This is a genomic window from Acinetobacter sp. 1125_18A (assembly GCF_052824985.1).
Genome location: NZ_VTDG01000005.1, coordinates 114,194 through 171,864 on the forward strand (window position 1 = coordinate 114,194; position 57,671 = coordinate 171,864).

47 protein-coding genes (2 of these 47 running past the window's edge) are annotated in these 57,671 nt (G+C 38.4%); 13 read left to right on the forward strand and 34 right to left on the reverse strand.

The genetic code is table 11. The features are described from left to right. Positions 1-127, forward strand: partial view of a DNA gyrase inhibitor YacG gene (locus FY049_RS10885; RefSeq protein WP_004725583.1) — the 3' portion only. It extends 41 nt beyond the left edge of the window; 127 of the gene's 168 nt are visible here — the last part of the coding sequence; the start codon falls outside the window, past its left edge; the stop codon is at positions 125-127. 804 nt (positions 128-931) lie between these two features. Here the strand turns inward: FY049_RS10885 and FY049_RS10890 are convergent. The 5 genes from FY049_RS10890 to FY049_RS10910 all read right to left on the reverse strand — a co-directional run bounded on the left by FY049_RS10890 (position 932) and on the right by FY049_RS10910 (position 5,368). Beyond that, on the reverse strand, positions 932-1,576 hold the full coding sequence (locus FY049_RS10890) for an MBL fold metallo-hydrolase (protein WP_004725581.1): 645 nt from the start codon (positions 1,574-1,576) through the stop codon (positions 932-934). A 20-nt stretch (positions 1,577-1,596) separates the two neighbouring features. Then, entirely contained in the window at positions 1,597-2,607 is a 1,011-nt protein-coding gene (hemH, locus tag FY049_RS10895) for a ferrochelatase (protein ID WP_446083710.1), read from the reverse strand. Between the two features lie 99 nt (positions 2,608-2,706). Further along, complete coding sequence (locus FY049_RS10900; RefSeq protein ID WP_004725578.1) at positions 2,707-3,723, reverse strand: DUF4062 domain-containing protein; 1,017 nt, start codon at positions 3,721-3,723, stop codon at positions 2,707-2,709. Between the two features lie 107 nt (positions 3,724-3,830). Next, positions 3,831-4,709: a glutamate racemase gene (gene murI / locus FY049_RS10905; RefSeq protein WP_446083711.1), complete on the reverse strand. Its 879-nt coding sequence runs from the start codon at positions 4,707-4,709 to the stop codon at positions 3,831-3,833. A gap of 47 nt (positions 4,710-4,756) precedes the next feature. Next, positions 4,757-5,368 carry a DUF1285 domain-containing protein gene (locus FY049_RS10910; protein WP_004816777.1) on the reverse strand — a complete coding sequence of 204 codons (612 nt, stop codon included), beginning with the start codon at positions 5,366-5,368 and terminating at the stop codon, positions 4,757-4,759. Positions 5,369-5,571: 203 nt separating this feature from the next. On the opposite strand from FY049_RS10910, the gene FY049_RS10915 reads away from it, so the two are divergent. Further along, on the forward strand, positions 5,572-7,284 hold the full coding sequence (locus FY049_RS10915) for a 4Fe-4S dicluster domain-containing protein (protein ID WP_446083712.1): 1,713 nt from the start codon (positions 5,572-5,574) through the stop codon (positions 7,282-7,284). 126 nt (positions 7,285-7,410) lie between these two features. On the opposite strand, the gene FY049_RS10920 is transcribed toward FY049_RS10915, so the two are convergent. The 8 genes from FY049_RS10920 to tusA all read right to left on the reverse strand — a co-directional run bounded on the left by FY049_RS10920 (position 7,411) and on the right by tusA (position 14,890). Then, positions 7,411-7,809 (reverse strand): hypothetical protein, encoded by a 399-nt coding sequence (locus tag FY049_RS10920; protein WP_262781787.1) that lies wholly within the window; start codon positions 7,807-7,809, stop codon positions 7,411-7,413. Positions 7,810-7,966: 157 nt separating this feature from the next. Next, a complete protein-coding gene (locus FY049_RS10925) occupies positions 7,967-8,305 on the reverse strand; it encodes a hypothetical protein (RefSeq protein ID WP_446083713.1) in 339 nt (112 codons plus the stop codon). A 297-nt stretch (positions 8,306-8,602) separates the two neighbouring features. Further along, a complete protein-coding gene (locus FY049_RS10930) occupies positions 8,603-8,965 on the reverse strand; it encodes a hypothetical protein (protein WP_224964347.1) in 363 nt (120 codons plus the stop codon). A 7-nt stretch (positions 8,966-8,972) separates the two neighbouring features. Then, positions 8,973-10,271, reverse strand: coding sequence for a hypothetical protein (locus FY049_RS10935; protein ID WP_056512134.1), 1,299 nt, complete (start codon positions 10,269-10,271; stop codon positions 8,973-8,975). After that, positions 10,264-13,077: a type VI secretion system Vgr family protein gene (locus FY049_RS10940; protein WP_446083714.1), complete on the reverse strand. Its 2,814-nt coding sequence runs from the start codon at positions 13,075-13,077 to the stop codon at positions 10,264-10,266. The genes FY049_RS10935 and FY049_RS10940 overlap by 8 nt, the downstream gene beginning before the upstream one ends. A gap of 89 nt (positions 13,078-13,166) precedes the next feature. Continuing rightward, entirely contained in the window at positions 13,167-14,003 is an 837-nt protein-coding gene (locus tag FY049_RS10945; RefSeq protein WP_004816769.1) for a nucleotidyl transferase AbiEii/AbiGii toxin family protein, read from the reverse strand. A 26-nt stretch (positions 14,004-14,029) separates the two neighbouring features. Further along, positions 14,030-14,608 (reverse strand): hypothetical protein, encoded by a 579-nt coding sequence (locus tag FY049_RS10950; RefSeq protein WP_446083715.1) that lies wholly within the window; start codon positions 14,606-14,608, stop codon positions 14,030-14,032. A 24-nt stretch (positions 14,609-14,632) separates the two neighbouring features. Next, complete coding sequence (gene tusA, locus FY049_RS10955) at positions 14,633-14,890, reverse strand: sulfurtransferase TusA (RefSeq protein ID WP_004725563.1); 258 nt, start codon at positions 14,888-14,890, stop codon at positions 14,633-14,635. Between the two features lie 193 nt (positions 14,891-15,083). Between tusA and FY049_RS10960 the strand changes: the two genes are divergently transcribed. Both FY049_RS10960 and lnt read left to right on the forward strand, forming a co-directional pair. Next, complete coding sequence (locus FY049_RS10960; RefSeq protein ID WP_004816763.1) at positions 15,084-15,923, forward strand: HlyC/CorC family transporter; 840 nt, start codon at positions 15,084-15,086, stop codon at positions 15,921-15,923. Further along, the gene (gene lnt, locus FY049_RS10965) at positions 15,920-17,479 is read left to right on the forward strand and encodes an apolipoprotein N-acyltransferase (RefSeq protein WP_224964350.1); all 1,560 of its coding nucleotides are present in this window, start codon (positions 15,920-15,922) and stop codon (positions 17,477-17,479) included. Before FY049_RS10960 ends, lnt begins: the two co-directional genes overlap by 4 nt. Before the next feature lie 67 nt (positions 17,480-17,546). On the opposite strand, the gene FY049_RS10970 is transcribed toward lnt, so the two are convergent. Next, on the reverse strand, positions 17,547-17,885 hold the full coding sequence (locus tag FY049_RS10970; protein ID WP_423853231.1) for a tRNA-binding protein: 339 nt from the start codon (positions 17,883-17,885) through the stop codon (positions 17,547-17,549). 339 nt (positions 17,886-18,224) lie between these two features. Between FY049_RS10970 and FY049_RS10975 the strand changes: the two genes are divergently transcribed. After that, positions 18,225-18,488: a DUF2798 domain-containing protein gene (locus FY049_RS10975; protein ID WP_034617824.1), complete on the forward strand. Its 264-nt coding sequence runs from the start codon at positions 18,225-18,227 to the stop codon at positions 18,486-18,488. Positions 18,489-18,565: 77 nt separating this feature from the next. Here FY049_RS10975 and FY049_RS10980 read toward each other — a convergent pair whose 3' ends face one another. The 3 genes from FY049_RS10980 to gspF form a co-directional block, all read right to left on the reverse strand. Beyond that, positions 18,566-18,901: a hypothetical protein gene (locus FY049_RS10980; protein ID WP_004725552.1), complete on the reverse strand. Its 336-nt coding sequence runs from the start codon at positions 18,899-18,901 to the stop codon at positions 18,566-18,568. Positions 18,902-19,182: 281 nt separating this feature from the next. Continuing rightward, the gene (gene gspG / locus FY049_RS10985; protein ID WP_446083716.1) at positions 19,183-19,620 is read right to left on the reverse strand and encodes a type II secretion system major pseudopilin GspG; all 438 of its coding nucleotides are present in this window, start codon (positions 19,618-19,620) and stop codon (positions 19,183-19,185) included. A 39-nt stretch (positions 19,621-19,659) separates the two neighbouring features. Beyond that, positions 19,660-20,865, reverse strand: coding sequence for a type II secretion system inner membrane protein GspF (gspF, locus tag FY049_RS10990; RefSeq protein WP_004725548.1), 1,206 nt, complete (start codon positions 20,863-20,865; stop codon positions 19,660-19,662). Positions 20,866-21,033: 168 nt separating this feature from the next. Between gspF and FY049_RS10995 the strand changes: the two genes are divergently transcribed. After that, positions 21,034-23,259: a primosomal protein N' gene (locus FY049_RS10995; protein ID WP_034617817.1), complete on the forward strand. Its 2,226-nt coding sequence runs from the start codon at positions 21,034-21,036 to the stop codon at positions 23,257-23,259. Positions 23,260-23,385: 126 nt separating this feature from the next. Here the strand turns inward: FY049_RS10995 and FY049_RS11000 are convergent, their stop codons facing one another. From FY049_RS11000 to FY049_RS11015, 4 genes are all read right to left on the reverse strand, one after another. Beyond that, on the reverse strand, positions 23,386-23,886 hold the full coding sequence (locus FY049_RS11000; protein WP_224964351.1) for a hypothetical protein: 501 nt from the start codon (positions 23,884-23,886) through the stop codon (positions 23,386-23,388). Between the two features lie 306 nt (positions 23,887-24,192). Further along, positions 24,193-24,564 (reverse strand): hypothetical protein, encoded by a 372-nt coding sequence (locus FY049_RS11005; protein ID WP_446083717.1) that lies wholly within the window; start codon positions 24,562-24,564, stop codon positions 24,193-24,195. A gap of 19 nt (positions 24,565-24,583) precedes the next feature. Then, entirely contained in the window at positions 24,584-25,015 is a 432-nt protein-coding gene (locus FY049_RS11010) for a DUF4279 domain-containing protein (RefSeq protein ID WP_446083718.1), read from the reverse strand. Continuing rightward, the gene (locus tag FY049_RS11015) at positions 25,005-29,171 is read right to left on the reverse strand and encodes an RHS repeat-associated core domain-containing protein (RefSeq protein WP_446083719.1); all 4,167 of its coding nucleotides are present in this window, start codon (positions 29,169-29,171) and stop codon (positions 25,005-25,007) included. The genes FY049_RS11010 and FY049_RS11015 overlap by 11 nt, the downstream gene beginning before the upstream one ends. A 600-nt stretch (positions 29,172-29,771) precedes the next feature. On the opposite strand from FY049_RS11015, the gene FY049_RS11020 reads away from it, so the two are divergent. The 5 genes from FY049_RS11020 (at position 29,772) to FY049_RS11040 (ending at position 34,714) form a co-directional block, all read left to right on the forward strand. Further along, positions 29,772-31,667, forward strand: coding sequence for a monovalent cation:proton antiporter-2 (CPA2) family protein (locus FY049_RS11020; protein ID WP_004816746.1), 1,896 nt, complete (start codon positions 29,772-29,774; stop codon positions 31,665-31,667). A gap of 83 nt (positions 31,668-31,750) precedes the next feature. Then, the gene (gene hslO / locus FY049_RS11025) at positions 31,751-32,626 is read left to right on the forward strand and encodes an Hsp33 family molecular chaperone HslO (protein ID WP_004725526.1); all 876 of its coding nucleotides are present in this window, start codon (positions 31,751-31,753) and stop codon (positions 32,624-32,626) included. A 347-nt stretch (positions 32,627-32,973) separates the two neighbouring features. Further along, on the forward strand, positions 32,974-33,942 hold the full coding sequence (locus tag FY049_RS11030; protein ID WP_151801341.1) for a DnaJ C-terminal domain-containing protein: 969 nt from the start codon (positions 32,974-32,976) through the stop codon (positions 33,940-33,942). Between the two features lie 41 nt (positions 33,943-33,983). After that, positions 33,984-34,322 carry a chaperone modulator CbpM gene (locus FY049_RS11035; RefSeq protein WP_004725521.1) on the forward strand — a complete coding sequence of 113 codons (339 nt, stop codon included), beginning with the start codon at positions 33,984-33,986 and terminating at the stop codon, positions 34,320-34,322. A 122-nt stretch (positions 34,323-34,444) separates the two neighbouring features. Then, positions 34,445-34,714 (forward strand): YdcH family protein, encoded by a 270-nt coding sequence (locus FY049_RS11040; RefSeq protein WP_004725519.1) that lies wholly within the window; start codon positions 34,445-34,447, stop codon positions 34,712-34,714. A 7-nt stretch (positions 34,715-34,721) separates the two neighbouring features. On the opposite strand, the gene FY049_RS11045 is transcribed toward FY049_RS11040, so the two are convergent. The 3 genes from FY049_RS11045 to rpsO form a co-directional block, all read right to left on the reverse strand. Beyond that, positions 34,722-35,945 carry a magnesium transporter CorA family protein gene (locus FY049_RS11045; protein ID WP_303576669.1) on the reverse strand — a complete coding sequence of 408 codons (1,224 nt, stop codon included), beginning with the start codon at positions 35,943-35,945 and terminating at the stop codon, positions 34,722-34,724. A gap of 148 nt (positions 35,946-36,093) precedes the next feature. Continuing rightward, positions 36,094-38,181 (reverse strand): polyribonucleotide nucleotidyltransferase, encoded by a 2,088-nt coding sequence (pnp, locus tag FY049_RS11050; protein ID WP_171066865.1) that lies wholly within the window; start codon positions 38,179-38,181, stop codon positions 36,094-36,096. A 255-nt stretch (positions 38,182-38,436) separates the two neighbouring features. Then, positions 38,437-38,706, reverse strand: coding sequence for a 30S ribosomal protein S15 (rpsO, locus tag FY049_RS11055; protein WP_004725514.1), 270 nt, complete (start codon positions 38,704-38,706; stop codon positions 38,437-38,439). Positions 38,707-38,975: 269 nt separating this feature from the next. Between rpsO and FY049_RS11060 the strand changes: the two genes are divergently transcribed. Then, positions 38,976-40,274 (forward strand): serine hydrolase domain-containing protein, encoded by a 1,299-nt coding sequence (locus FY049_RS11060; RefSeq protein WP_446083720.1) that lies wholly within the window; start codon positions 38,976-38,978, stop codon positions 40,272-40,274. Positions 40,275-40,908: 634 nt separating this feature from the next. Here the strand turns inward: FY049_RS11060 and recD are convergent. The 3 genes from recD to FY049_RS11075 all read right to left on the reverse strand — a co-directional run bounded on the left by recD (position 40,909) and on the right by FY049_RS11075 (position 50,336). Continuing rightward, positions 40,909-42,669, reverse strand: coding sequence for an exodeoxyribonuclease V subunit alpha (gene recD / locus FY049_RS11065; protein ID WP_446083721.1), 1,761 nt, complete (start codon positions 42,667-42,669; stop codon positions 40,909-40,911). 96 nt (positions 42,670-42,765) lie between these two features. Continuing rightward, on the reverse strand, positions 42,766-46,554 hold the full coding sequence (locus FY049_RS11070; RefSeq protein WP_446083722.1) for a UvrD-helicase domain-containing protein: 3,789 nt from the start codon (positions 46,552-46,554) through the stop codon (positions 42,766-42,768). Positions 46,555-46,556: 2 nt separating this feature from the next. Beyond that, positions 46,557-50,336 carry an exodeoxyribonuclease V subunit gamma gene (locus FY049_RS11075; protein WP_446083723.1) on the reverse strand — a complete coding sequence of 1,260 codons (3,780 nt, stop codon included), beginning with the start codon at positions 50,334-50,336 and terminating at the stop codon, positions 46,557-46,559. Positions 50,337-50,520: 184 nt separating this feature from the next. Here FY049_RS11075 and FY049_RS11080 point away from each other — a divergent pair, with 184 nt between their 5' ends. Continuing rightward, positions 50,521-51,027: a hypothetical protein gene (locus tag FY049_RS11080; protein ID WP_004725502.1), complete on the forward strand. Its 507-nt coding sequence runs from the start codon at positions 50,521-50,523 to the stop codon at positions 51,025-51,027. A 70-nt stretch (positions 51,028-51,097) separates the two neighbouring features. Here FY049_RS11080 and FY049_RS11085 read toward each other — a convergent pair whose 3' ends face one another. The 7 genes from FY049_RS11085 to FY049_RS11115 all read right to left on the reverse strand — a co-directional run. Next, entirely contained in the window at positions 51,098-51,802 is a 705-nt protein-coding gene (locus FY049_RS11085) for a nitroreductase (protein WP_446083724.1), read from the reverse strand. 21 nt (positions 51,803-51,823) lie between these two features. Further along, complete coding sequence (locus tag FY049_RS11090; protein ID WP_446083725.1) at positions 51,824-53,014, reverse strand: hypothetical protein; 1,191 nt, start codon at positions 53,012-53,014, stop codon at positions 51,824-51,826. A 56-nt stretch (positions 53,015-53,070) separates the two neighbouring features. Beyond that, positions 53,071-54,387, reverse strand: coding sequence for an MFS transporter (locus FY049_RS11095; RefSeq protein ID WP_446083726.1), 1,317 nt, complete (start codon positions 54,385-54,387; stop codon positions 53,071-53,073). Positions 54,388-54,572: 185 nt separating this feature from the next. Then, entirely contained in the window at positions 54,573-55,211 is a 639-nt protein-coding gene (locus tag FY049_RS11100; RefSeq protein WP_105713846.1) for an isochorismatase family protein, read from the reverse strand. Between the two features lie 10 nt (positions 55,212-55,221). Next, positions 55,222-55,977, reverse strand: coding sequence for a maleate cis-trans isomerase family protein (locus FY049_RS11105; RefSeq protein WP_446083727.1), 756 nt, complete (start codon positions 55,975-55,977; stop codon positions 55,222-55,224). Positions 55,978-55,989: 12 nt separating this feature from the next. Beyond that, positions 55,990-56,796 carry an alpha/beta fold hydrolase gene (locus tag FY049_RS11110; protein WP_056517401.1) on the reverse strand — a complete coding sequence of 269 codons (807 nt, stop codon included), beginning with the start codon at positions 56,794-56,796 and terminating at the stop codon, positions 55,990-55,992. Next, positions 56,793-57,671, reverse strand: the 3' portion of a protein-coding gene (locus FY049_RS11115) for an FAD-dependent monooxygenase (RefSeq protein ID WP_446083728.1). 264 nt of this gene lie beyond the right edge of the window; 879 of the gene's 1,143 nt are visible here — the last part of the coding sequence; the start codon falls outside the window, past its right edge; the stop codon is at positions 56,793-56,795. Before FY049_RS11115 ends, FY049_RS11110 begins: the two co-directional genes overlap by 4 nt.

Below are 57,671 nucleotides of genomic sequence, written 5' to 3' on the forward strand. Positions count from 1 at the left end.
TACATGGGAAGGTAATGAATCTCGTCCATTTTGCTCTGAGCGTTGCAAACTGATTGATTTAGGCGCATGGGCCAATGATGAATATACGCTACCTACAGACGACGCACCTCAAGCAGAAGATTCTTAAGCTGCGTACCAAGTTTATATACACACTACACCGAGTCAGCACACATTTTATTAGAAATAATGAAATAAAAATATACTTAAACTTCACAATAACTATTTATTTTTGAATCTGTATAGCGATATGATACTGCATGTTTCACTTCACACTTTATATATAAAAATTTGATTAGTTTCAATTTATAATGAAACTTGGAGTATTAAGGTGCCTATAGGCTTAAATTTTTTTGTCACCATCCTTGCAATTTTATGCGCTTTTTTTACTTTTATTGGAATATATGCTCTCGATTTTTCGCTTATCGCAATTGGAATTCTATTTGCAATAGTCATCTTATTAATCAAATTAGAAATGGTAAAGTAAAATGATTTAAATCAATTTAACAATATTATTAAACTATTTAATAGATCTCTTTCATAAATCAAAAAACGATCATGTTGAGCGAATTATATGGGTATTGAAAGTTCCTTCTTCCTTTGAAAAAAGGCTAGGATGAGGGGGATTTTATATTGATTTATAGTTTTAAAAAGGACTTATGAAAGAAGCCTAATTTTAATTTTCTCATTCTCCACCAACATTATTTCAATGGTGAGATGAATGACTTTTGCAGGAGTTATTTAAAAATGAGAATAAACAACATCGTTCTATGATCTTTTTTCACTCAGATCATTCACGTTACTATTATAGATTCTTACTAAATGTTGGATCATCAATAAACTATACATTTAAAACAAAAATGGTGAGTAAAACACTCATTACTTCACCATTTTCTCATTTCTTATTTTTACTATAAAGCCAGACAGTGAATACTTAACCCGCTTTACTTGCCACAAAAGGATTGTGTTGCTTTTCAAAACCAATGGTACTCATTGGGCCATGCCCTGAAATAAATTGAGTTTCATCAGGCAGGGTAAAACATTCACGCTGAATTGAATCTAAGAGCTGTTGATGGTTGCCTTTTGGAAAGTCAGTACGACCGATTGAACCTTTAAACAGCACATCCCCTGTCCAAAGCACGCCATATTTGGCATTGTAAAAAATGACGTGGCCTGGTGTATGCCCTGGTGCAAAACGCACTTCAAACTCTTCATTCCCTAAGCTTAGCTTTTCGCCACCCTCTAACCATTGATTGACATGAACAGGCTCAGGAATTGGAAATCCATAACGGGCAGATACTTCTTGAATCATTTCTAACCAAAACAGGTCTTCTTTATGCGGACCAATCACGGGCACATTCCATTCTTTGACCAATGCACCTACCGCACCTGCATGATCTAAATGACCATGTGTTAACCACAATGCTTTGACTGTCAGTCCTAATGCTTCAACTTCTTGTTTTAATTTCTCAGGCTCACCACCAGCATCAATCAATACCGCTTCTTTGGTTTCCGAATCCCAAACAATAGAACAATTTTGGGCGAATGCAGTAACGGGTACAATCTTGACTTGTAACATGATAATTTTCCTAAAAAACCCTATACCTTTAAATGAAACTTGAGTGTATTCAATTGAGTCTGTAAAAGTTGCTCAAATAAGTCAATATGATCCGCACGGCTATTTAATGCCGGAATGTAAGCATAATGTTGACCACCTGCCTGTAAAAACAATTCAGCATTTTGAATCGCCAGCTCTTCCAAGGTTTCTAAACAATCTGCCGAAAATGCAGGACTCAGCACTTGAACAGATTCAACGCCTTGCACTGCCCACTCGTGCAATAGCTGGTCGGTATACGGTTTTACCCATTCTTGTTTGCCAAAACGGGATTGGAAACTGATCCCCCATTGGTCGTCTTTTAAATTCAACGCCTGAGCCACCTTAAGTGCAGTGATACGACAACGCTCTGCATAAGGATCACCTTTATCGGCATAAGGCTGCGGGATCCCGTGAAAAGACATCAATAGTTTAGCGGCTGGTCCATATTGCTGCTGATAATCACGCACACTGTTGGCTAGCGCCTGAATATAAAGTGGGTGTTGATAATAATCTCTAATAAAACTTAAACCCGGAATATTGCGTTGCTTTAACAACCATTGTGCAACAGCATCATATAAAGGGGCTGTTGATGTCGCCGAATACTGTGGAAAAAGCGGGAAAAGAATAATATGGTCATAATGCTTGGTTTTCGCATCATTCAATACAGCATCGATACCCGGTCGCCCATAGGTCATCGCTGGCACAATATCTAAATCTAAATCAACATTCGTACTTATTAATTTTTCTTGTAGAGATTTAACTTGTTCAAATAGAATTTCACGCATCGGTGAATCATTTGACCAGACTTGTGCATAAGCTTCGGCAACACGCTTTGGTCGAAAAGGCAGAACAAATGCATTTAAAATAATTGCCCATAAAATTTTGGGAATTTCGATGACACGCTGATCTGATAAAAACTGCTTTAAAAAAGCTCGAACAGCTGGAGCTGTAGGCGCATCTGGTGTCCCTAAATTAGCAATAATAATCAGGACTTTAGGTTTAGATAAAGACATTTTCACCCGATTTACAGAATAGTTTATCTCGAATGATCAGCTTAACAGAGTCTTTATCTAAACAAAATTTTTTATCTTAACTCACTCAATTTATTTAACTTAAAAAATTGAAGAGCGACTGCTAATACGTTGTGAACTTTCAAGTAGTTTCACGCATTTATCCGTCATCTGCCATAGCATACGCTGACGATCATCACGCCCCACAGGGATGATCCATTCATTTTGACGGACTTGCTGCTTAATCGTATGCAAGGAACGCACATTAATCTGCGCTCTAGACACAGCATGGGCACGTGGCATCACCACTTGTGCGTCGGTTAAACCCGTATTATTCAAATATTCGTTTAAGACTTTAGAGAAAAAATCCTCAGACGTCGGTTGTCTAAATTCAACCGATAAAATTTTTAACAGCTCTGCCCAAGTCATCTCACGCACTGGCGATAATTCTTTAAAATTACCATCTTGATAGGCATGCATTCGATAATCAAAATTAAACACTTCATGCAATGAAACTTTGGGTAAAGTTAAAAATGGATCTGCTTCTTTTTTCCCTTGCTCTACGGAAACATGCGCCAACTTTGCTTTTAAACGATCAATCTCATCTTGTAAGACTTGAATATTTTGAGGTCTTACCCATCCTACAACAGGATAGCGCTCTAGCATTTGTGGCATATATGAACGTACTGCAAGTTCTAAATCGCGTAGAGTTCGATAAGTAACGACTTGCTCAACTTCTTTTTGTAGTTGATGTCTAAATTCATTAAACTTTTCTTTTAGCAGCGTACTTTCTTCTTTTAAATGCGGTTCGCGAAATTCAGGACTCTCATGCATAAATACAATAATTGGTTTCTGTTTGGTCACCGCATAAATATATTCAAGATGTAGATAACTCACCCCTGAAACAGATTGCTCACCATATTGACTCCCCAACAACAATAAAACGTAATCACAGTCATCTATCTGACGACGTGCAAATGCGGTACTTAATGGTGTCCGTTGTTCTAATCCCCAAGAAAAAAACCCCATCCCTATAAGGGTTTGTGACACGACCATCCGTTCTGGCTGCATTTCTTTGCCAGATGTTGTAATAAAAACTTGATACCGTTTATCGAGCATAGGTTAACCCATTCTTGTCACACCCTACTTAAATCCATCCATGAGCTTTAAGTTTGATATGCCCTACACTTATGAAAATATATTAAATCTGTTCAATATTGAAAGAATTAGCCGAGTTTTTCAACAATATTTTCTACAGACCATGTAATTTTTGGTTGTATTAGATGTTTGATGACATTTTCTAATTCTTTTGCATTTCCCCCACTCACAAAACATTGTAAACGCACCCCTTTTTCTTGCAAGCTGCTTGATATTAACTCATTTTTTAACAATATACGCGCCGTTTGTCGTGCAACGGCCAATCCAGAATCAATTAAGTTAAGCTGAGGGCCGTATAATTCGTGAATACTCTGTTTTAAATAAGGGTAATGGGTACAGCCCAATACCAAATAATCTGAACCTTTTGCAATAACTGGATCTAAAACCTTTTGCAGGCTGTGTTTACATTCCAAACTGTTATAACGTCCAGATTCAATCAAGGGAACCAGTTCAAGATTGGTAATCGTCAGTACTTCAACATTGGCAGGTTCTGCAAAACGCTGCATCACATCTTTGATCAATTTTCCACGAAAAGTGGCAGGTGTAGCCAAAACTGAAACCACTTTAGACTGGGTTTGTAGCACTGCTGGTTTTAAAGCAGGCACCAGTCCAACAATAGGAAAGTTTTCACTATAATGATCACGTAAATAATCCAGACTAAATGCTGAAGCGGTATTACATGCTACAACTGCGATTTTACAACCTTGACGATATAACCATTCAATTGCTTGTGCAGTTAATTCACGAATATTTTGATCCGTACGGGGGCCATAAGGGACATGTGCAGTATCGGCATAATAAACAATACGTTCATTTGGCAAATAATTGGCAATTTCCTGTGCAATAGAAAGCCCACCGATACCTGAATCAAAAATACCAATCGGGGCATCTGCCAAGGCTTTTGGCATTGGATTTTCTAGAGGAGAGAGAGGAAGAATCGCGCTCATTTGATCCACTATTGGCATACGATAAAAATAATTAACAAGATTAAACCTCAAGTCCCTAATTGCAAGTGAAAATCACCACTTTCTAAAGATAAAATGGTATCTCCTTGTTCATTTTCAAGCAATTTCCCATATTCAATCAGATGGAAAAAAGCAGAACGTTGAATTAAGGCATTTATCCCAAAACGAATATGTACATAAGGTCTTAACTCACCTTGATATTCACGCATAAAAATAGGGTGTTCTGGATCAATCAGTGTAATGTCTTGATTGGTGGTGGTAACTTGTAGATAGACCTGCCCATCGAGATTCACCTGATCAACTTGATTAACCAATAAAGGTTCATCCTCAACTTGAATTTCAATCTGTTCAACTGGGGTTTTTAAATAGAACTTTCCGTCTTCTTTCCAAAGTACTTTTGTAAACAAGTCTAAAAGCGCTTGGCGTTTGATCAATTGACCTTCGTGCCACCATTCTCCATTGGCTTTTACCGTCAAATCCATTTTGCCACAATGCTTTGGCTGCCACTGCTCTAAAGGGGGTATTGACCTTTTGTGACCCGCCTGTACATCTTTTAAGTATTGTGCAATGCTCATTAAGTTTTTATTATCAGAATCTGGCTGATTTTGAGCCGCTGATGTTGAATTATTTTGATTTACCATGGTTTATGCCTTGCTGACTTAAAAATAATACGACTCAGCCAATTGGCTAGATTAGGGTTTCTAACTATACTAGCGCAAAATATATTATTGGTACGAGCGTTAATTCGTATCACGGAATTTTTAGAACACTCATGGCAGCACCGATTTATTAATTCCCAATAAATGCTCACGGTTGCCACCCTTAGAAATATGAGGAGTCCTACATGGAACACATCGAACGCGAATCGATGGAGTTTGACGTAGTGATCGTAGGCGCAGGCCCTGCGGGTCTTTCTGCTGCGATTAAAATTCGTCAATTAGCTCTTGAAAACAATCTTCCAGACCTTTCCGTCTGTGTGGTTGAAAAAGGCTCTGAAGTTGGTGCGCATATCCTTTCTGGTGCTGTACTTGAACCTCGTGCAATCAATGAACTTTTCCCTGACTGGAAAGAACAAGGTGCACCTTTAAATGTACCTGTGACAGAGGATAAAACTTATTTCCTCATGTCTGCTGAAAAGTCACAAGAAGCACCGCATTGGATGGTTCCTAAAACCATGCACAATGATGGTAACTATGTTATTTCATTGGGTAATGTAGTGCGTTGGTTAGGTCAAAAAGCGGAAGAGTTAGAAGTTTCTATCTTCCCTGGCTTTGCTGCCTCAGAAATCCTTTATCGTGAAGATGGTTCTGTAAAAGGTATCCAAACTGGTGATATGGGTATTGGTAAAGATGGTGAGCCAACGCATAACTTTACTCCTGGCTATGAACTTCATGCAAAATACACAATTTTTGCAGAAGGTTGCCGTGGACATCTCGGTAAACGTCTGATTGCAAAATACAACTTAGACCAAGATGCTGATCCGCAACATTACGGTATCGGAATCAAAGAACTTTGGGAAATCGACCCTGCAAAACATAAACCAGGTTTAGTGATGCATGGTTCAGGCTGGCCTTTGGCAGAAACAGGTTCTTCAGGCGGCTGGTGGTTATATCACGCTGAAAACAACCAAGTGACCTTGGGTATGATTGTCGATTTATCTTATGAAAATCCACACATGTATCCTTTTGCTGAAATGCAACGTTGGAAAACGCATCCACTGATCAAGCAATATCTTGAAGGCGGTAAGCGTATTTCTTATGGCGCACGTGCAGTTGTTAAAGGCGGTCTAAACTCTCTACCTAAACTGACCTTCCCTGGCGGTTGCTTAATTGGTGATGATGCTGGTTTCTTAAACTTTGCTAAAATCAAAGGCTCTCATACTGCGATGAAATCAGGTATGTTGTGCGGTGAAGCTGTATTTGAAGCAATCCAAGCCGGTCATGAGAAAGGTGGCGATTTAGCAGTGGCGCGTGTCGCTGAAGGCGAAGATTTCTTTGCTAAAGAATTGACTGCATATACGGACAAATTCAACAACAGCTGGTTAAAAGAAGAGTTACATCGTTCGCGTAACTTTGGTCCAGCGATGCATAAATTCGGTTTATGGATGGGTGGTGCATTTAACTTTATCGATCAAAATATCATTAAAGTACCATTTACTCTACATGACCTTGCGCCTGACTTTAGTGCATTAAAAACTGTAGATACTGCGACATTTAAACCTACCTATCCAAAGCCAGACGGTAAATTAACCTTTGACCGTTTATCTTCTGTATTTGTATCCAATACTGTACATGAAGAAAATCAGCCAGCTCACTTAAAGCTGACCGATGCTTCGATTCCAGTCAATGTCAACTTACCAAAATGGGATGAGCCTGCTCAACGCTACTGCCCTGCTGGTGTTTACGAGATTATGGAAAATGATGATGGTTCTAAGCGCTTCCAGATTAATGCTGCAAACTGTGTTCACTGTAAGACTTGTGACATCAAAGATCCATCTCAGAACATCACTTGGGTAACTCCTGAGGGTGGCGGTGGTCCAAACTACCCGAATATGTAAATCAATAAACCCGCTTCGGCGGGTTTATTGATTTAATCTCGTTAGAGCGATGTCAAAACTAATAGTTTTTTAAGTTTGCTTACATAGATGTAGATTATTAAAACGATGATTTATATCTATGTCTTTCTATTTTAAAAAATCCCAAACATTTGGGTTGTGATATTCTTTTTTAATATCATAACCTAGTTTTTCCATTTTAACTTCTGTCCTTTGTCTCTCACTTTCCCACTTATTTAAATCTTTACTCAATAACACTTTCCAATCTTTATCTCTAATTTTCACATCATATTGATAAAAATAGTGAGAAAAAAAAGTAATAAAATCCAAGTGAATTTTTACTTCATCAATAGATTCGCGAAAATTTATCGTTAATATGACATTATTTTTATAAAATCTAAGAGGCTGGCGTTTTAACGCACTCGAATATTTCTCCCATTTTTCCTCACTATCCAAATAAAACCCATCCAAACTCCCCTGATAGTTAGGTATTTTATTATTGGCTTCAAATGATTGTTTTCCAAACACTCTCGGTTCAGACTCGAAGTAAAAGACTTTCCAACCATTTTTATTTAATTGCTTTACAATTCCCTCATAAGCAAGATAGTTATTTTTTTCATTAAGTTTTTTAGATTTTATATTACTAATATCAAAACCTATATCTGTAACGCCTTGTTTTAGATAGTTAGCATCTGAGACAAAAAACCAAATTTTCTAAATTATTAAAAACTAAAACTGTGTGATCATATCTATCTTTTAAATTTAATCTCAGTTTACTTTCTTCATTTACATTTAAGTTTGGTCGTATAAATCCAACACTTGCACCTGAACTATATTGTGAAAAAAACTTAGCATTACTATTAATTAAATTTTCACTAGGGTCGCCAGCCACAACACTAATAATATAATCAGATTCATTCATTTCTTGTTCATGCTTACTCGTCATCTCAGATGACGAATTACAAGCGGCTAAACTCGATAACAATGTGATTACCAAAACTCGAATAATTTTCTTTAAAATCATCCTGTATCTCGACTTTAATTATTAGATTTTCAGTTATTTCAACCTTACTAATACAACTAAATTATTTTCAATACAACCATAGAATTTTCATATAGCATACTAAAAAATATTAATGAATACACATGACGGCTTTATCTTCACCAATTGAATAACTCGGCTTTAGAAAAACCATATAAACCAATCACATACTTAAACATGTTTCCCTTTATCCAATAATTGATAGTGACTTGATTTAAACAACCATATTAAGATTATTTAAACAAAAATACATTACTTAAAAAACCCACTTAATTTTATTTACTGCAAAACAATCAAAGCATATTTTTTTCTAAAATTAATATTACCACCATATGCATTTCTAGTCTGCCCCTCTAATATAATTTCATATTTTCCATTTTTAATGGGGGTCCCTTTAACTTCAATTGTATTATCACTATAAGGAGGCTCTCCAACACCAGTATTTAAAACCAAACCAGAATCATTAGTGATATTGCTATCAACAAATAAGTCATCAACCAATATAACTTTCTCAATTTCAATTTTAACGTTATAAGGTTTTCCTACTGAAGCTTTTGGCAAATTATCAGGTGTTATAGTCGGAGTATTACTACAGCCTAATATAAAAAAAGCTGACAATAAAAGTAAATATATATTTTTCATAAATTCCCTAATTCAATGTCTTTTCAACAACAATAAACCAATATAAATTACTAGAAAAAAAACTCAGTTCTTGATCTTTAATTTTTTGATTACTTCCCCAAGTTGCACAATAAGCTGATACTATTTCACTATGTTGAGTTGAGGAAGTAATCAATTGTCCTTTTTTTGTTTTAATATTATCTGTAAATACAATCCAATGTGAAGGACCTCTAACTTTAAGTTTGCTAAATCGAGGAATTTCTGGCTGCCCTTCTACAATAGCACCCATTGTTAATGCTATCAAATAATGATTTTGCATCGAAAATGCATTTGCTTTTATTAAGCTATCAACACGGCTACTGTAATTTCTTTCAGTATATACTATTTTATAACCAATATTCTTTAACCAACGCTCCATATCTGACGGTAGAGTAAATGCCGTAAAACCATTAAAACTATCACCTACAATATTCTGACTTTCTGCTGTATTATAATCAAAAACTGAATTCTCTGAATCTCTTAAACTCCCCATTGTTATCCAATCTACTGGTGAAATTCTTGGATTTAATGTTATTTTATTATTAACACCTTTATTCTCCTTATAGAAACCATTCACTTTTCTAGCACCATCTAAAGAAGGTTTTATATTAAGATTATTAACCTTTACCTCTCCCTTCTCCCATAACTCTTTTACTATTTTAGCATATATTTTCTTATTGCTATTTAAAACGCAATAAAAGAACGCAGCTGGCCCGCACAAATATGTACTACGTTGATTTGGGTATGGATCTTTAATTCTACTATATAAACTAGTCTCAACACGTTCTTTAGTAAAAGGATCATTTGAATTACCGGGAGGGTATTTTTCTTCAATAAAAACCCTATTCGATGGTAGATTCACTTCCACAATATTTGGATTATTAGGTTGTGTCTGTTTCGTAACATTGTTTGTTTCTTTATATTTAACAATATCTAATTTAACATTATATCTATTTTGAGAACTAAACTCTTCAATTCTGTTTGCACTCAAATATCTTTTAATAACATGAACTTCAGCACCACTCTTAGACATTCTAAATAAATCAAAAATTAAAATACATTCTTTTAGTTTAGCAGGATCATTGACAACTATTTTTAAAATGTGAGTTCTAAAATTCTTAGTTGACTTAATCAATAAATTTTTTGAATATGGTGATATTTTATTATTACTCTGGTCTAAATAATTAATATTTTTAACAGGATCATAAACTCGCAATGAATATCTCAAATCATTAATATCAACATTAGATTCCAAAGAAACATATGGATAAAAATCGTAATTAGCCATTATCTATCTCATCAATATTTATAAGCTCATCATTTATTAAATGTAAATCCACTTTTTCAGGTTGAATTGTTGTTATTGTTTTAGTATAGCCATTATCATCTGTTATACCTTCTACCTTACTTCCATTCGCTAAGAAAAAGTAATACTTCATATTTGTCTTAATATTTCCATCATTATCTTTCACCAGCATTTTCAAATCATATGCATTTTTTTCACCTATTTTAGGTAAGCTGATGCTAGAACTAATAACTTTCCCACCACCCAAAAACTTATGCTGCCCCGCCTTACTCTCAAACTTACCCGCAGTGGTCGGTAAAACACCTGCACTACTAATTTCAACTTGCGAACCATCTGCAATCAAAATAATTTTCTTATCCGCTTTAATCTCAATCTTATCTTCAGTTGAAATAATCTGAATACCTTTACGTGCAATCAAATCCGCACCATCGCCTTGTGCTTGGATCTCAACTTTACCTTTTCCAGCAAATAATCTTGCCCCTTCTTGTGCCGCAAAAAGACTGATCTTTGATTGTGCATGTGCAACTAAATTCTTTTGCGTACTCAATTGAATACTATCGCCCGCAGTTTCATAGATTTGTCGATCAGCAGAAAGATGTAGGTCTTCATTAGTAGCAAGCGCAACCGAATTGGGTGAAGCCAATAACATGAGGGCTTGCTTAAAGGTATCTGCTTGATTTTTTGCTTCACTGGATTCATCTTTTTCCAAAAATGAAATAAACGATTTCAAATGATCTAAATTTTCTAAAGGATCCGTTTGCTGATTCTTAGCAACTTCACTTAAGGCTTTGGAATTATTTAGGCTGCTTTCTAACTGACTTTTGGCGGCGGTTGCATCGAGATGGTTACCTGAAGCTGAATCTTGAGCATAGGTACTCAGCAATAGGCCTTGCCCAGCTCGTAACGCTCCCCATTGGTCTGTTCTTAATTCAAAGCCTTGGCCTCGTCCTTCACTGGTCTCGGTTTCTTTAGGATGACTCAGATTACCTAGGTTAAGTTGACTCGCGCCGTGACTACTTTGTAGCTGGCTGCTGATTTGGTCTGTGGTATCGTCAAATCTCAGTTGGCCATAGCCACTGCCTTTAACTTCTCGACTTTTGATCCCTGCCAGTTTTTTAGTATCAGGCAATTGGCCTTTGTCATCAAATTTAGTTGGACTCCGTTGCGCTTCATGGATACGCCCCACCACAAATGGTCGGTCAATATTACCATCAAAGAAATCTATCACCACAATCTCACCAATCCTCGGTAAGAACCGCGCACCATAGCCTTCACCTGCCCACGGGGTCAGTACATCCACCCAAGCGGAATCAGTGTCGTTGTCATTGCTCCCTGCACCACCATCATGACTATGATCTTCATTGCGGGTAAATAGGAAACGAACTTTAATACGTCCCCATTCATCGACATGGATTTCTTCTCCACTTGGCCCAACCACTTTGGCACGTTGTGGATGGGTACTCGGGCGGTGTTGTAGTGGGTGGTATTCAGGAACAGTGGTGATATTACGGCGTTGTAGCACCAATTGATTGGCTTGGCGCTCTGGGTTGTTTGAGTCTACATTTGAATTGACCCAATTGCTCTGTTGGAGCAAGCGATTGATTTGTTCGCTCAGGTCTTTGGGTAAGTTGTTCTGGTTATAGAATGTCTTTGACGTGATCAGAAATTCTTTGTCTGAGCCACTGTGTTGGTCTATTTCTGGGTGTTCGTTTAGCTCAAACCAATACCCCACTTGAGCATCGCGTACAGTGGAATTGGCTATAAATTGTTTGGATTGAGCATCGTAATAATGGCTGAGGTTTTGGTTGATCTTTTCAATCTGATTGTTATTTGACGCGGTTGCTTGATCTTCACCATTTAGGTCTTGAATCCATGCTGGGCTAATATGCCAAGCTTGTTCTAAACCGAGACTGGCATTGTTCTGATTTTGACTGTGTTGGTGTTTGCTTTGAACACTGCCTGCACCCTCTTCTTGCTCTAACGCATCTGCTTGCCAGCGTTGTACATGGACAGCGGTGGGTTGTAAGCTACGTTGTCCGATAAAGCTGGTGATGCTGTCTTGTTGTTCTGTGGCACTGCTACGATGGAAGCGGATCTTTCTTCGTTCTAGCGCTTTGTATTCGCTATTGTCATCCACCAAGCGCAGTTTTTGTGGCTGAATTTGAGTCGCAGAACTAGGCACAATCAATTGTGCTTCATCAATCAACCAGTTGATCCCTTCACTGCGCATCAAGCGGGTTAAAAATGCATAGTCACTTTCGTTGCTCTGCATGATAAATGGTCGGATATCGTAGTCTTTTTTCAGTCCACTTTTATCGAGGCTTAGACTGGAGGCAAACAGTGGGCTTTTGTCTTGCCATTCTTTAAAGAGGGTTTCTATGACTTGCACAACCGACTTATTCATAAACACTCGGCTGTTACGGCGTTTATGCCACAATGAAGTGGCATCTTCGAGTTTGAGTTTATATAACGTTAGTGCGCCATCACTCTGCCCTTGTGCGGCCTCAGTAATCACCCCTGTGCTACGAAACAGTTGTCCATGATCTGTGACTTGATCAATGGCCACTTGGCTACCGATAAATTGTTTAAGTGGAATCACAGCCGAAGTGGCAAGGCAAATCAGTTCAACAGACACACCTTGGTTTAAACCATGTTGTCCATCGATACGTTGTAAGAAGACTTGGTTGTTTAAGTCTGTATTGCTAAATTGGATATGCAAGGCTCGTTTTTGTGCGTTTAGTCCAAGCTGATCCAATATTTTATAAATGCTATTTACTAAGCTGTTCATTTGAATGAGTTAATTATTATTAAAAAATATGTTTAGATTATAATCATAAGTCAAAATTCTGTCATTTTTAATTTTGTAAAACTCTTTGATTAGGGTGTTGAATCAATTAACTCTAATAACTCCGCATCAAGCAATGACTGAGTAAAAATATTCCAAAAATCTTCAAATTTCTCGGGAATATCATCTAAATTTGCAAACTGAATCTCAGATCGTTCATTCTGCCAATTTTGTGCCAGCTTCATACAAGCATCAGCCAAAATAGGTTGATTCAAATACAAAAACTTAGTCAAAACCAAACCATCTCTTTGACATTCACTTTTCAATATTTCTATGGCATAAAGTTTTGCAAAAATATCCGAAAATGATGGATGCTTGAGTAAATAGGTCAAATCAAATATATCTTTATAGCGCGGGTTCACAATACATTGGTGTAACTTCCATGCAATTTGCGTAGCTAAAGATGGGGTTTGTGCCAATCGGAAGTCCTTACCAACAAAAGGATGATAAATAAGTCTGTTGTGAATATCTTGAATTTCAAGATTAAATGAAACATCAATATCTATTTCAGTTTTTTGCCCATTCACCCATGCGATAATATTTGTACTGACTGTTGGAAAGTCTTCTGCCATTACATACTCCAACTCCCACCAATAATTATCTTTCGAAAATGGTTCATAACGAATACCATCATTAAAATCTACAGTTGTTAAGTAGCACATCCATTCATTCAAATGATCCTGAACAAAATGTCGATCGATTAATGGTTTTAAACAAACCCAATCTAAATCTTGTGGTTTACGTTCAATATGCGCAGGAAAATATTGCCGAGTTAAGAAACTTCCTTTTAGCATAAAAGGAAAGTACTGGTGGCTTTCTGCAAAACGTCGAATCAGGCCCTCACAAGCCTTTTGCTTTATTTCATTCATTTACATTCTTCTTTATCTATGTCTATTTAAGATAACCATCCATGATCTAACATGATATTGGTATCATAAATACAAATCTCAAATCTTTCTTTAGCAATCACTCTATGTTGGTTTAATAATGCTATGCGCAACAACTCTAAGCGTTTCAAGAAAAAATCTGCTGTTCCTGTTTCGCGTAATGTTAAAAATCGAAAGTTCTCACGGCGTTTTAAAGCATTTTGAGACAAGTGTGCTTGATGATGCTCACATAGTTGTTTAAGTTCTAAAGCATCTCTACATTCAATCAAAGCATGCCATTCATAATAATAAATAGACTGTTGATCTATTTGAGAATCTTGAAATGGAAGTTCAATTTTGGTTCGAATAATTTGAATATTTTGTTGTTCAAACGCCTTGATCCAAGGCACAATATCCTCAAGGACAGTACTTAAATCCGCTGAGTAAACACATTTAGAGAGCATAATCTGTTTAGAATTCATACCACGGGCAAGTATAATTTCAAGAGACTTAGCATCTAACTGTTTACACATCGTTTTAAACTGATGATACATCACTGGACTTTTAATATCCGCTGTCAGATGCACTTCAAATTCTTGTTTTTGCATCTATAATTACTTACCCGTTTTCTTTTAACCTTTCTTCACTAAATAATGAAATTCCTTATTTCCAGCATCATCTAGTACTTCTTCTTGTAAAATCAACTCATGACCGAGATGCATACAAAATTTAGGAATGTCCCAAGAGGTTGAATTATCAGTTGCAAATACTTCAACGACATCACCTGATTTAGATTTACGAATTGCTTGATGCAACATCATTACAGGCTCAGGACAACGTAGTCCACGCGTGTTTAATTGAATGCTTGCTGTAGGCATCGGTTCAGACATTATCTATTCTCAAAAAGAAGCGAAATCAATCAATAATTTTAACACAAACTCAAATAATGAATAAGGCTTGCAATATATCTATAATATGACACATACATTCATCTATTTACCTTATTTAATAGATAGACATCTGTGTTTTCTTCGGTATGATAAAAAAACATTTACTAGATATTAAGCGTCTTTAGGAAAGATCATGCACGAGGAATCAGGCCCATCGTGGGGAATGCGTGGCTTACGCAAATGGTTAGGAACAGCGCCAGAAACCCGGGATGAACTGCTAAAATTAGTACAAGATTCACGTCGTTTTTTAGAACCCGATACTGTTGCAATGTTAGAAGGCGTATTAGACCTTCCTGCAACAAAAATCCGTGAAGTCATGACTCCGCGCACAGCGATGGTCAGTTTGCAAGAAGATGATCAACTTCTTGATATTTTAGATATTCTTATTGAATCCGCACATTCACGTTTCCCTGTTTTCTCTTCTGATCAGCCTGAAAACGTGGTGGGTATTTTACTTGCTAAAGATCTTTTACCCTTTTTAACTGATCGCTCATCTGTTGTCGATGTGCATGCATTAATGCGTCAGCCATTATTTGTCCCAGAAAGTGCACGATCCGACCAAGTTTTGAGGATGCTAAAAAACACTCAAACCCATATTGCTATTGTGATTGATGAATATGGTTCAACAGCAGGTCTGGTCACTTTAGAAGATATTCTAGAAGAGATTGTCGGCGAAATTGAAGATGAGCATGATAACGTTGACGAAGAAGCGCAATTTATCATTCCAGATACAACCCATACCACAGCCAATACATGGATTGTGCAAGCACTTACACCAATCGAACATTTTAACAATGTTTTAGATGCTGAATTTCCTGACGATGAAGTAGAGACTATGGGCGGATTACTGCTTCAAGAAATTGGTCTAGTGAGTGATCTTCAAGGCCAAGTGGTTGAGCTTGAGGATTGGGAATTTACAATTATTGAAGCAGATGCACGCACTATTCATCTGATTCGAGCTGTACATAAATGAGAGCATACTTTGACAAGCTGTTCAATTCATCACAACAACAAAAACAGCTGCCCTTCATTTTTCCATTATTGATTTCGTTAATGTCAGGCGCAGTGTTCAGTTTAGCACTGGCGCCTTATTATTGGTGGTGGTTGGCAATTTTATCGCCTGCCTTGCTATATGCTTGCTTAAAAGGCCGTACACCACGCCAAGCATTTGCGATTGGCTTAAGCTATGGCTTTGGCCTATGGTTTGTTGGCGCATTCTGGCTCTATACATCGATTCATGTGTATGGAGATACCAATGCTGTATTAAGTGTCTTGATGATCGCCATCATGGCCATTGTCATGGGGCTTTTTACCGCGATTCAGACTTGGGTATATCGTAGATTCTTTCCTGAAACGCCATTAACTTTCGCTCCTTTGTGGGTTATTTTTGAATGGTCGAAGACTTGGGTCTTTACTGGTTTTCCATGGTTATTTGCAGGTTACGCATTCACTGAACGACTCTTAGATGGCTATGCTCCACTCTTTGGTGTGTTTGCAGTATCTTTTGTTGTGATTATCCTTGCTTGTGCATTGGTTGAAATTTTAAATAGAAAAGTCTTTTGGATCTTTCCTGCAATCATTTTAATCCTTGGTGCATGGGGCGCATCGTTTATCACTTTCGTACAACCGAAAGCAGAAAAGCCGCTCTCCGTTTCTTTGATTCAAGGCAATATTCCGCAAGATTTAAAATGGTTAACTGAATATCAGGTTAAAACCTTAGAAATTTACGTCAATTTAAGCCGTACTGAATGGGGGCGTGATCTGATTGTTTGGCCAGAATCCTCGATTCCATTGTTCCAAACAGATATTCAACAATTCTTGGATATGATGGATCAACAAGCCAAAAGTTCAGGCACAGCATGGGTAACGGGTATTCCTTATTGGGACTTAAAAGAATCGCAGAAAAATGGCTATCCAATGTACTACAACAGTATGATGGCTTCTGGCGCGGATTCTTCAGGCTTATATAAAAAACAACGTCTGGTGCCTTTTGGTGAATATATTCCACTTTCAGGATTATTGGCTTGGGTGTTACCTGCGCTACAAAATGATCCATCCATGAGTGGATTTTCCCAAGGTGCATCCAATCAGAAACCTTTTAATATTAAAGGACATGATTTAGCTGCAGCCATTTGTTATGAAGTGGCCTATCCGAATCTCACTCGACGAAATGCGATTAATAGTGACTTTTTAGTGACTGTTTCTAATGATGCTTGGTTCACCGGTACAGCAGGCCCATTACAACATCTTCAAATGGTGCAAATGCGTGCCAAGGAAAATGGACGTTGGTTTATTCGTGCAACCAATACAGGCGTAACAGCATTTATTGACCACAATGGGCATATTGTAAAACAAGCCCCTGTAGATCAAAAAGCTGTGCTTCGTGGTGATTTACCAGCCATGCAAGGTGAAACTTGGTACACCCGCTTTAGCGATTACCCTATTTTATTGCTATCCCTCTTATTATTAATTTTAGGCTGGATCTATCGACCTAAAGCAGTCGATATTAGCTTTAAATCTAGACGTTAATGCTTGAATCCCTCATCTCTGGTTTAAGGAGATGAGGTTAGCTTCAACAAAGCGCTTGATTCAATCATTAAAGTAACTTTGTGCCCAATGGCACATTTGCATCAGGCACACACAACGTCACATGCCCATCTTGATTATGGAAACCCGTCACTAAACACTCTGATTGAATCGGTCCAATTTGTTTTTTTGGAAAGTTCACAACAGCAACCACAAGCTTCCCAATTAAATCTTCAGGTTGATACAGGTTGGTAATTTGCGCACTCGATTTCTTCACACCGAGCACTTCGCCAAAATCAACATGCAAAATATAAGCAGGGTTACGCGCTTTCTCAAACACTTCGGCTTGAATAATTTTTCCTATCCGTAACTCTACTTTAAGAAAATCATTCCATTCTATTTGTTGCATTGCTGAGTCCTCGTATTTTTATCAATTCATCTCAAGAGATAAAATCATTTTAGATAAATTTAAAGCGATCAACCTTATACAAAACAGACAAATGATCCTGTTAAAAAGACAATCATGTTCAATCCAAGCCCTATCAAAACGAAATTGAAAATATTTTCGGCGCATTTTTTATTATATTTTTTTCAAGTTTATGCTAAATTATTTTCGCTGATCATAAAGCCGTAAACGTTTACGTCAATCAACGTGCCAACATATCTCCAACAAGGCTTGGGGCTATTTTTAATCAAAATTTTAATATTTTGGTGCGGCACTGGCGTTTGTTGGTTTACGGAGTAAAAAATGCAAAATTCTAAATCGTCTTATTTTAATTTTAAAAAGATTCCACATCGCTATGCAGCGATTGTTTTACCTTTGTTACTGTCTATTATCATGACATTTATTGTTTCATGTATCAGTACATTCAGAAGCATGGGTTTTGAGAATTTTTCGCTATACACATGGCTTTCTGCTTGGGGGATTTCTTGGCTGATTGCCTTTCCAGTGTTACTGTTTATCTTACCTATTGTGCGCAAAATCACCATGAGCCTTGTTCAGCCGACTTAGTTGAATAAACCTGAGTCATTAAATTGTAGTGCAAAAAAAACCGAGGATTATACCCTCGGTTTCTCTTGATACTTCAACTAAAGTTGAGTCACCAAATAAGACATCATTGCAGCTAAAAATAACATTGGCACATAACGATATGAACGTACTAAATATTGTTCTAATAATGATGAGAATTCAGTTTTTAACTGAAATACTGTCAAATTTAAGGCATTATAAAAACTAATAATAGATAATGCACTAAATACGCTAATCGCCATAAAACCAATCATGATCTGGCTATTGGCATCGGCAACTTGCCAAATATTGAGAAAAAACTGGCTAATCGGTAATAGGCTCAAAATTAAAAGAACAGATTTGAGCATAGTCCAATGAAACTGGCTGATTTCATCTGGTAATAATAATGCTTTCATCTCATCCTCCTAAGCAATTCAGATTGCCCTGAGAACTATTATGCAAGCTTTTAATTAAATAAAAAGTCTATTTTTATACACAATTTAACTTTCTTGTAACTATTAAATATGGGAATAATTCTTATTATAACTCTCAAACATCGTTATTTTAAATAGATGTTATATTTCAATAAATTAAATACAATTTAGCAAACAAGAAAGATTATCACTTCACTCAATATTTATTAACTCGATTAAATGAAGTGATTAATCCCATAAATAATAACCTAAATAATCTTCAATTAAGGTTGGTAATAAATATCTGCATCATTTCCTTCACCACCTTGTTTACCATCGGCACCAAAAGAATATAAATCAAATTTACGACCTTCAGAACCAGGGATTACATATTGAATATCATTTTCCCAACTGTCTTTCGGATAACCACCTTTAACATAACCACCAGGTAACCAGTTTTTAGCCGCTGCAGGTTGATTTACAAGCGCATCTAAACCACCTTCTTGGCTTGTTGGATAACGCCCATTGTCCAGTTTATACTGGTCTAAAGCACCCGCTACACCTTTTAATGCAATTTTAGTGGTGTCAACTTTGGCTTTTTCACCACGTCCCATCACATTGGGTACGATCAATGCTGCAAGTACGCCTAAAATAACAATCACAACCATCACTTCAATTAAGGTAAAACCTGACTGACGAGTCCTATTCATCTTTCGTTGCATCTGCTTACTCTCTATATATTCTTTATAAAAATAATTGGCTTAAATCATATTGTTCATATTGACGATTGGCAACATGACTGCAATCACAATAACCAAAACAATACCAGCCATAAACACCAACATTAAGGGTTCCAGTAAAGCCAATAATGTTGAAATAAATGAGGATACTTCTCGATCCTGCATATCTGATGCACGGCTTAACATTCGATCTAACTCACCCGAAGCTTCACCGCTTTTAATCATTTGTACCATCATCGGTGGGAAATAACCACAACGCTCCAATTGTGTTGCAAGATTTCCACCTTCTGTGACTTTCTCTGCTGCAATATTAACAGCATCTCGTATCACCCAATTGCTACTCACCGCTGCTCCAATTTTTAAAGCATCGACCAATGGCACGCCTGATTGGGTAAGAATAGATAAGGTACTGGCAAAACGCGCTGCATTTATACCACGAGATAATTTACCAAATAATGGCAATCTGAGTGTTAAACGATCAAAAGCATAGTGCCCCGCAGAAGTTCGTAGGAATCGAATCAATAAAAAGATCCCAACCACACTAAACACCAGCATAAAGGGCCAAGCCTGCCGAATAATCTCACTGGCTTTCATTAACGCCACAGTGATCCATGGCAAGGCTTGCTTACTTTGGTCAAAGGTTTTAACGATGTCTGGAACAACATACGTCATTAACCCCATCACAATCGCAAAAGACATAAACATCAAGATGATTGGATAGATCATCGCACCTTGAATTTTCTTTTGCATCGCAAAGCGGTTTTCGGTGTAATCAGATAATTGATCTAAAATTAAATCTAAATGTCCTGAACGTTCACCCGCAGCAACGGTCGCAATATACAAATCTGGAAAGCGTCCTGTTTGTTGCATCGCTTGAGCCAAAGAGTGCCCTTCAAGCACTTTTGAACGTGCCGAAAGTAAAAGATTTTGTACATGCACTTTTTCACTTTGTTTGGCAACTGCTCGTAATGCTTCCTCTAAAGGAATCGCAGCAGCGACCAAAACAGAAAGTTGACGTGTCATTAAAGCCAGATCATAAGCCGAGAATTTACGTTGAAAAAATCCTGAACTTTTATTTTTATCTTTTTGTTCAACAGCATCCACCGTGACAGGAATCAATTCCTTGTCCCGTAGTTGTTGTCGAATCTGGCGTGCGGAATCTCCCTCTAACACGCCTTTTTGCTGCTTTCCTGAAGCATCAATTGCAGTAAATTGATATGCTGGCATTATTATGCTCTAGTTTTCCAAAATTTTTTGATTACGCTGTTGCGTCATACCCTATAAATCATTCATATTCATGTTTATAGATGACTGTTACACTCTAACACAAGCCGAATCTGGACATGAAACAATTTCATCACAGCCTCACTAAATTAATGAGTCACTAAATTAAAAATGTCGAATACCCTTGCTACGCCACAGACGATTTATCGTATTCAAGTTGCTGTTCCTGTCTATTTGAATGACTGCTTTGATTACCAAGTCACCGCTGAACAATATGCGCAAGCTGAAGTCGGTGCGCGTGTTGCAGTGTCTTTTGGCAGACAAAATCTGATTGGTGTTATTGTCAAGAAAGTACCGATTGATGAACCTGTGGATTCTCATTTTAAACTCAAAGCCATTACTGAACTGTTAGATGAACAGGCCATTCTAGACAGTAAAGTTTTAAGTTTATTGACATGGTCATCACAATATTATCAATTTCCTATCGGTGAAGTGATTCAAACGGCGTTACCTACCTTATTACGCCAAGGTAAACCTTATAATTTATTGGCACGTATCTGGAAACTTTTAGACTTACATGCCGAAGACAAAGTTAAGCGTTCTGAAAAACAACAAGAAGCCTATAAAATTTTAAAGCTACACCCGAAAGGGACACAGGAAAACATTCTTAATTTAAGTGGTGTTGAAACAGCCACACTCAAAGTCCTTGAGAAAAAAGACATTGTTCGTTGTGATTTAGAACCACAAAATGTCACGCCAGAACCTGTGCAATTGGCACAGATGCCACTCACGCCAAATGACGATCAGAAGAAAGCCATTCAAGCGATTTTAAAAGCGCAAAAAAAATATCAAGCGTTTCTACTGGATGGTTTAACTGGGAGTGGTAAAACCGAAGTTTATTTGCAAGTGATGCATGAAGTACTTAAACAAGGCAAACAAGTTCTGGTTTTAGTGCCTGAAATTGGCTTAACCCCACAAACCATCAGCCGTTTCCAATCACGTTTTCATTGCAATATTGCCTTACTACATTCAGGGTTAAATGACACTAAACGTTTACAAGCATGGCAGCATGCGCAAACGGGCAAAGCCTCTATTATTTTAGGTACACGTTCTGCAATTTATACGCCTTTGCCGCATTTGGGTTTGATTATTTTAGATGAAGAGCATGATCTTTCGTTTAAACAGCAAGAAGGCTTCCGCTATCATGCTCGCGATGTGGCCATGTATCGTGCACATTTAGAAAATTGCCCGATTATTTTAGGTTCGGCCACACCAAGCATCGACAGTTATTATCTTGCTCGCCAAGAAAAGCTGACACGGATTGAGTTAAATCAACGTGCTGGTGCCGCAATCATGCCGAAAATGCATTTGATTGATTTAAAAGTGGCAAAAAAACAGCATGGCTTAAGTGATGTTTTGATTGCTGAAATCAAAAAACGTTTAGAGAAAAAAGAACAAGTTCTGATTTTTTTAAATCGCCGCGGTTATGCCCCTGTGCTTATCTGTGAAAGCTGTGGTTGGCAGGCCAATTGCCCCAACTGCGATGCTCACTTTACCCTGCATTTAAAGCCTTATCAGCATTTACATTGTCACCATTGTGGCACGATTAATCGTATGCCTGATGCTTGCCCTCAATGCAATCAACAACAATTAAAGCCAATTGGCATGGGAACTGCCAAAGTTGAAGAAACCTTGAATGAGCTGTTCCCTCACTTCCCCGTCTTGCGCGTAGATCGTGACTCAACCAGTCGGGTTGGTAGTTGGCAAAAGATTTATGATCAAATCCAAAAAAGTGAACCGACCATTTTACTTGGCACTCAAATGCTGGCAAAAGGACATCACTTTCCTTATGTCACCTTAGTGGCAATTTTGGATATTGATGCAGGTTTGTTGAGTGTGGATTTCCGTGCCACAGAACGTACTGCGCAATTAATTATTCAAGTTGCAGGTCGTGCGGGTCGTGGTGAAATGAAAGGTGAGGTCTATTTACAAACCCTAAGACCTGATCATCCGTTATTAAACACCTTGATTCATAATGACTATCGGACCTTTGCCAAACAAACCTTAAAAGATCGCCAAGCCGCGCTACTTCCACCCTTTCGTTATACAGCTTTGATCCGTTGTGATTCAAAACATCAGGAAGAAAATTTAAAGTTTCTGACTGAAATGACACAGCTCCTTAGACAAACTGCCGAAGAGAATTTAATTGATATTTGGGGGCCTATTCCAGCCCCAATGGAGCGTAAAGCAGGGCGTTACCAAGCCCATGTGGTTTTGCTTTCTCAAGATCGGGCAAAAATGCATTTTTATATTCGCCAATGGTGGCAACAGCTATTACATAGCAAACCCTCTACGATGAAAGTCACCATAGATGTTGATCCGCAAGAGTTGAGTTGAGTTTGTGTTGTATTGCGTATTTTAGAAGTGATGTGAGTATGCAATTTTGTTTAAAAATGAATTTGTGTACTCACTATTTTTGAATAGCAAATGCTATTCAAAAAAATTGAATTAATTATATAAAAATCAATCTATTAATGCTTTAATTATTTTATCATTATGAAAATATTCAAAAGCATTTCTGCTAATAGATTCATACTCAGCAAATTTTAAATTAATATCATGAACTAATTGAGAATTAGAGTTTGGTTTATAAAAATAAGTAAATAAATCATCTTCATTAAAAAGCGCTCTATCAGAAACGAAATATTCAGATAAAATTTTATCTAATTCACTGATATTTATTTCGCCTTTTTTATACCGAATGTAAGCAAAACCAATGAAAAGTGAATCGATTAAGTTATGATCCAGCATATTTTCATTTGCTAAACCACATCTAATACCATCATTTATATCTTTCAGGTCAGTAGCTAAAGAAACAGAAAATAGCCAATCCCTAGGAGTATCAACACGACTTATGTTCATATCAGCCCAGCCGATGAGCGTATCTAAATCAATAAAGCATGAATCAATCATTGCGCAAATTATATATCTTGGATTCATATAGTTTTTTAATTCAGTGTCCAAACAAGCTCTCCCATACTAAAACGGCTAAGTGTGTGGTGTTAATTTATAAGGTATAGAAAGATAACCACGATTAAAATCATTCTTGATAGATATATTCTTGTTTTTGTTTATCCCAGCGACCACCGTTATCCAGACAGCGGTCTACATTTATAAAACTGCATCCAGTGATCATCAGGCAAATAAAGCTAATTATGGATATTTTCATTACAAACTCATTAATATGTAGTTTCTACAATAATTTACAACTTAAAAAACCTAATAGATTTCAATATGAATTTAAAAATATTATTAGTTCATTAATCATCTTTACTTTATACATTTAGATTTTAAAAAATTATAAACATTTGATTTAACCTCATAATTTTCATTTATTTTTTTAAGATCATTACACGATAGTTGAAAACCAACATTTTGAGGCACATACTTTATTTCACCTTCAAGATTTAAAGCCACCCATACATATGGATTATTTGGATTTCCTGTTGTAATTCCTAGAAGAGTGAACGGTTCTCCAAATGGTTGCGGTATGATTTTCCAATTTGGATTTCTATTATTTGATTCTACTATATGGATTGTCTCCCAATCTCCTTTACCTTTTAGTTCTTGATATAATTCATAAACAAACCAACATAAAGATAATAGAATAATTGTCACAATAGAAAATATAATTTTTTTCATTTTTCATCTCTACTTAGCATCATTCTTCCGATACACCACATAGTTCAAAATTTAACGTAAGCCCTAAATTAGCTATTCTTTGAACAAGACCAGCGTTTAAATTAAAATTAAAGACAACATCACCATCTATAATATTTTTTGCTGAGAAAACATCTATATATGCATTATCAATATTATCTAATTTTCCCAGGTCAAAATAATGAGACTCTAACAATTCAACTAGTTTTAAAATTTGTTTAGAAATGTCGGGGTCTCTTGGTAAAGTATATCTCCAGTATCCAAGTTTCCGTACTGTGTTGGAACCATACGATGTAGTATGGGTATCCCCTTTCATGAAACTTTTAGTTGGATTCAATAACAATATCTTAGTAACTTGGATAGGATCCAAATCTATCCCATTTAAAGATAGACCAATAGTACCAATAGATTCTTTTTCTTTATCACTCATCATTTAAATTACCAACCCATTCACCATTAGAATCTTCTACATCACCAGTCTGAGGATTAACTCCAAAATTTTCTGCAGCACCTCCTCCACAACTATCTTTTACACCATGAAGTCGGTCGCTGACCTCTCCTTTGCTCACCCCATTACGTTTCCCCCATTCTCTAGCCCCTTTATCGGCAGGCCAAAAACCTGGAGAATAGCCATTAGACACAATCGCTGGGTTTTTCCAATGTTTATATAAATCATAAGCGGCTGCTCCTCCAATTATTGCAAGACCTACTGCATCACCAATAGGAAATGGTCCATCAATTGCTGCTGCTCCACCAGCCATAGGCAATATTTTGATGACAGTTGATGTTGTTCCGGTTGGATCTACATGATTAACTGGATTATTTCCTACATAAGCATATGTATTTAAACCACCCGCCAATCCAATCGGATCACTCTGAGTATAACGCCCTATACTTGCATCATAATAACGATTCCTGTTATACCAAAGCGCACTCTCAGCATCATAGTATTGCCCAGGAAAACCTAAGTTAAAGTCCCCAATACTACTTTGCACCACAGCACTGTCATAACTGCTCAGTTGAGATTTCCACACCACAGCTTGATTTGAGTCAGTAATGACTTCTGGACGGCCTAAATGATCATTATGGATATAGTAAAATTGATTGTTGCTTAGCACAGCAATCGGTTGACCACCTAGCCAAATATAGCTCTTTGCTAAACTGCCGTTTTGTGAGCTAGATAAAGGACTCTCCGCAAGCAATCGACCATCAGGTGCATATATATAATTAACGGTTCCACCACTGCCAGATTTACGGCTTCGAAGATTAAAGACATCATAGTCATAACTTACCGTAGCACCTGTATTTACGCTTTTCAGACGGTTAAAGCCATCATAGCTATAATTAACCGTTCCAGCATAGCCTGTCTTTTGGGTTAAATTACCCAAAACATCATAACTAAAGTTTTTCGCTTCAGCGCCTGTTGTACTGGTTAAACGATTTCCCTGACCAAGTACATAGTTGGTTACGGCATTGGTATTGCCTATACGATTGGTCCGATTGTAATTGCTGTCTTGTTGCCAGCGTTCAGTATATTGGGTTGAAGAAGCAAGGTTTAATTGTCCAAGTAGATCATAGTTATAACTGGTGGTTTTATTGTTATCTAAACCATTATTGATCTGAGTGATCCAATTATTGGCATTATATTGATGACTAAGATTTTGCACTCCCGGAGCAGTAATACCAATTAGACGATAATCCTGATCATAGCTGGTTTGTCGTGATAGACCATTGCCATAGGTCCAATTTTTAATTCCGCCATAGGGTTCATATGTGACATTGCTGACAATCGTCTGTGTTGAGCTTGCTGTTTTGAATTTAACTGCATTTACTCGATTTAATTCGTCATATTCATAAATAACTTTATTATTTTCATTTCCATAACTTTCTTCAAGCAAATTACCCAAACCGTCATAACTCCAATAGGTTGAGTAAGTAACGCCAGCTATATTTTTAATTTGGACAGCAAGTTGGCCATCCAGGTTATATCCATAACCTGTAGATGTGATCCCATCGGCAGTTGCACACAACTGCCCAACGCCATTGCTGCAATTGTCATAAACCCAGCTTTGAATCTGATCACCTGTCTGCGCTCTAGTTCGGCGATTTAAAGCATCATAGCTATATGTTGTGCTGACATTATTTGCACGTGTTAAACGAATCAGATTACCATCTGGATCATATTGATATTGGGTTAACCCTGTATCTGGACTATTGGTTGATAACAGTTGCCCAAACCCATCATAACGATATGTCGTTGTATTGCCTTTCGCATCTTGAACACTGATCAATTGCCCAATAGCATCATAGTTATATAGAATAGTCGAACCATCACTGCGACTTTCCTTGTTCAAATTGTCGTGAAGATCATAAGCATATGTCGTGATTTTGCCCAAGGAGCCGGTTTTTTTAGTAACATTTCCATTGGCATCATATTCATAGCGTTGGTTTTGTCCATTGTTCCCTAGATCTGCAGTTGTCCATCCCAGTTGATTATGTTGATTAGTTTTAGAATAACGAACCGAACTACCTTCTTTAAAGCGGACACTAAGGGGTTGTCCAAGATTGGAATATTGATATTCTTGGCTAGTTAAAACTTGACTCCCTTGACCATGAGTGATTTGAGCGGCTGTACCATTATCATTGTAATCAATAGACTCTCTGATCGACTTGTAATTATAAAACCACCCTCTCATTCCACTGCGATTAGTTTGAGTTACACCAAATGGGCCATGCTCGAATGTAATAGTACGATAATGCGTATACCCTCCAAACAATTGACTAATACTAGTAATTCGACCACGTGCATCATAATTATAAGATTCATACAAACCATTCGGGTAAGTTACACTAGTCGGCTGTCGTAGATTATTATGTGGCGCATAAGTGGTAACATGCCCCAATGCATTTTTAATTTGGGATAGACCACCTTCATAAGCATAACTGTAAACCGTATTTTTACCATTGCTATTTATCACTACAGCACTCAGCATTCCATTCGTGTGCAAACTATAGCCATAAGCAATTATACTACAGATGGTTGTCCCTGTTTTGCTACAGATCGTTTGACTTTTAAGACGATTTCTAGCGGGTTCATTGGCAGCATAATAACTATAGGTTTCCTCTCTAATTAAACGATTAGATCCATCAAGTATTTGAATTTGAGTGATAAAACTGGTTTCCCAAAGGTAGCTATATTTTTTAATATACGCATTGGAAATATTACCATTTTGGACACCTACAGTTTCTTGAGTGACCCTGCCAAAACGATCACGCTGATATTGTGTCTCTACGCCATTCCAGTCTTTGGTGGAAATCACATATCCATTGTTATCGTAAGTATTTTCCATACTGCTATTCGGGCAGTTATTTACCCCACTTCTTTCTACTTTAGCCAGTTTATTTTTTTTATTATCTGTATAAATATATTTAATAACTGCACCTAAAGGATTGGTAACAATTGTATAATTATCACCAAAAGTTAACCTATCAACTTGTGTACCATCACTCCGGCCACTTTGGACTGCTTTGTTTCCATTAAAAAAATAGCTATTATAACGCTTACCATTAATCGATATTCCACTTAGTACTTGAGGACCTGCTCTATACTCTCCATAATGATATGTACGTGTACCTAAATTATCCGGATAAATTACAGAAACCAAATAGGGGGTGTCACTCTTAGTGAAACTTCCCCAAACTTGAAAATAGTACGTATACATATCATAAATATAATTATATTTTTTCCCTCCTGGAGCTGTTACGGAACTCAACATACCATCTTTATTCCAAGTGAAATCAATACTACTCCCATTGGTATGTGTGACTTTAATTAATCTGTTGTTATATTCATCATAAGAAAGCATCCAACCAATACCATAAGCATTTTTTTTACTTAATAAATCACCATAACCACTATAAATCTCAATACCTCCGTCTGATAGAGTAACAGTCCATAAATTATTTTTTGAATTGACTGTAGCTGGCTGCATAACATGATGATAACTACCATCTGGTAATTGACGAATTGCCTGTTTTTGCTTATTTACCAATAAATTATAACTATAGCTATGTCTCCATTTCCCGATTCTATTATAAAAATTAGCATAACTATTTAATGGACTACCATTTTTATCATAATCAGGCAGTTCATTAAATGAATGGTAATAACGTGTAAACTCTAAAGGCATTTCCCCTTGAGCTGAAAAATCTTGTTCTTTTAGTACTTTTCGCCCATCAGCAATCATAATTGGATTGTTAGTAGAACATTCTTTATTTTCTGAATCTTCTGTTTTCGCGTTTACATCAAGTATGTCTAATTTTGCACTTGGTGATGGACCACCATGGTCTCCACCACCTAAATTTTCATATAAACGCTCTAGTCTTAACTGTTCAGCTTCACATTCAGCATATCGACCAGAACTCGTACTATATTGATCACAATTTAATGGTTCTGACGACCCGCCTTGACCAGCCTCCCATGAAGCATTTACAAAAATTGTAGGTAGTGTGACTATATTTGAGTTTGCTATAGCATTATTCAATAAACTTAAATTAATCAAAAATATACAAATTTTATTTTTAGACATAATGACACCACAATAAAAAATTAATACTTGTATCTATTGACATTCCATTGATGCATAGCAAAAAGTTAGTTTTTTAGAATTGTCAATTGTTCTTGAAATTAGGGTTAACAAAATTATTTTATGATAATCATTATCATTTGTAAACAAAGTATTAATTTTTATTTAACAATTAAACCAAACCAACTAAAGAGAGAAATACAGGTTAAAAGATAAATTAACTACTTACTAAATTTATAATATTCAAATATATAATAATTTAATATCAAGAATTCTAAAAACACAGTATCACTTTTATTTGGGCTTAAGTTATATTAAGATTTTCTAAATAAATTGAAAAATATAGTATTTCATTTAAGCCCACGATCATCAGCATAAATAGATCATTTAGAAAAATGCAAAAATCTACCGCCATATAAAGTAATGGATTTTCAATACAATTTATTATCACGTCTTTATTTACACATCAGTTCTCGTTTTTACCTCGCTAATCACTTTTAAATTTTTATTGGGTAAAAAGACAATTTCTTAATAAATATCTCCAAGTCAATCACAAAATCACGCTACAATTTCTAAAGAAAGAAAAAAACTTAAGGCAAGTGAATGTCACTGTTACTCCAAATCACCATCTTCCTTGGTGCAGCATTAATTCTGGTTCCTCTAGGGAAAAAACTCGGTATTGCCACCGTACTGGGTTACTTATTTACAGGAATACTTCTAGGTCCAAGCGCGTTTAACATCGCCAATGATCCAGAGGAAATCATGCACCTTGCAGAATTTGGGGTGATTTTACTGATGTTCCTGATTGGTTTAGAACTTCGCCCACAGCGTTTATGGGAAATGCGCCAATCCATTTTTGTGATGGGAAGTTTACAGGTCGGGGTTACTGGTTTGGTGCTGATGGGAACCATCTATTTAATCTTTCAACAATCACTCCCCGCAAGTTTTGTGATTGGTTTTGCCTTAGCACTTTCTTCAACCGCCTTTGTTTTACAGCTTTTGGAAGAAAAACAACAACTCAATACCACTCATGGTCAGCAATCCTTTTCGATTTTACTGTTTCAGGATATTGCTGCGATTCCCTTACTTGCCATCATACCACTCTTGGCAGGCAGCGAATCGAGTCATCATGGCGTTGCTTACTTTGCTGCGATTATCGCCACGTTCACAGGTTTATTTCTATTTAGTCGTTATGTGATGCGACCATTTTTCCGCTTTGTGGCAAAAAGTGGTGCAACAGAACTGATCACAGCCGTTGGCCTATTTATTGTGCTGGGTGTGGTGTTATTGATGGATACACTCGGGATCAGCACAACCTTAGGCGCTTTTTTAACAGGTGTGCTTCTGGCTGACTCTGAATTCCGTCATGAGCTTGAAGCCAGTATTGCGCCCTTTAAAGGTTTATTGCTCGGTTTATTCTTTATGACGGTGGGAATGACCACGCAAATCTCGTTAATTGCAGATATGCCATTACTGATTATTGGTGGCGCAGTCAGTTTAATTCTAATCAAAATGATCGTGATGGCAGCCATTGCACGTTATAAAAAAATGAGTTGGACCAACAGTTTAATGGTCGCAACCTGTTTAGCCCAAGGGGGTGAATTTGCCTTTGTGGTATTAAACGTGGCAAAAAGCGAAAAAGTACTGGCTGAAGCAATCATGGAGCCCATCACCTTAATTGTGACCTTATCCATGGTACTGACCCCTATCTTCTTCTGGTTGGTAAGTACACAAGTATTGCCATTAATCAATAAAGACAGTGCACCGAAATACGATGAAATTCCCAACGAACACCCTGCTCTTATTGTTGCTGGTTTTGGTCGTGTAGGGCAAATTGTTGCTCGTTTGGCGCGTATCCGTCATTTTACCTTTACCGCCATTGATAATAATTTACAAAAAATTGATTTTGTTCGACGCTATGGTGGTACTTTGTATTATGGCGATGTGACTCAACCCGATTTACTCCGTGCAGCCGGAATTGAGCAGGCCAAGGTTTTTGTATTGGCAATTGATAATGTTGAAGATTCAATGAATGTTGCGCGACATATTTTGCTCAATTATCCAAACCTTACCTTATTGGTTCGAGCACGAGATCGTTATCACATGCACCTCCTGCGTGATGTCGGAGTTAAACATATTTGGCGTGAAACCTATTTGACTTCATTGGGGATGGGTTATCGAGCATTGTGTGAACTGGGCATGAGTAAACAAGAGGCTTATGATAGTGTTGAGCTATTTAGAAACTACGATGAAGAACTGTTAACACGTCAACAGCGTATTTATACCGATGAGCAAAAGCTTTTTGAAAGCTATCGGGACTTTATTTCGGAGCTTGAGCACCTGTTTGAAAGCGATGCGCAAGTTGAAAACCACAATCCTGAACAATATAAAGATGTTCCAGATTTGGATGAATCAGGCTTAGAAAGACCCACAGCAAAAGCTCAAACCACACATGCCAAGCATGATCGTATTAATATTATGCGTGATGACGAAAATTAACTTTAAGATGCACCGTTTTTCAGGTGAAATAAACTTGTGATTTATAATATCGCCACCATCTAAACAGGGATTTGGAGAATTTTATGTCTGATTTACGTCAACGTTTTTATATTGAAGATAGCCCTGTACGTGGTGAAATTGTACATTTAGATACAGCACTACAAACGATTCTATCGCAGCGTAATTATGCGCCTGCTGTGCGCATTTTATTGGGTGAAATGTTGAGTGCAACAGCATTACTTGCAAGCACATTAAAAATTAAAGGACGTATTAGCTTACAAATTCAAGCACAAGGTACATTCAAATGGGCGATGGCTGAATGCAACCATTTAGGGGATGTACGTGCACTTGCAGACTATGAAGAAGATCCGCATTTTATGTTGAGTGAAGACAGCAGTACTGTGCTCAGCACTTTGCAACAACCTGTGTTATTTATCAATATTGAACCTGAATTTGGTGAGCGTTATCAAGGAATTGTGCCACTTGATCAACCAACGCTTGCGGCTTGTTTAATGCAGTATTATGACCTTTCTGCACAAATTCCAACACGTATTGTCTTGGCAAGCACCCATCACAATGCAGGCGGTTTACTGATTCAGTTATTACCTCGTAATAATGAAGAAGAACAACAACGTGTAGATGAAGATTTATGGCCACGTTTGATTATGTTGACGCAGACCTTAAAGCCTGAAGAATTGACGGATTTAACTGCACAAGAAATTCTTTACCGTTTATACAATGAAGAAGAAGTTCGTCTGCCAGATGTTGAACAGCTTCAATTCAATTGCACCTGTTCACGCGATAAATGCAAAAATGCATTGATCCAGATTGGTCTAGATGCGGTCAAAGAAACTCTAGAAATTCAAAATCCAATTGAAATGGATTGCCAATTTTGCAATAAAAAATATCAGTTCACTGCAAAAGAAGCTTTAAATCTGTTTGGTGAGCATTTGAGTTAATCTATTAAGATCTGAATGGTTTAAATTTGCAAAAATTTAACTATCGATTTTTACCAAGAAAAGAGCAAATTCAGTTTGCTCTTTTTTTTCAATTAAAATTCAAAGCATAATCAACAAGTTTTATAAATTAAAAGGTTGAATAGCTATTTAGAATCGTCATTTACTTCACCAAAGCACCAACCCGAACACACAAAGCCCATAGAACATGAAACACCACCTTTATCAGCAATAAGCGGGCTTTTGTGCTAGATAAGTTTTGAAACAATAACCACACTAAGTTGCTCTTCCATCTGTAGCCAAAAAGGCATAAAACTAGAATAAAGTTAAACAAAATAATGACCTTAAGTATGGCAAAAAATTATTATGAAGATTTGGGTGTTTCTAGAAATGCGACACCAGACGAAATTAAGAAAGCTTATCGAAAACTCGCACGTAAATATCATCCTGACGTGAGTAAAGAAACCGATGCTGAAGCAAAAATGCAGACTATCAATGTCGCCTACGACACCTTAAGTAATGAAGAAAAGAAAAAGCAATACGATTTTGAACTCGACAATCCTTATGCCAATACAGGTGGGTTTGGAGGGCAATCTACAGGACAAAGTGGTTTTGATGGTAGCCAATTCCATCGTTCGTACAGTAGCAGTGGTGGACAAGATTTTAGTGGTTTTGAAGATCTATTTGGACGTTTCGGTGGTGGTTTTGGCGGTGGACATCAACAAGATTTTGGGCAACGCGGCTCTCAGCAACAACGCAGCTATAAAGGTGAAGACCAACATGCCAGTATTGAAATTCCTGTAAGCATTGGTTATGAAGGCGCAACCCAGAGTATCACCTTACAAATCCCAACCTATAATGCCTATGGTGAACCCGAGGTACAACGGAAAACCCTTCAAGTTAAAATCCCCAAAGGCATGAAAGAAGGTCAGCAAATTCGCCTTGCAAAACAAGGGCAAGCTGGAATTAACGGTGGTGAAAATGGCGATCTTTATATTGAGATCCAATACCAAGACACTGACCGTATCCGTGTTGAAGGTGCTGATGTCTATTACACGGTTGATGTTACACCTTGGGAAGCAGCACTTGGTCAAAGTATTGAAATTGATACCCCAGCAGGTAAAGTAAAAGTTACTGTGCCACAAAATGCCAAACCCAATCAGCAACTCCGTTTAAAAGACAAAGGGATACCGCATAAAACCCCAGGTCATCTTTATTTGGTGATCAATATTGTTTATCCCAAAGCAACCAGCGAAACACAGCAAAAAGCCTATCAACAATTTGCTGATGCTTTTACTGACTTTAATCCTCGTTCATAATTTTATAGATACCAACATAGCCTTGCTAAAGGAGAGCAATCATGACAACTATTCAATATCGTGAAATTGTCTATGACGGTTTCCATGATGCAGAAATCGTGGATGAAAACCTAAATCTAGATCTCAAGCACTTTGCTGAGGCATGCGGTCAAAGTCCGGATTGGATTTTGCAATTGCTTGAATATGAAATTTTACCTGCACGTCCTGAAGACCGTATTCATCAATTTTTTGGAGAAGACATCTCACGCGCACGTCGTGCTTATCGTTTACAACGTGACTTTGAAGCCAGTTTATCTGCCGTTGCAATGATGATGGATTTACTTGATGAAGTTCAACAATTGCGTAAACAAGTCAAACATCTTCACCTTCATACTCATTAATTCATTTCAAAATGTTAATGCCTAGTGACAGGTTAATATTTAACCTGTCATGATGGAGAACTTGTCTCTCCGTTTTTGTTTTTTCGTTTAGAATTTTCTGACAAAGAGGTTAATGAGCTCTGATGAATTCGAAAGTAATGAATAAAAAGTTGAAACACATGTTCCCAGAACACCGCGATCTCATGTGTAGTTTAAAACAAGAAGATCCGCATTTTGCTAAACTTTTGATTGACCACGATGAACTTGATCGTGAAATCAGTCACCTTGAGCTTGATCCACTCAATCATATTCATGAAAATATTGAGCAGCTCAAGCGGAAAAAATTAAGATTAAAAGATCAACTCTACTTAATTTTACAAAAGACAGCTCAGATAAATCCTCAACTAGAATAATGCTTAATTATTTCAGTTTTGTGATTTTTTCGACTTCTTTCATGGTTTGTTTGATCGGTTCATAATCTAAAAACCAGAGTAAATTGACGTGCTGATTTTTATGTTGTTGTGCCAACATATCAATCACACTTCTTTCACCACGTCCAACCAAATGACGGCGGTAAAAATAGATTAACAGCCCAATCGTACAGCCCAACATCACACCCAGCATCACCCAGAAACCTATCGGGCTACGTAGACCTGGAATGAACTCAAAATTCATTCCATATACCCCTGTTAATAAGGTTAATGGCGCAAACACCGCAGTAATAATCGCAAGAATTCGCATATTCTCATTGGTTTGATTGGCAATGGCAGAAAAGTGTAAATCTATTGCAGTTTGAATTGCGGTACTTAAGCGTACCGTATATTTTTGAATACGCTCAACATGGCTAACCAGATCATCCACGCGAACCAACATAATATCTTGCTTTTCAGTGCGCTTTTTACCTTTTAAATGCGCATAATTTTCAACAATTTCATCTCGAAGTTCCTGTAGGGAATCTATTTGTTCTTCGCACAAATTTTCAATTTGTTGAAAAACCAGATTTTCCTGAAACAGTTGATGCCACTTGGTAAAGCGGCGATTGCCTTGCAAAAGTTCTTGTTGCCAGAATTCAACCCGACGAGACAGAGGATTACGTAAATCCAAATAGCCATCAATCATACTATTCAGCAAGCGTAGTGCTAAATCTAAAGGCGTAGTCGGTAATTTACGTGGTTTATTTTGTTCTTCTAAACTCTTATTCATGATATTGAAAATACGTGCAAGATAACTTTCAAAGGCATGGTTGCCCTTTTCATGAATGGTGATTAAAGCTTGTGAAGTAATAATAAAACTGACTGGCGAGGACGCCAAACCAAAAACACGATCATGCTGTTCAAGGGCATCTTCGCCACTATCGATTTGATCATCTGGGGTAATTAATTTACGAAAAATCAATAAATCATAATCTTCCATTGCATCAAATGCGCATGGATGTTCGATATTTAAAATATCTCGAATATGGTATTCATTGAGATGAATTTCAGTCGAATTATAGATTTCTTTTTGCCATAGCTCAGCACGATTGACCACATCTTCACGGGTACAATCCACCCAGACAAATTGTTGCTCTGCATTAAAAACAGGTTCTTTTTGTATACAGGTATAAGGTTCATCTGTGTGTTGAAAAAAATAAAAGCTTTGCATATTCACGATATTTTTGGTCTTTATTGTTATGCATCATGCCATAAAAAAAGCCCTGAGCAAGCCAAAGTTGTAACTTTGGCGAAGCACAAGGCAGTCTTTTCTGTATTAAATTTTAATCAAACCCTAAAGGATTTAAACCTTGCAAATATTATGCTTGGTCTACATCTTTCATGGTTAATTTAATACGACCACGGTTGTCTACGTCAGCAACTTGAACTTTAACGTCTTGACCTTCAGCCAAAATATCAGTCACGTTTGCAACGCGTTCGTTTGAAATTTGCGAGATGTGAAGTAAACCATCTGTACCTGGCATGATATTTACAAACGCACCAAATTCAACGATACGAATCACGCGACCAGCATAGATTTTACCTGGTTCAACTTCAGCAGTAAGCGCTTGGATTTTTGCAATCGCAGCTTGAGCAGCCGCTTTCGTTTCACCAAATACACGGACAGTACCGTTATCTTCGATATCAATCGCTGCTTTTGTTTCTTCTGTGATTTGACGGATTGTCGCACCACCTTTACCAATCACATCACGGATCTTATCAGGATTGATGTTGATCACTTGGAATGTTGGCGCATGCATAGAAATTTCAGGACGTGCACGTGAAATCACTTGGTTCATTGCATTAAGAATATGCATACGACCTGCATAGGCTTGATTCAACGCAACTTCCATAATTTCTTCTGTGATACCTTCGATTTTGATATCCATTTGAAGCGCAGTAATACCATTTGCAGAACCAGCAACTTTAAAGTCCATATCACCTAAGTGATCTTCATCACCTAAGATGTCAGAAAGAACAGCAAAACGCTCGCCTTCTTTTACTAGACCCATTGCGATACCCGCAACTGGCGCTTTAAGAGGAACACCTGCATCCATAAGTGATAATGAAGCACCACATACAGAAGCCATTGAAGATGAACCATTTGATTCAGTAATGTCAGATACAATACGAATCACATACGGGAAGCGATCAGCTGGTGGAAGAACAGCCTGTACACCACGACGTGCTAAACGACCATGACCAATTTCACGACGCTTAGGACCAGATTCACGACCTGTTTCACCTACAGAATATGCAGGGAAGTTGTAATGCAACATGAAGTTGTCAGTTTTTGTACCAGACAAGGTATCAACCATCAACGCATCACGTGTATTACCCAAAGTCGTTGTAACCAACGCCTGAGTTTCACCACGTGTAAATAATGATGAACCATGAGCACGATCTAACACACCCACTTGTACGTCTAATCCACGAACAGTTTTAGTATCACGACCATCGATACGTGGTTTTCCTGAAAGGATGTTGTCACGTACAGTACGGTATTTAAGATCTTCAAATAATTCGTTTAAGTCATCTGCAATACCAGCTTCGTCATTTTCAGGAACGAATTGAGCAGTTGCTTCAGCTTGAAGTGCATCTAAAGCAGCATAACGGTCATGCTTAACAGCAATGGTATACGCTTCAGAGATTTTAGCTTCAAATGCATCTTTTAATTTTGCACGAAGATCTTCGTTTTTAACTGGAGCAGTCCAAGTTGATTCTGTTGCACCAGCGGCAGCAGCAAACTCTTTAATCGCTTGGATCGCAATTTGCATTTCGTCATGACCGAAAAGCACAGCGCCTAACATTTGGTCTTCTGAAAGTTCTTTTGCTTCAGACTCAACCATCAATACTGCAGATTCTGTACCTGCAACGACAAGGTCAAGGTCAGATTGAGCAAGTTGTTCTAAATTTGGGTTAAGTACATATTCGCCATTGATCAAACCAACACGTGCACCACCGATTGGACCACGGAAAGGTGTACCAGCGATTGCAAGTGCAGCAGATGTACCTAACATTGCAGCAATGTCAGCGTCCATAGTTTTGTCTGAAGACACAACTGTTGCAGTAACTTGGATCTCGTTGTAATAGCCTTCTGGGAACAACGGACGAATTGGACGGTCAATTAAACGAGAAATTAAAGTTTCTGCTTCTGAAGCACGGCCTTCACGCTTACCATAACCACCTGGGATACGACCCGCAGCATATTGTTTTTCTTGATAGTTAACTGTAAGTGGGAAGAAGTCTTGACCCGCTTTAGCAGTAGGTTGTGCAACAACAGCAACCAGTACTGTTACGCCCCCCATTGTAATAAGAACCGTGTTTGCTTGACGAGCAACACGACCTGTTTCTAGTACAACTTGATGTTGACCATATTGAAATTCTTTACGAATAACATTAAACATTGACATGTATTTTTGTTTCCTAATTTTATTCTAGTGGAGACCCCTAAGGTTTGGCATTCACATCAACCGCATAAATGACAAAGCTTAGAAGCCGACCTCACTAGACAATAAATCTTTAGTTAGACTAATTTTAAACACGAAGAAGGAGCGAATATTCGCCCCTTCCCTTTTATCCAGTAAATACTGGATAGACTTTAGTTTTCATCAGTACAGCATTCAGCATGCAATAATCCGAAAATAAAAGTTTAAATCGAATTAACGACGTAAACCTAAAGCAGCAATCAAATCGCTGTAACGAGTAGCATCTTTACCTTTAAGATAGTCAAGAAGCTTACGACGTTGGTTAACCATACGGATCAAACCACGACGGCTATGATGGTCGTGTTTGTGTTCTTTAAAGTGACCTTGCAAATCATTGATTTGAGCAGTCAATAAAGCAACTTGTACTTCAGGTGAACCAGTGTCATTTTCAGCACGAGCGAATTTTGCAACGATCTCTGCGCGATCTGCGTTTGTTAAAGCCATTCGATTTCTCCGAGATGCTTAATTTAAATATTTGATACAAATCAAATTGATTCTTCAAAATCAATTTAACTGCCGTGCATCACTACAGCAGTCGCCTATTTTAAAGGAAGTGGGGTGAGATTGCAAAAATATCGTACAACCATATGCCATAAGGCTTAATTGCAAAACTATTGCATTTTTTTTACAAATCGCATGGCAATTGGGACACTGACATCATGCTCAACTCAGTTCACACTGCCGTGGAATAAAAATAATCATGGAAAAAGATTGTGAAATTGTTTTCAACCAATACCTGCTATGTACCCAAGGACTTAAACAGTATCACGCAGCGCAAAAATGAAGTTTCTCCAGAACTGGGAGGGATGACCCAACAACAAATTGAAAAGATTTGGCAAAGTATTGAAAACCTGTATCAAACAGGCAACCATCCCCTGATCACCATGTGCTTGAGACGCAAAGGCGAGATTATTCTCAATCGTAGTCTGGGTTATGCGTCAGGTAATTCTGCTGATGGTCTGGCTTCAGATGCGGTACTTGCCAATCCAGACACCCCGATTTGCCTATTTTCAGCATCAAAAATAATTACAGCAATGTTGATTCACATGTTAGATGAAACAGGTGCAATCAATCTGTTAGATCCAATCAGTTATTACATTCCTGAATATGCACAAAATGGCAAGCGCCGTGCCACAATTTTCCATTTATTGTCCCACCGTGGTGGAATTCCACGGATAGAAATGGAAGTCACCCCAGAACTGCTTTTTGACAAAGATCAAATTTTACAACACCTTTACGCTGCACAACCCATTTCACCTGCTGGTACGCATTTGGCTTATCACGCTGTTACTGCAGGCTATATTTTAGGTGAATTGATTGAACGGGTAACAGGACAAGATATTCGTCAGTTTTTACATGAACAGATTGAAAAACCGATGGATATGCAGTTTTTTAACTATGGCTTAAAACCAGAATATAGAGATCAAGTTGCTTTAAATTACCCGACTGGTGTACACCCTAAACTCGGCACAGACTTATATTTAAACCATGTGCTCGGTGGCGGCTTACAGCTTGCTGTCGATGTGACCAATGATCCACGTTTTATGGATACGGTATGCCCTGCTGGCAATATTTACACCAGTGCTGAACAAGCCAATCGCTTCTTTGAGATGTTATTGAATGGTGGTCAATATAACGGCAAGCAAATCATGAGTCCTGAAACGGTATTCCGCGCAACTTTGCCCACATCAACCACCAACATCGACCGAACCTTACTTGCACCGATGCGCTATGCTTTGGGGCCTATGCTCGGCAGTAACCCAGTGGGTATATTTGGGCCAATGACGGGGCAAGCTTTTGGTCATTTAGGCTTTTCCAATATTCTCTGCTGGGCTGATCCAGAGCGTGATATTAGTGTCAGTATTTTAAATACAGGCAAAGCTGTAGTTGGAACACATATTCCTGCTCTGGCGCAAACGCTTTATCAAATTTCTAGCCAGTGTCCTAAGATCCCTAAAACACAACGTCGAGCATTATTTGGCACAGATCGAACAGAAACCGAATTGGTTTAAATTGTCAGTTTAAACAGCGGTTTTGGTTTAAACGCAACAGATAAAATATGAAAAAGCCCTAAGATTACTCTTAGGGCTTTTCCTTTGCGCTGTAGTTTCTTGTTTAGTTATTGTGCTTATCTTATTTATAGTATTTGCTTGTACCCTAAGCAGTTTTTGTTTTTGTACATGACACTTATTTCACAACCATGTGACTAATTATGTCCTTATGTGACTTATTATGCCTGTGACAGACATTGAACAGAAGTCGCATTTACCGCAAGATTATGTGAGAAATAACGTACATAGAGGCAATGGCTGTAGCGTTTTAAAAAACCTATTAAATTTAAATAATTTGATTCTCTTTGAAGTAAAAAATTCAGAATTTAATTTCAATAAAAAAGCCCTGTAGTCTCTCCCAAAACTACAAGGCTTAGCGGCTGTAAGTTTCCTCTTATCACTTACTTTCATGTAAGTTCGCAGTCTCACGACTTTAAATTGTTATTATTTTGCGATTTTACTCAACGATCCTTGCTGAGTTCTTTATGGCTTCATCATCTCAAAAAGTAACAAGAAGCTCTATGCGCAAATCTCTCGAATTCATGTAAGCAATTTCGTACATAGAGATAAATTATCAATAAAAACTACAAAATAACTATGCCGTGTTAATCATGCTAACCAATCCACTCATTCTAGTTGTGGCAGTGTCTAAAGCGTGGATAAATGCTTGTCGATCAACCAGTAAACTCACCACTGATTTGGCCCGTGTGATGGCGGTATAAATCAACTCTTGGCTCAACAAACGTGTTGCTGCAACATCCAAAACTACGGCGGTATGGGTGAATTCTGAACCCTGAGACTTATGGATGGTTAAAACAAAAGCGGTTTGCATCGATTTAGGCAAACGCGTTGCAGCAATCCATTTGTCTAAACTGGGGAAATAGACTTCAAATCGATCAGCATGCTGGCGATGTTTTAGACAAATTCCGATATCTCCATTGGAAAGACCAAGTTGATAATCGTTATAGCTCATCATCACAGGACGCCCAACATACCAGTCACCATAACGAGCCAATGTTGGAAGATATTCAAATAATGCTTTTTCCATTTCATGGTTTAAGCTATTCAATCCCAATGTGCCGTGCCGAACAGCCGTTAAAATACGATAGAGGTCAAACGCTTGTGTCACCGCTTCAATCTGATGATGAGGCTCTTCGGCCATCAGATAGCTGTTTAAACTTTGAAAATAAGCTTGAAAACCTAAACTGAGTTTTTGGTAATACTGGATTAGATCTGTTGGCAAAATCTTTTCAGGCAGATATTCAAGCTGAATCACATCTTGCATATTTACTTTGAGTTCAACTGGTTTAAGCGCACTCGCCTCAACAATCTCTTGCTCAAAATTCGCCAATAATTCTGCACGGTCTATACTTTGATTTTTCTGCGTTTGAATAAACTGTGCCATTTTTCCAATTAAGGCACCATCTTTAAAGCGTTGGCTGGTCTTTAGATTGACCTGATTGTGCTGTAATGATTGTACATTCTGTAAATCTGCCAACACCGAACCGACATCCACAGAAGCCAACTGATTGGCATCACCCAAAAGAATTAAACGGCAATGGTCAGGAATGGCTTCCAATAACATCGTGGCTAAATTTAAATCTAGCATCGATGCTTCATCAACCACGACCACATCATAAGGCAATGGCTGTCGTAGATTAAAACGAGGAATATGCTGATTTCCCAAGCCCAATAACCGATGCAAGGTCATGGGATTAAATTGATGTTGGTTCAGTCCAAAACTGTGTAGTTTTGGATCACTCAATGATTTTTGTAGTGCTTCCCCCATTCTTTGTGCGGCTTTGCCTGTGGGCGCAGCCATTGCAATACGAATATCAGGAAGGGTTTGCTGCAATACTGCAATGATTCTGGCCAAAGTATAGGTTTTACCTGTACCTGGTCCGCCAGTAATAATATTAAAAGCATTGCCTGCCACCATAGTTAAGGCAGCTTTTTGATGTGGATCGGTGAGAAGCTGATCAAATGCAACAACATCAACATGTTGAATATTCTGCTGTTTTAACCGTGCCACTTGTATCGCTAAACGGCGCTCAAGCTGCCAATAACGATATAGATAAATCAATCCATGCTGTTGCACAAATGGTGCAACCACTGTTTCAGCTAAACCATGTTGTTCAATATCAGGCGCTACAATCAATGGCTTTAATAAAGCGGTGTTTTGCGCCTCTGCGGAGATACAGCTATCCCCTTGTGTGGTCGCCAATAAAATTTCTTGTACTAATTCAAGTGTCTGTTCATCTAATCCTGAAGCTGTGGAATACTGCGCTAAAATGTATTTACTCCATGTCTCAATCCATTGCGGGACTTGGCTTTCTAAATCCTGTTTATTTTCCACACGGTTATCCTCAGAGTTATCTACAAGGTTTTCAACAGAGTTATCCACAGAATAACTTATTGTTTGCAAAGATGTTCAAGCAACTATTCACACGATTCAAATGGATTTATCCTCAGTAAAATAGCCCAATATGGCATCAAGTCTTAAAATAAATTCCGTCGTGGGTCGCCAGAAGTAGTAACCTTGTCCACTTTGACCATTCATACCACGTAAATACAAATAGGTTGCGCCTCCCAGATCACGATCAATTTGATAATCTTCGAGCTGGATTTTCAAATAACGATGCAATGCCACCAAATACAAAGAAGCCTGTAGCCAATAACTGGCATGTGACATGCTGTCCTGAACAGCGTCAAAGGAATAACTTTGCTGATCTACACCCAAAAAATTACTTTTATAATCGGCGATATGATATTGCTGACCATCAAAAAACACCAAATCAATTGACCCATTTAAATAACGTGCTGAATTGGCATCTTTAAACTCAGGCATTGCAATGGCATGCTCATCAAACAATTGATGTATACGTTTAATTGCCAAAACTCGATCTGAAAGAGCCAGATAAAATGGAAACTCAGCTAAATGCTCATGTGGTTCAAGTTGCCCCATTTTAAAATGACTGAGAATCGGAGTCGATAAAACATCCTGTAGCCACTCAGCCATCCAATCAATCAGCGTCTCTTCTACAGCGTGTTCTGTTTGAGAAACGCCCTCACTCGAATTGTCGTTGAGAAAAGCCTGCTGATATTTTTCCAGTAACTCCGTCCATAAACTTGAATAATCATTTTTAAAGCGACGACGTATTTCCAAACGCCAATAATGCGTATCTTTAAAATCAATATGCTCAAAAATTTCATGTAGGAAATTTCCTGCAATTGTACCCATTGGGAAATTGGCTTTGATCCATGCAAGCGGTTGACTAGGAACCACATCTGTAATGATTTCAACAATGGGTTGTTGAATTTCATCTTCTGCTCGATCCTGTTTTTGTTCAGAAACGGCCAAAGCATCCTGAATTTGTTGCCGAGTTAAATGCTGAGCCAACGCACTAAAACTGGTTTTACCCCGCGGATAAAAACGTTGAGTAGGAAAGGCTTGTGCAAGTAAAGGCAATTGGACTTCGCTCTTGGATTTTTCTAAACGTGGTGGGCGTTCGGTCAATAACGCTTGCATGGCTGTTCCTGCATGCTGAAACGTATTTGCGCCCTGACCACGCCAAAATGCCAGTCCTGTTGTAGATTTTTCCTTTACATCACTCAGCATCGCGTACACCCGATAACTGGCACGGGTCAATGCCACATACCACAACCGGTGATGTTCTGCTAAAGCGCGCTCATTGTGCTGCTCAATGTCTTTTTTATCGAGTAGATTGGCATCATTGATCGCCACCACACGCTGTTGTTCATTCTGTCCTGTTCGTACATTCAGCTGTTCAACCGTCGAGAAATTCAGCGTTTTATTGATCTCTTTAAAGTCTTTATCAGCGCCCAATAAAAACACAAACTTAAATTCAAGCCCTTTGGATTGGTGAATGGTCATCAACTGAACCCCTGCCTCATTGGACAGTTTCCGTTCCATCTCCCACTCTCTCTCCATCGGTGAAGTCAGTTGTTTTAAATACCAATGATAAAGATTTTGTGCACCTTGATAATCTTCACTGTGCTGGCTCAATAACTCTGTTAAATGACGTAAATTCACCACCACACGTTCATTGTCACGACTGTGTTTTTCCACCAATTTTGTCCAGACAGAAAATTGGTTAAGCAGATATTGCCAAGCTGTTAAAAACCCTTGATTGAGCCACAGCTCACGAATCTGATCGAACAGTTCAATATAGACACTCAAACCATCAGCATGCTGTTCCAAGGCAATCAATGCTTTTAAATCAAAGCCGATCAGGCGGCTTAACAAAGCCCGTTTTACTTTGGCTTCATGATAAGGATGCAAAACTGCAGCAAGCACAGCCCCAACATCACCTGCTATCTGACTTTCAAAGACACTTTTTTTCGAGGGGCGACTGGTTCGAATCCCTAAAAATTCCAGCGCGGATTGTGCTTTATCTAAGCCATCATGGTTTTTAGAGAGGATGGCGATATCATTTTCATCTACTGCACGATGCACTGATTTTTCAATAAAATATAAACTGCCTTGAATCCCCTGATTGAGTAGCTCGCGAATTTTCCATGCCACTTGTTCAGCTTCTTGATTTTTATCTTCAAGCTTGATCCACCTTAAAGGCTGTGGATTGACATGGCCTTGATCCAGTAAATCGGGATGCGGACGAGGACCTGCTTGTACTGGGGTATACCAGACCTGTTCACCAAAATCCATTTGGCGTTGAAATAAGGCATCAACCACTTCAACCAAAGGCTTGACTGAGCGATGATTAAAAATCAGATTATATTCATGCCCTGCTTTGCCAAACACATCCTGATGTGCTTTTAAAAAGGTCAACATGTCCCCACCACGGAAACCATAAATCGCCTGTTTACGGTCTCCGACCATGATCATACAACCCTGTTTGACACGGTTGGGATGCCGCCAAATTTGTGCCAACATATCATCTTGATCTTGGTTGGTATCCTGAAATTCATCGACCAGAATCAGTGGATAACGCGCATGAACAAAGGTCGCAAAACGCTGACCTTGTTCACCTTGCAAAGCCTCTGCAAGGGTACGAATTTGTTGTGCAAAGGTGGTTTCACCCTTTTGCTGTAACACTTGAGGTAAACGTGTTTTAACTTCTTTTGCCAAATAGTATTTTAAGAATGTATTGGTTCCAAGCAGTTGATTTTCATATATCTCAATCTGCGCATAAATACTGAGTAATTGTTGAATAAGTGTGTGTTGATAAAAATCGGATTGTACATTTTCAGGTGCGGCTTTTTTAAAAATTTGCTGCTCCCGAATCACCTTAATCAAGGTTGCAAAGTCGGACTTTTCAGCACTCAGCTTTGAACTTAGATAATGCTTATAGTCATGCTGTTGTAGGGTTTGAATAATTCGCGGCAAGCTCTTGGCAAAAATACGATTCAATCGATCATTTCTAAATTTTGTCCCATTCGCAAATTTATAAAACTCACCATCCAATAAATAATAACTTTGCAAAGTCAGCAATTGATCCAGTTGAATCTTGGCAAGCTGTTCAATCGCCTGTTGGAATAGCTGAACATCTGCATTGGAAAATTTAGGCTCAATAAAATTTGCCGAGGCAAAATTTAAGCTTTGTTCCACCGTTGCAACATAATAATCGACCCCATGTAACTCGCCCGCAAACATCAAGCTATCCACAATATCTTGGGGCTGTTTTTGAATCCATGCGCGAAGTACATCGTGAATCAGTTGCTGGCTATAACTTTTCGCATCATCAGTAATTTCAGCCCGCTCGATTTTGCCACTTTCAAAAGCAAACTCACGCAGTAATTTCTGACTAAAACTGTCTAAAGTCCCAACAAAAAGTTCATCCAGCTGATCAATCACCAATTTCAAGCGTTCACAGGCATACGCAATCCGTGAGGCAAACATCTTTAACACTTTAGAAAATAATGGATCTGACTCTTGGGCTGCTTTGGTCAAGACTTGCGCTTCGGTTAATTCACGACATGAGTCAAAATAGCGGTATGTTTCCTGTAATCGTAAGCGAATACGTGTTTTCAATTCTGCCGCAGCTTTACGGGTAAATGTGGTCGCAATGACTTGGCTCGGTAAGTATTTTTCTAAAAAAATCCGCACCATCAAGCTTGAGAGCGTATAGGTTTTGCCTGTACCTGCAGAAGCTTCGATCCAGTGCAATCCAGCAAATTGCATATCTTCAATCGGCTGAATCGAAACTTTTTTGGCTGTGCCGTTTTGTGCTGCTGGTAACTGTGAATTTACGGAAGTCATGTTTATTCCTCCGCAACAAATTGATGCTGATAAATCGGCTGATACAACGCATAGCCAAAATGATCACAAGCATGTTTTAACAATGCGGTCGCATCTTGCTCTTGCAAAATAAATTGCCAATCCCGATGCTTTTTACTCCATTCCATTTCAGTCAAATCATAAGGTAGAAACGCATCGCTTTTATTCCATTCATTTAAAAGATCTGCAAAGTTATCGATCAACATCCTTTCCACATGATGTTGTGTATCCGCATTTAAACCATGTCCATTTAAACGATGTTCAGCTAAGCCACCTTCAACAGTCCCGAGTGACCATTGCAACTGCTTATTATTTTCAGCGGGCTTTAATAACAAAGCCGCAGGCAGAACCAGAGGTTCCGATTGGGCATAGGCAAATGCTTTAAACCACGGCAATAAATATGCTTTCGCCTGTTCTGAACTTAACCCGGTACTGATAATCGTGACATCACTAAATACCGCAATACGTTGTAGCGTTTTAGACTTTTCAGCATCGACATTTAAATAGCTTAACCAAAGTAAATATTCTAACCAAACTTTGGCACGACGTTTAGCACGACCACTTGACGCATCCAAACTCACCCAATGCTGCCCTGCTTGCTGAGGTACTGTGATATTCATAACCAAACCAGCGTCAATTCGCCACTGGCGTTGCGTTGTCAACGTCACATCAGCAGCATAACGCTGTAAACGCTCTTTTAAACTGTCTTGCTCCGCCAAACTGATTTTCCATGCACTGTGCTGAACCTTGCCAATGGGTAATTGATTCTGCAGTAATCCAATCTCTTGAGACCAATTATCTTCGGCAGAATGAGCCGATTGTTTCTGTAAGAAATCTCGAATCTGATAACGTGCCAAACCATCCAGAATTAAGGGTTCGTTCATTGCGGGAATATCTTCTGCGTGCAGATTCTCTACGCCTAAAGTTTTTAAATATAACTGTGCTGGGAAAGTGACATCCTGAATCCACTGTCGCGCATCCAAAACAGTGAGCTCTTCTTGAACAACAGGATATTGTGTATTTGCCCAAGCCTCACGTTTAGCAAGCATTTCCGCTTGACGGATGTGTTGTGCAACATTGAACCATTGATCTTGAAAACGAAGCGGTGTTGTTGACTCAAAACCATTTGGATCAAAAGGTTGTAAGGTATGAATGTGATATAAGCACTGCAAATGTTCAGGGACTTGAACCCCCTTCAGCTCAATCATATGATCAACAGGACTGATATCTTTATTATCCGTAGATAATGCCGTTTCAGATTGGGCAATCAGGGCAATATGGTTGATCAATTCCTGTAACACGCTGGATGGCTCACGAACTTCACCATCACTCACATCAAAGCCATTATAGAATAACCATAGATTTTCCTGCGCCAATAATAAAGCATCTAGGAAAGCGCCTTGATCATCATCTAGGCGGGAACGATCCCCCAATTGCGGCTTGAGAATTTGCATTAAATCAAAGGGCAAATGCACATTTCGATCTGGAAATTTACCCCCATCCAAATTTAACAGGACGATCAACTTATAAGGCAAAGGACGAATCTGGCCAATTTGACTAAAGGTAATCTGACCTGTCGGTAAAGCCTGATCGATTTGACCTTCTAATAAATTTTGAATTTCATTCAATAGATAGGGTAAAGGTAAATAAATATTTTTAAGGATGGGTTGCGCATGTTCATCATAAAAACTGGCTAAGGTCAGCATACGTTCTTGTTTTTTGACAATTTCACGTACGACTTTTAACGACTCAACACCAGCTTGTTCAAACTCAACAATGTCTTGCATCAGCAGTTTTAACCACGCCTCAACATTGCATTTTAAAGCGGTATTTTTTCCCAACTCATGCGCAACCATCCAGTCACGGCGCACATCAAAATCTTGATAAATCTGAATCAGCTTAGCCACTAACTCAAAATCACTTTGCAAAATTTGGGCATAGCTTAAGGTATTTTCAAAAATCGTATGCTCTGGAATCGCAATACCTAAAGCCAAACGATCAAGAGCAAATTTAAAACTAAAACGAAAATCTTCATCATCCTGACTTAAAGATCGTCGTAAATGTTGTGCATCTAGACCACGTTTAAACCCAGCATTGATCAATAACTCAATCATTCTTTCTGTATTTGAAATATCCAGAGCGTAACGTAATTGCGTGGCATTTAAACTTAACCAATCTGCAAAATCCTCAACGCTAAAACGACCTTCAACCAATTGAATACGGCCTAAAACAGCACGCCAAGCATTATTGGCATCCAGTTGCGTTACACCAGCAATCTTCACTGGCAAATAAATACTGTCTTGGTTTGGTGTATGCGGAAATACACTGCGAATAAGTGGTTCAATTTGTTTTAAATCTGGCACTAACACCAAAACATCACTTGGCCGATGTGGCTGTTCAACAGTGCTTTTCATCAGCCAAGCAACCAACTGGTCTTTTAACACTTCAAGCTGTCGTAAAGACGAATGACACACATGGATTTGAATTGAGTCATCCGTTTTGGCAATTGGATAAGCATGCGGTTCAGGCTCAACCAAATATAAAATATCCGATTGTAATTTGCTTAATAAATGAATCGGCTCTTCATCGACAAAGGCATCCACCCATTGCCCTTCTTCACCTGAAGACAGATTGGACAAGATTGAAAAATGGTCACGGGCTTGTTTACCAAAACGGGTTAATAGTGGATGTCGTGACTCACGAATTTCCGCATTAAAATTCAAAGTAAATTCATCAAAAAACTTTTGAATATCTGCATCAGTCGCTTTGGGATATTTACTGACAAAACGCGCCTTTACCCGTAAGTCATATTGTTTTTTCCAGTTTGGATCGACACTATCTGCCCAATATTCTTGTGATGGGTTGTAATGTAAAATCACCACATCCAAATATTGTCCCAGTCGTCTTAAAAACTGTAATTGACTCGGTGGCAAATCCAATAAAGTAAAGATAATCAGCTGGCTGGGTAATTTCTTTAACGCTTGAGGACGTTGTACATCATCATCCATGATTTGCCAAAAATCATAATCAATACTTTGCATTTCAATAAAATCTTCATGAAATGTATGTTGCCATAACCAAAGTTGCCAAGTTTCCAGCTCTTGTGCTTGATTTAAAGTAAATGCTGAAATTTGTTGATTGGTTTTAAAAAATTGCTGTTCGAGATTAAGTGCTTGACCACGTCCCCACTGCCCTAGCCAATTGCTTGGGCAACTACATGTCTGTCCATTGTTCTGTTGGCAACCACGTTGACAGTCTCCACGATACAACATGTAGTGACTGAACAATTTTGACACTTGTTCAGAGACCCAATACAACATACTTTGTTTTTTGAGTTGCTTCTCTAAACCCTGTTCCAGTTGCGAGGCTGCATCATAAATACGTTGGATAATGCCATGCAAAGGATGATCTTGGGCTAAGCTATTTTCATCCTGCTCAATAAAACTTTTCAACGTCTGATAAATTCGCCACTTCATAATCAAACGCGGAATATTGGCTTTACGGACTTTGTCTTTGTCTTCTAAAACCTGTTGATAAGCAAACCACTGAAAACCACGAATACGTTGATGAAATTGACTGTTGGCACTGATGCCTTGTTGTTCAGCAATACGTTGGCTCAACCATTCTTGTACCGCAGGACTTGGGACAATAAAATGTTGTGTTTGCAAGACTGCAAAAGGATTCTTAGATGGCCGAATGGTATTTTGCAAAAGACCCTGCACCAAGACATCAATGCGTTGGCTTTGAATCACATGAATGGCCATAATTCCTCAACTTTCAATCTTCTATTGTCTACGTTTATGCACAAAACATAAACATTCGCCACTATACAACAACACCATACTATGGCATTTTTAAAACATTATTTGGAAATAACTTCACAATTTCAAGCTTAAACATGCGTTTTCAAAAATATGAGCAAAAGCTTGAAACAAAGGTAATTGTTTTATGAAAATTGATAAACTTCCAGACGCAATCGATCCAAGCTTAAACCTAGAACAAATTCGTGATGAATGCTTGGAGCAAGTGAAAAAGCGCTCTTATGTCTCTGCTGGTGTCGCAGTGATTCCTGTTCCGTTTTTAGATGTGGTGATTGATGTCGGGATGCTGTCGCTTCTGATTCCTGAAATCAATGCCCGTTTTGGTTTAGCACCAGATCAAATCAGTGTTTATGATCCTGCAACCAAGAAAATTCATTGGAATGAATTACGCAAACGTGGTTTTGAGTTTTCAGGTTTAGTGGTTGCGCGTACTGCGGTAAAGGCATCATTAAATAATATGGCGGCTAAAATCATTACCAAACAAGTGACCAAATTTATCCCATTGGGTGGCTCAATCATTGCAGCAAGTTTAGGCTATATTGTGATGAAAAAAGTTGCTGAAGCGCATGTAGATGAATGTTATAAATTAGCCAAAAATATTCAAAATAAACAAACGCAAAAGTTAGTCAGCTAAGCGTTGCCATACTTTAAGATCTATACTTAGTAAAACAAAGAGATATCAGATGATATCTCTTTGTTTTTATTCATTGTAAAAATACAGCAAACTCTTCAAGACTGAGTCGTGAGGAATGAAAAGAATTAATTTTCTCATTCACATCGGCATAGCCTAAAGACATGCCACAAACCAATTGTTCATCATCTGTAGCACCTAAAATTGGCATGATAATCTTGTGATAATCATTCCATGATGCTTGGGGACAGGTGTCTAAGCCCTGCGCTTTTGCAAGTAACATAATATTTTGCATCAACATGGCGATCGCCATTTTTGCGCCTGCTTCTAATTGATGATGTGTGGTAAAAAATAAACCAACAGGCGCATCAAAAAACTTAAAATTTCGAAGCTGTTGTTGATGCATTTCCTGTCGTTGTTGTTTGCTAATGCCCAGTACAGCATACATCCCCCAACCATTCTCCCGTCTACGGCTAATATACGGTTCAAACCATTGCTTAGGATAATAAAGATAAGGGGCGCTAAATTCGCTTCTTGAACTTTGACCAGAATAAATGGAATCCGCTGCTGCAATCACTTGTTGGCTAATCCTCAATTTGCTATTGCCCTGAACCACATAGACTTTCCACGGTTGCGTATTGGTTCCAGAAGGTGCGTAACTGGCTTTTCGCAGCAGATCCTGAATGATCTCAGGATCTACAGCCTGATCTGTAAATGCACGTACAGAATGTCGATTTAAAATCACTGCTTCGACCAGATTATTGGCTGTGAATTCCATTTATTCCCTCATAGATCAAGACTAAAAGTTATATCCAACGTTGATATTCCACCTAAATTTCCAATCATTGCTATAGTCTGAATTCGTCGAGGTATAGCCAGTTGAGTTTTTAGCCCCACCCAACACATTGACATTTTTCCCGACACTTCCATCTACCCAAATTAAGAAAGGCATCGCATTAAACTGTACCCCAAAGGTGTCCATTTGCGAGCGATCCCAGCCGGCTTTGTCTTTCCATAACACACTATAATCATTATAGAATTTTACAGTTTTTAAATTCGGAAAATACTTGGTTTGCACAGGTTGGGTATAACCGATATTAAACGAACCGATTGTCCCTTCAGCTGCGACAAAATAAGCAGGTGTTATACCATTCGCTTGCATTAAAATTTGATCATTATTTAAACCCTCTGGGTTTTTTGCATCATATTTATAGCGAATCGCTGAAGTTTGCACATTCCATTTTTCGTAATTGTTTAAGCCATGCACTCCAAATGCATAATAATTCCCATTCTTATCCGTTGCTTTATTACGCAATTGTGAATATGCCCCACTCACACCAAACTCCTGTTTACCAAATTCCAAATCCATTTTATGGGCATAACGTAGATTGAGCTGATTTCTTTTTTCGTTAAGATATTGCTGTTGGTGAGGCAGCACATTATCCAATTTATCCGCCGAACCTGACTCTGGCGAATAACGAATATTGCCTGGACTCATGATTGGTATATACGCCACGGTAAAATCATGTGTTGGCGAGGTATTTTTCCAACTCAATCCCGGCGCTACGCTGTCGGCAAATCCTAAGAAAAATGGGATCGGGAAAGTCCAGGCATGCTCTGGGAATGGATAAATCCCAAAAGGCTTATAAATAATTCCGGCCTGAAAATCATTATTGTCATCAGGCTTATAGCCGATAAAACCATGTTCAACAGAACGTTTATGATCACTTTGGAAGGCATAACTTACATCCAAATAAAATTGGTCATATTTACCCTTAATATTTAAACGGGCATTATCAAACAAAAACTTGCCATTATTGGGGCTTTCCCATCGCTCATCGCGATAATTGGTTCGGACAAAACCGCCTAATTTTAATTGTTTTAAACCATCTTCAGTTTCCCATTGAAACGGTGAAGGTTGTGCATTGGCATAGGCTTGAAATGAGATCAAACTCGATACAATTAATCCTAGATATTTAATTTTTAACATGAGAACCTCCTCAGCAATTTGTTCTCCAGAACGCATGCCCATTCAATTTTTTTAATTTATTTGTTTACTAAGGTTTTAGGCAAAGACAGCACAATGAAGCAACTCAACAATAGACACGCTGAGAACACGATGAGTGCGCCTTCTGGTTTACCAGTAATTTGAATGGCATACCCCACCAACGTGTTACTGACTAAGCCTGCAATATTGGCAATAGAACACGCCAGTGCAAAACCTGTCGCCGCCGCAGTTCCTGATAAAAAAGTTGCAGGAAGGCTAAAAAATACGGGGATTGTTCCTGTGGTCGCAATCGCAGCAATCGAGAACAAAATCAAGATCATGACAATATTGGTACTAAACATTGTGGTTAAAAACAGTGCAACTGCACCAAAAATAAATGGTACGACCATATGCCAACGACGCTCTCTATATTTATCTGAGCTCCGCCCAATGACCAACATTGCAATCAAACCAACAATACTTGGAATGGCAACCAGTAATCCGATATTTAATAAGTTGGCAACGCCTGTGGTTTTAATAAATGTCGGCAACCAAAAGCCCATAGAATAGGTACACAGCAACATCGAAAAATTAATTGCACCGAGTTTCAGGATATTGGTATTGAAAAATCCATCTTTAAAACTATGCTTTTGTTTGGCAGAGTCATTGCCTTCTAAATCTTTATTGAGATTTTTTTCAATGATTGATTTTTCAGCATCATTAAGCCATTTGGCTTTAGAAAAGTGATTCGGTAACATTTTAAATGTCAAAAAACCCAAGATCACGCTTGGAAGTGCCTCTAAAAAGAACAACCATTGCCAACCTGCCCAGCCATAAACTTGATCAAAGGTGGTCATGATCCACCCTGATAGCGGACTACCAATAATCACCGCCAAGGGTAAACCGATCATAAATAAGGCAATGATCTTAGCGCGATAATACGTTGGGAACCATGTGGTTAAATAATACAAAACCCCAGGTAAAAAGCCTGCTTCCGCAGCACCGAGCAGAAATCGCAGCGCATAAAACTGCATCGGTGTCGTCACAAACATGGTTAAACCAGACAAAATCCCCCATGTAATCATAATCCGCGCAATCCAAATTTTTGCGCCCACCTTTTCCAGAACCAAGTTACTGGGTACTTCAAAAATAATATAGCCTACAAAGAAAAGTCCCGCACCCAACCCAAACGCCGCCTCACTTAAATTCACATCGTTTAACATGTGCAATTTGGCAATCCCGACATTAATTCGGTCTAAATAGGCTGCGATATAACAGAAACACAGGAATGGAATCAGTTTCCAAATTACTTTTTTATAAACCTGAACTTCTTGTTCAGGGTAAATTTCTTGTGGTTTTACAACACTGGTAGACATATCTAACTCCTTTAGATCACAAACCAGGCGAGTTGTTTTTCTTGTAATACTTAGAACAAAATGAACAAAGCTTTTATGTCACTGATGATCTGCACATTCTCTTTTGTTTTAATGCATCACCAAAAACCATTCTATCCTTGGTTTTTATTACCCTAACGTCCATAATTTTTTAGTTGTATCAATCATCAATTTTTGTTTTGAGTGAAATAATTCAAGACCTCTTGTTTTGATACAACATCTCCATACTTACTATCGATATCAAACAGATTGGCTTCATGTGGTTCACGATGACGATCCCCAACACAGTCACGGATCACAATGGTTCTAAATCCATGTTGCACAGCATCCACGGCTGTTGCTCGAACACACCCACTGGTCGAACAGCCCACAATAATCACGGTATCTATGGCCTCAGCGTTTAAAACTGAGGACAAACTTGTTGCAAAAAAAGCACTTGCATAATTTTTAGTGATCACCAGTTCAGTGTCGAGTGGTTGAACTTGTGGACAAAATTGAGTGGCTGAATTATCCACCGTCATCGCTGCCATTACGGGTGATTTTTTTACCCACATTCCTCCGTCAATTTGATTTTTAGCGTGATAAAGAATATTGGTGTGAATCACTAAAATATTCTGTTCACGTGCCAGTGCTAAAACCGCTTCAGTTTCTTGAACTGCGGTAATCACATCTGGCGCATATAAAGGCTCAGATGCTGTAATATAAGACTGGATAAAATCGACCAGCAATAACACTGGCTTTTTACCAAAACCAATTCGATTTCCCCACACGCCTTGATAATTATCATTCAGGGATTGTTGCTTCATTACAGGCTCCTTATGCATATGCACCAGATAACAGTGCACCAGCACCCGGCACAATCGGCTCTAAATCCATTGCTTTAAGCATCTGATAGGTTGTTGCGATTGCTGCTGAAATCACTGGCTTACCTGTGAGTGCCTCAACTTTAGCGACTGCAGGAAGTGACTGCATTTGTACACATGCTGAAAGCACAATCACATCTGCATCTTGGTAATTCAGCTTTTGCACAATGTTGGGTAACTGAGCAGGATCATGTTGTGCAACAGCAATGTTGTCAGCGATTTCTAAGGCCACATAATCTAAGATTTCAAAACCCTCTTCACGAATGTAATTCACCACCAATTCAGTTAAGGGTTTCATATACGGCGTAACAACAACGATTTTTTTAGCCTTCATCAGTTTCAAACAATCAACCAAAGCCCCCGCACTGGTGACGACAGTCGCTGCAGCATCATTATCAACCGTGACTTGATGTAGACGTTTTTCTGACTCACGGTGATAACCGATGCCCATGGACATAATCGCAACCAGACAGGCATATCCCAAGACATCCACCTTGGCATCTGAAAGTTCTAAAGCACAACGATCAGACTGCGCATCCATTGCCGCAAGCTCTTCTTTCTTGACATGTTTCATCCGCATACGGCTAGAATAAAAGGTAAATTTTTCAGGACGAATCAGTTGACGTGCTTTCAACATCGCTGGAATTTCAGTTTCCATCGTGGTATTGGAGCTGGGTACGATTTGACCAATTTTATACATTCGTTGCATGAGCATTCCTCCTTAAATGAGCCTCTGTTCTAAAAAATCTGAAAAGCCAGCTAAGAAACCATTTAAGTCATCCCAAGGAATCATATGCCCTACATTTTCCACACAGCTCACCAAAATCCGTGAATTAAGCAATTGGATTTCTGCAATATCGCCTGCCGAGATCACATCGCCTTTGCCAGCCACCATCAATAAAGTTGGCACTTTGACTTTTGGAATATATTGATGAATATCAACATGATGAAAATCATGAAAAGACTTGATAACGGCCGGCAAATAACAGCTATGTAGCCACTCTGCGCGCAATTGTCTTTGCTCCAAAGTCCAAGACGGGCAATATTGCTTCATGTCTTCAGCATTCATACCTTGAATAGCTTGCTGAATAGAATCGACATACCAGGATAATTGGCTCGGGTAAGCACGCCGTCCAGGACCTGAGACAGGTGGATCAATCAGCACTATTTTATTCAAACCTTTTGGTTCAAACGCAGCACAGCGAATTGCAAAACGCGCGCCCATCGAGTGCCCAACCAAATAATAAGCTTTCAAGTCTAATTTTTTAACAAAATCAAGAATATCTTGTGCGCAGGTATCAGTATCATATTGGAGATGCTCCCCCGAAGAAGACAGGCCTCTGCCTCGAATATCCAAGACATATACATCAAAAAATTGTGCTAACTTTTCCGCTACAAATCCCCAGGTAATGGCAGGACTGGTAATCCCGGGAATCAATACCAAAGGATGCCCTTTCCCACCATAACGAAGATAATGTAAACGGACTTGATTGGCCGCTACATTTGACCCATACAGGAATCGACTCATACAGTCTCCTCCTCGTTTAATGCTTGTGCGTATACATCATATCCATACACCCAAGCTGGATCTTCTTGGGCTTTTAAGAAAGTATTGGCATTGGAAACTTCTTGTACTCGACTGGCACGTTGTTTACGATTTAGTTCATATAATTTGAACGCCTCTTGATAGTTGTCCAACCCCGCTTGAAGCAAACAGCGCGTAAGCATTGCCGCATCTTCAATCGCCATACCTGCACCTTGTGCCATATGCGGTTTCATGGGGTGGCAAGCATCACCGAGCAACACCATTCGACCATTGCTCCATATCGGTAATGGATTACGATTGTTTAATGGCCACTTGGTAATGTCTTCACTGGCTTCAATCATGGCTAAGATGGTTGGATGAAAACCCTTAAATGTTTCAAATAGTTCTTGTTTTGAACATGCTACAAAACTTTGCCCTTGGAAATCCCATGCAGGATGAGGCACACCTGTAACAAAGTAGTACTCATCACGTTCTTTAGTGGTGTAATAGGCCATCATGTGGCGATCTTCATACCACCATTTGACACAGTCATCTAAATCAAATTGCTCCTTTAATTTTTCTAACTGTTCCCCTTTAATCATGGCGCGATGCGCAACCCATCCACTGTATAAAGGTGCTTCTGGTCCGAGAATGATTTCTCGGATTTTTGAGTTAATCCCATCAGCACCAATCACAATATCAACATCACTCACTGTGCCATCTTCGAAGCTTAGCGTTACCCCGTCTAGCCTTTGAACAACAGCACTTAAGCGGTTACCAAAATGTAATTTGTCTTGCTGTAAAGCTTCGATTTGTCGAGCATGCATATCACCACGATGAATCGTGATATAGGTCGCCCCGTATCCAGTCAAACCGAC

What these genes read in the sequence shown, in the direction of transcription:
- pnp (WP_171066865.1), bottom strand. Translation starts at nt 38,181, where the DNA reads ATGTTTAATGTTATTCGTAAAGAATTTCAATATGGTCAACATCAAGTT.
- FY049_RS10975 (WP_034617824.1), top strand. Translation starts at nt 18,225, where the DNA reads ATGCAAAATTCTAAATCGTCTTATTTTAATTTTAAAAAGATTCCACAT.
- FY049_RS10960 (WP_004816763.1), top strand. Translation starts at nt 15,084, where the DNA reads ATGCACGAGGAATCAGGCCCATCGTGGGGAATGCGTGGCTTACGCAAA.
- tusA (WP_004725563.1), bottom strand. Translation starts at nt 14,890, where the DNA reads ATGTCTGAACCGATGCCTACAGCAAGCATTCAATTAAACACGCGTGGA.
- FY049_RS11015 (WP_446083719.1), bottom strand. Translation starts at nt 29,171, where the DNA reads ATGTCTAAAAATAAAATTTGTATATTTTTGATTAATTTAAGTTTATTG.
- FY049_RS10925 (WP_446083713.1), bottom strand. Translation starts at nt 8,305, where the DNA reads ATGATTTTAAAGAAAATTATTCGAGTTTTGGTAATCACATTGTTATCG.
- hemH (WP_446083710.1), bottom strand. Translation starts at nt 2,607, where the DNA reads ATGTCTTTATCTAAACCTAAAGTCCTGATTATTATTGCTAATTTAGGG.
- FY049_RS11005 (WP_446083717.1), bottom strand. Translation starts at nt 24,564, where the DNA reads ATGAAAAAAATTATATTTTCTATTGTGACAATTATTCTATTATCTTTA.
- FY049_RS11080 (WP_004725502.1), top strand. Translation starts at nt 50,521, where the DNA reads ATGAAAATTGATAAACTTCCAGACGCAATCGATCCAAGCTTAAACCTA.
- FY049_RS10900 (WP_004725578.1), bottom strand. Translation starts at nt 3,723, where the DNA reads ATGCTCGATAAACGGTATCAAGTTTTTATTACAACATCTGGCAAAGAA.
- FY049_RS11090 (WP_446083725.1), bottom strand. Translation starts at nt 53,014, where the DNA reads ATGTTAAAAATTAAATATCTAGGATTAATTGTATCGAGTTTGATCTCA.
- FY049_RS11040 (WP_004725519.1), top strand. Translation starts at nt 34,445, where the DNA reads ATGAATTCGAAAGTAATGAATAAAAAGTTGAAACACATGTTCCCAGAA.
- FY049_RS10970 (WP_423853231.1), bottom strand. Translation starts at nt 17,885, where the DNA reads ATGCAACAAATAGAATGGAATGATTTTCTTAAAGTAGAGTTACGGATA.
- FY049_RS10940 (WP_446083714.1), bottom strand. Translation starts at nt 13,077, where the DNA reads ATGAACAGCTTAGTAAATAGCATTTATAAAATATTGGATCAGCTTGGA.
- murI (WP_446083711.1), bottom strand. Translation starts at nt 4,709, where the DNA reads ATGAGCGCGATTCTTCCTCTCTCTCCTCTAGAAAATCCAATGCCAAAA.
- FY049_RS11095 (WP_446083726.1), bottom strand. Translation starts at nt 54,387, where the DNA reads ATGTCTACCAGTGTTGTAAAACCACAAGAAATTTACCCTGAACAAGAA.
- FY049_RS11020 (WP_004816746.1), top strand. Translation starts at nt 29,772, where the DNA reads ATGTCACTGTTACTCCAAATCACCATCTTCCTTGGTGCAGCATTAATT.
- FY049_RS10915 (WP_446083712.1), top strand. Translation starts at nt 5,572, where the DNA reads ATGGAACACATCGAACGCGAATCGATGGAGTTTGACGTAGTGATCGTA.
- rpsO (WP_004725514.1), bottom strand. Translation starts at nt 38,706, where the DNA reads ATGGCTTTAACAAACGCAGATCGCGCAGAGATCGTTGCAAAATTCGCT.
- FY049_RS11030 (WP_151801341.1), top strand. Translation starts at nt 32,974, where the DNA reads ATGGCAAAAAATTATTATGAAGATTTGGGTGTTTCTAGAAATGCGACA.
- FY049_RS11105 (WP_446083727.1), bottom strand. Translation starts at nt 55,977, where the DNA reads ATGCAACGAATGTATAAAATTGGTCAAATCGTACCCAGCTCCAATACC.
- FY049_RS11070 (WP_446083722.1), bottom strand. Translation starts at nt 46,554, where the DNA reads ATGACTTCCGTAAATTCACAGTTACCAGCAGCACAAAACGGCACAGCC.
- FY049_RS11100 (WP_105713846.1), bottom strand. Translation starts at nt 55,211, where the DNA reads ATGAAGCAACAATCCCTGAATGATAATTATCAAGGCGTGTGGGGAAAT.
- FY049_RS10945 (WP_004816769.1), bottom strand. Translation starts at nt 14,003, where the DNA reads ATGAATGAAATAAAGCAAAAGGCTTGTGAGGGCCTGATTCGACGTTTT.
- FY049_RS11085 (WP_446083724.1), bottom strand. Translation starts at nt 51,802, where the DNA reads ATGGAATTCACAGCCAATAATCTGGTCGAAGCAGTGATTTTAAATCGA.
- gspG (WP_446083716.1), bottom strand. Translation starts at nt 19,620, where the DNA reads ATGCAACGAAAGATGAATAGGACTCGTCAGTCAGGTTTTACCTTAATT.
- FY049_RS11045 (WP_303576669.1), bottom strand. Translation starts at nt 35,945, where the DNA reads ATGCAAAGCTTTTATTTTTTTCAACACACAGATGAACCTTATACCTGT.
- FY049_RS11110 (WP_056517401.1), bottom strand. Translation starts at nt 56,796, where the DNA reads ATGAGTCGATTCCTGTATGGGTCAAATGTAGCGGCCAATCAAGTCCGT.
- lnt (WP_224964350.1), top strand. Translation starts at nt 15,920, where the DNA reads ATGAGAGCATACTTTGACAAGCTGTTCAATTCATCACAACAACAAAAA.
- FY049_RS10930 (WP_224964347.1), bottom strand. Translation starts at nt 8,965, where the DNA reads ATGAAAAATATATATTTACTTTTATTGTCAGCTTTTTTTATATTAGGC.
- FY049_RS11035 (WP_004725521.1), top strand. Translation starts at nt 33,984, where the DNA reads ATGACAACTATTCAATATCGTGAAATTGTCTATGACGGTTTCCATGAT.
- FY049_RS11010 (WP_446083718.1), bottom strand. Translation starts at nt 25,015, where the DNA reads ATGATGAGTGATAAAGAAAAAGAATCTATTGGTACTATTGGTCTATCT.
- gspF (WP_004725548.1), bottom strand. Translation starts at nt 20,865, where the DNA reads ATGCCAGCATATCAATTTACTGCAATTGATGCTTCAGGAAAGCAGCAA.
- FY049_RS10995 (WP_034617817.1), top strand. Translation starts at nt 21,034, where the DNA reads ATGTCGAATACCCTTGCTACGCCACAGACGATTTATCGTATTCAAGTT.
- hslO (WP_004725526.1), top strand. Translation starts at nt 31,751, where the DNA reads ATGTCTGATTTACGTCAACGTTTTTATATTGAAGATAGCCCTGTACGT.
- FY049_RS11075 (WP_446083723.1), bottom strand. Translation starts at nt 50,336, where the DNA reads ATGGCCATTCATGTGATTCAAAGCCAACGCATTGATGTCTTGGTGCAG.
- FY049_RS10935 (WP_056512134.1), bottom strand. Translation starts at nt 10,271, where the DNA reads ATGGCTAATTACGATTTTTATCCATATGTTTCTTTGGAATCTAATGTT.
- FY049_RS10950 (WP_446083715.1), bottom strand. Translation starts at nt 14,608, where the DNA reads ATGCAAAAACAAGAATTTGAAGTGCATCTGACAGCGGATATTAAAAGT.
- FY049_RS10980 (WP_004725552.1), bottom strand. Translation starts at nt 18,901, where the DNA reads ATGAAAGCATTATTATTACCAGATGAAATCAGCCAGTTTCATTGGACT.
- FY049_RS10890 (WP_004725581.1), bottom strand. Translation starts at nt 1,576, where the DNA reads ATGTTACAAGTCAAGATTGTACCCGTTACTGCATTCGCCCAAAATTGT.
- FY049_RS10910 (WP_004816777.1), bottom strand. Translation starts at nt 5,368, where the DNA reads ATGGTAAATCAAAATAATTCAACATCAGCGGCTCAAAATCAGCCAGAT.